Source organism: Tepiditoga spiralis, from assembly GCF_014701195.1.
Lineage (GTDB): Bacteria > Thermotogota > Thermotogae > Petrotogales > Petrotogaceae > Tepiditoga > Tepiditoga spiralis.
In genome coordinates this window covers 798,530-856,200 of the sequence record NZ_AP018712.1, presented here as the reverse complement: position 1 = coordinate 856,200, position 57,671 = coordinate 798,530, and the positions used below count along the sequence as shown (strand labels likewise).

General features: G+C 25.3%; 52 protein-coding genes and 5 tRNA genes (1 of these 57 cut by a window edge). 22 read left to right on the top strand and 35 right to left on the bottom strand.

From position 1 onward, the window contains the following. From IGS63_RS03910 to IGS63_RS03835, 16 genes are all read right to left on the bottom strand, one after another. Positions 1 to 429: the start of a thiamine pyrophosphate-binding protein gene (locus tag IGS63_RS03910; protein WP_190615702.1), read on the bottom strand. The gene continues 1,347 nt to the left of window position 1, outside the view; the window shows 429 of its 1,776 coding nt (coding positions 1–429); its start codon is at positions 427 to 429; its stop codon lies beyond the left edge, outside the window. A gap of 4 nt (positions 430 to 433) precedes the next feature. Beyond that, positions 434 to 1,477, bottom strand: coding sequence for an NAD-dependent epimerase/dehydratase family protein (locus IGS63_RS03905; protein WP_190615701.1), 1,044 nt, complete (start codon positions 1,475 to 1,477; stop codon positions 434 to 436). A 3-nt stretch (positions 1,478 to 1,480) separates the two neighbouring features. Further along, entirely contained in the window at positions 1,481 to 2,611 is a 1,131-nt protein-coding gene (locus IGS63_RS03900; protein WP_190615700.1) for a radical SAM/SPASM domain-containing protein, read from the bottom strand. Positions 2,612 to 2,640: 29 nt separating this feature from the next. Beyond that, positions 2,641 to 3,720 carry a class I SAM-dependent methyltransferase gene (locus tag IGS63_RS03895; protein ID WP_190615699.1) on the bottom strand — a complete coding sequence of 360 codons (1,080 nt, stop codon included), beginning with the start codon at positions 3,718 to 3,720 and terminating at the stop codon, positions 2,641 to 2,643. A 31-nt stretch (positions 3,721 to 3,751) separates the two neighbouring features. Next, positions 3,752 to 5,074: a radical SAM protein gene (locus IGS63_RS03890; protein WP_190615698.1), complete on the bottom strand. Its 1,323-nt coding sequence runs from the start codon at positions 5,072 to 5,074 to the stop codon at positions 3,752 to 3,754. Positions 5,075 to 5,199: 125 nt separating this feature from the next. Next, positions 5,200 to 6,492 (bottom strand): radical SAM protein, encoded by a 1,293-nt coding sequence (locus tag IGS63_RS03885; RefSeq protein WP_190615697.1) that lies wholly within the window; start codon positions 6,490 to 6,492, stop codon positions 5,200 to 5,202. 14 nt (positions 6,493 to 6,506) lie between these two features. Next, the gene (locus tag IGS63_RS03880) at positions 6,507 to 7,670 is read right to left on the bottom strand and encodes an iron-containing alcohol dehydrogenase (protein ID WP_190615696.1); all 1,164 of its coding nucleotides are present in this window, start codon (positions 7,668 to 7,670) and stop codon (positions 6,507 to 6,509) included. Then, positions 7,663 to 8,934: a radical SAM protein gene (locus tag IGS63_RS03875; RefSeq protein WP_190615695.1), complete on the bottom strand. Its 1,272-nt coding sequence runs from the start codon at positions 8,932 to 8,934 to the stop codon at positions 7,663 to 7,665. The genes IGS63_RS03880 and IGS63_RS03875 overlap by 8 nt, the downstream gene beginning before the upstream one ends. Before the next feature lie 4 nt (positions 8,935 to 8,938). Next, positions 8,939 to 10,075, bottom strand: a complete 1,137-nt coding sequence (locus tag IGS63_RS03870; protein ID WP_190615694.1) for an FkbM family methyltransferase — start codon at positions 10,073 to 10,075, stop codon at positions 8,939 to 8,941. Between the two features lie 10 nt (positions 10,076 to 10,085). Then, positions 10,086 to 11,603, bottom strand: a complete 1,518-nt coding sequence (locus tag IGS63_RS03865; protein WP_190615693.1) for an N-acetylneuraminate synthase family protein — start codon at positions 11,601 to 11,603, stop codon at positions 10,086 to 10,088. A gap of 12 nt (positions 11,604 to 11,615) precedes the next feature. After that, on the bottom strand, positions 11,616 to 12,386 hold the full coding sequence (gene rfbF / locus IGS63_RS03860) for a glucose-1-phosphate cytidylyltransferase (RefSeq protein ID WP_190615692.1): 771 nt from the start codon (positions 12,384 to 12,386) through the stop codon (positions 11,616 to 11,618). Beyond that, positions 12,383 to 15,001, bottom strand: coding sequence for a glycosyltransferase (locus IGS63_RS03855; RefSeq protein ID WP_198423080.1), 2,619 nt, complete (start codon positions 14,999 to 15,001; stop codon positions 12,383 to 12,385). Before IGS63_RS03855 ends, rfbF begins: the two co-directional genes overlap by 4 nt. 89 nt (positions 15,002 to 15,090) lie before the next feature. Continuing rightward, the gene (thrC, locus tag IGS63_RS03850; RefSeq protein ID WP_190615690.1) at positions 15,091 to 16,278 is read right to left on the bottom strand and encodes a threonine synthase; all 1,188 of its coding nucleotides are present in this window, start codon (positions 16,276 to 16,278) and stop codon (positions 15,091 to 15,093) included. Further along, positions 16,275 to 18,569 (bottom strand): xanthine dehydrogenase family protein molybdopterin-binding subunit, encoded by a 2,295-nt coding sequence (locus IGS63_RS03845; RefSeq protein WP_190615689.1) that lies wholly within the window; start codon positions 18,567 to 18,569, stop codon positions 16,275 to 16,277. Before IGS63_RS03845 ends, thrC begins: the two co-directional genes overlap by 4 nt. Continuing rightward, complete coding sequence (locus tag IGS63_RS03840) at positions 18,566 to 19,021, bottom strand: (2Fe-2S)-binding protein (RefSeq protein WP_190615688.1); 456 nt, start codon at positions 19,019 to 19,021, stop codon at positions 18,566 to 18,568. Before IGS63_RS03840 ends, IGS63_RS03845 begins: the two co-directional genes overlap by 4 nt. Then, on the bottom strand, positions 19,018 to 19,800 hold the full coding sequence (locus IGS63_RS03835) for an FAD binding domain-containing protein (RefSeq protein WP_190615687.1): 783 nt from the start codon (positions 19,798 to 19,800) through the stop codon (positions 19,018 to 19,020). The genes IGS63_RS03840 and IGS63_RS03835 overlap by 4 nt, the downstream gene beginning before the upstream one ends. Before the next feature lie 200 nt (positions 19,801 to 20,000). Between IGS63_RS03835 and IGS63_RS03830 the strand changes: the two genes are divergently transcribed. Further along, a complete protein-coding gene (locus IGS63_RS03830) occupies positions 20,001 to 21,569 on the top strand; it encodes a bifunctional aspartate carbamoyltransferase catalytic subunit/aspartate carbamoyltransferase regulatory subunit (protein WP_190615686.1) in 1,569 nt (522 codons plus the stop codon). Between the two features lie 35 nt (positions 21,570 to 21,604). Here the strand turns inward: IGS63_RS03830 and IGS63_RS03825 are convergent, their stop codons facing one another. Then, positions 21,605 to 22,534 (bottom strand): Rpn family recombination-promoting nuclease/putative transposase, encoded by a 930-nt coding sequence (locus tag IGS63_RS03825; protein ID WP_190615685.1) that lies wholly within the window; start codon positions 22,532 to 22,534, stop codon positions 21,605 to 21,607. 133 nt (positions 22,535 to 22,667) lie between these two features. Here IGS63_RS03825 and IGS63_RS03820 point away from each other — a divergent pair, with 133 nt between their 5' ends. The 5 genes from IGS63_RS03820 to pepT are packed head-to-tail and all read left to right on the top strand — an operon-like array spanning position 22,668 to position 28,102. Further along, positions 22,668 to 23,819 (top strand): HpcH/HpaI aldolase/citrate lyase family protein, encoded by a 1,152-nt coding sequence (locus tag IGS63_RS03820; RefSeq protein WP_190615684.1) that lies wholly within the window; start codon positions 22,668 to 22,670, stop codon positions 23,817 to 23,819. Next, positions 23,779 to 24,999, top strand: coding sequence for a phosphoribosyltransferase family protein (locus IGS63_RS03815; protein WP_190615683.1), 1,221 nt, complete (start codon positions 23,779 to 23,781; stop codon positions 24,997 to 24,999). Before IGS63_RS03820 ends, IGS63_RS03815 begins: the two co-directional genes overlap by 41 nt. 5 nt (positions 25,000 to 25,004) lie before the next feature. Further along, positions 25,005 to 26,084 carry a cysteine protease StiP domain-containing protein gene (locus tag IGS63_RS03810; RefSeq protein ID WP_190616100.1) on the top strand — a complete coding sequence of 360 codons (1,080 nt, stop codon included), beginning with the start codon at positions 25,005 to 25,007 and terminating at the stop codon, positions 26,082 to 26,084. After that, positions 26,084 to 26,842: an HAD family hydrolase gene (locus tag IGS63_RS03805; RefSeq protein WP_190615682.1), complete on the top strand. Its 759-nt coding sequence runs from the start codon at positions 26,084 to 26,086 to the stop codon at positions 26,840 to 26,842. Before IGS63_RS03810 ends, IGS63_RS03805 begins: the two co-directional genes overlap by 1 nt. A 48-nt stretch (positions 26,843 to 26,890) precedes the next feature. Further along, entirely contained in the window at positions 26,891 to 28,102 is a 1,212-nt protein-coding gene (pepT, locus tag IGS63_RS03800) for a peptidase T (protein WP_190615681.1), read from the top strand. A gap of 18 nt (positions 28,103 to 28,120) precedes the next feature. Here the strand turns inward: pepT and IGS63_RS03795 are convergent, their stop codons facing one another. The 4 genes from IGS63_RS03795 to IGS63_RS03780 are packed head-to-tail and all read right to left on the bottom strand — an operon-like array spanning position 28,121 to position 32,517. Then, positions 28,121 to 29,701, bottom strand: coding sequence for an NAD(P)/FAD-dependent oxidoreductase (locus tag IGS63_RS03795; protein ID WP_190615680.1), 1,581 nt, complete (start codon positions 29,699 to 29,701; stop codon positions 28,121 to 28,123). Next, the gene (locus IGS63_RS03790) at positions 29,685 to 30,899 is read right to left on the bottom strand and encodes a BaiN/RdsA family NAD(P)/FAD-dependent oxidoreductase (protein WP_190615679.1); all 1,215 of its coding nucleotides are present in this window, start codon (positions 30,897 to 30,899) and stop codon (positions 29,685 to 29,687) included. Before IGS63_RS03790 ends, IGS63_RS03795 begins: the two co-directional genes overlap by 17 nt. An 8-nt stretch (positions 30,900 to 30,907) precedes the next feature. Next, positions 30,908 to 31,747 (bottom strand): methyl-accepting chemotaxis protein, encoded by an 840-nt coding sequence (locus tag IGS63_RS03785; protein ID WP_190615678.1) that lies wholly within the window; start codon positions 31,745 to 31,747, stop codon positions 30,908 to 30,910. A gap of 5 nt (positions 31,748 to 31,752) precedes the next feature. Continuing rightward, on the bottom strand, positions 31,753 to 32,517 hold the full coding sequence (locus tag IGS63_RS03780; RefSeq protein ID WP_190615677.1) for an oxygen-binding di-iron domain-containing protein: 765 nt from the start codon (positions 32,515 to 32,517) through the stop codon (positions 31,753 to 31,755). A gap of 54 nt (positions 32,518 to 32,571) precedes the next feature. Between IGS63_RS03780 and IGS63_RS03775 the strand changes: the two genes are divergently transcribed. Further along, positions 32,572 to 32,646: transfer RNA gene (locus IGS63_RS03775), tRNA-Arg, on the top strand. A gap of 55 nt (positions 32,647 to 32,701) precedes the next feature. Here IGS63_RS03775 and IGS63_RS03770 read toward each other — a convergent pair. From IGS63_RS03770 to IGS63_RS03750, 5 genes are all read right to left on the bottom strand, one after another. Further along, positions 32,702 to 32,932, bottom strand: a complete 231-nt coding sequence (locus IGS63_RS03770) for a thioredoxin family protein (protein ID WP_190615676.1) — start codon at positions 32,930 to 32,932, stop codon at positions 32,702 to 32,704. Positions 32,933 to 32,961: 29 nt separating this feature from the next. Then, positions 32,962 to 33,918 (bottom strand): permease, encoded by a 957-nt coding sequence (locus tag IGS63_RS03765; protein ID WP_190615675.1) that lies wholly within the window; start codon positions 33,916 to 33,918, stop codon positions 32,962 to 32,964. A gap of 85 nt (positions 33,919 to 34,003) precedes the next feature. Next, entirely contained in the window at positions 34,004 to 34,276 is a 273-nt protein-coding gene (locus IGS63_RS03760; protein WP_190615674.1) for an ArsR/SmtB family transcription factor, read from the bottom strand. A gap of 167 nt (positions 34,277 to 34,443) precedes the next feature. Further along, positions 34,444 to 36,153, bottom strand: coding sequence for an AAA family ATPase (locus IGS63_RS03755; RefSeq protein WP_190615673.1), 1,710 nt, complete (start codon positions 36,151 to 36,153; stop codon positions 34,444 to 34,446). 34 nt (positions 36,154 to 36,187) lie between these two features. Next, a complete protein-coding gene (locus tag IGS63_RS03750; RefSeq protein WP_190615672.1) occupies positions 36,188 to 37,369 on the bottom strand; it encodes an ArsB/NhaD family transporter in 1,182 nt (393 codons plus the stop codon). Between the two features lie 47 nt (positions 37,370 to 37,416). Here IGS63_RS03750 and IGS63_RS03745 point away from each other — a divergent pair, with 47 nt between their 5' ends. Beyond that, a complete protein-coding gene (locus IGS63_RS03745; protein WP_190615671.1) occupies positions 37,417 to 37,665 on the top strand; it encodes a hypothetical protein in 249 nt (82 codons plus the stop codon). Between the two features lie 34 nt (positions 37,666 to 37,699). Here IGS63_RS03745 and IGS63_RS03740 read toward each other — a convergent pair. The 9 genes from IGS63_RS03740 to IGS63_RS03700 form a co-directional block, all read right to left on the bottom strand. Next, positions 37,700 to 37,776: transfer RNA gene (locus IGS63_RS03740), tRNA-Met, on the bottom strand. Positions 37,777 to 37,781: 5 nt separating this feature from the next. Then, positions 37,782 to 37,858 (bottom strand) — tRNA-Met (locus IGS63_RS03735). 26 nt (positions 37,859 to 37,884) lie between these two features. Beyond that, a tRNA-Leu gene (locus tag IGS63_RS03730) sits at positions 37,885 to 37,973 on the bottom strand. A 67-nt stretch (positions 37,974 to 38,040) separates the two neighbouring features. Continuing rightward, positions 38,041 to 40,467 (bottom strand): efflux RND transporter permease subunit, encoded by a 2,427-nt coding sequence (locus tag IGS63_RS03725; protein WP_190615670.1) that lies wholly within the window; start codon positions 40,465 to 40,467, stop codon positions 38,041 to 38,043. Continuing rightward, positions 40,464 to 40,850, bottom strand: coding sequence for a hypothetical protein (locus IGS63_RS03720; protein WP_190615669.1), 387 nt, complete (start codon positions 40,848 to 40,850; stop codon positions 40,464 to 40,466). The genes IGS63_RS03725 and IGS63_RS03720 overlap by 4 nt, the downstream gene beginning before the upstream one ends. A gap of 1 nt (position 40,851) precedes the next feature. Further along, positions 40,852 to 41,523 carry a hypothetical protein gene (locus IGS63_RS03715; protein ID WP_190615668.1) on the bottom strand — a complete coding sequence of 224 codons (672 nt, stop codon included), beginning with the start codon at positions 41,521 to 41,523 and terminating at the stop codon, positions 40,852 to 40,854. A 14-nt stretch (positions 41,524 to 41,537) separates the two neighbouring features. Next, entirely contained in the window at positions 41,538 to 42,815 is a 1,278-nt protein-coding gene (locus IGS63_RS03710) for a S41 family peptidase (RefSeq protein WP_190615667.1), read from the bottom strand. A gap of 21 nt (positions 42,816 to 42,836) precedes the next feature. Then, a complete protein-coding gene (locus IGS63_RS03705) occupies positions 42,837 to 43,094 on the bottom strand; it encodes a metal-sensitive transcriptional regulator (RefSeq protein ID WP_232521295.1) in 258 nt (85 codons plus the stop codon). A 112-nt stretch (positions 43,095 to 43,206) separates the two neighbouring features. Next, a tRNA-Ala gene (locus tag IGS63_RS03700) sits at positions 43,207 to 43,282 on the bottom strand. A 187-nt stretch (positions 43,283 to 43,469) separates the two neighbouring features. Here IGS63_RS03700 and IGS63_RS03695 point away from each other — a divergent pair. The 14 genes from IGS63_RS03695 (at position 43,470) to cmr6 (ending at position 57,285) form a co-directional block, all read left to right on the top strand. Continuing rightward, positions 43,470 to 43,832 (top strand): hypothetical protein, encoded by a 363-nt coding sequence (locus tag IGS63_RS03695; RefSeq protein ID WP_190615665.1) that lies wholly within the window; start codon positions 43,470 to 43,472, stop codon positions 43,830 to 43,832. A gap of 339 nt (positions 43,833 to 44,171) precedes the next feature. Beyond that, positions 44,172 to 45,968 carry an AAA family ATPase gene (locus IGS63_RS03690; RefSeq protein ID WP_232521292.1) on the top strand — a complete coding sequence of 599 codons (1,797 nt, stop codon included), beginning with the start codon at positions 44,172 to 44,174 and terminating at the stop codon, positions 45,966 to 45,968. 338 nt (positions 45,969 to 46,306) lie between these two features. Further along, complete coding sequence (locus IGS63_RS03685) at positions 46,307 to 46,726, top strand: DUF5780 domain-containing protein (RefSeq protein ID WP_190615664.1); 420 nt, start codon at positions 46,307 to 46,309, stop codon at positions 46,724 to 46,726. Between the two features lie 54 nt (positions 46,727 to 46,780). Then, entirely contained in the window at positions 46,781 to 47,656 is an 876-nt protein-coding gene (locus tag IGS63_RS03680) for a hypothetical protein (protein ID WP_190615663.1), read from the top strand. Between the two features lie 100 nt (positions 47,657 to 47,756). Next, positions 47,757 to 48,731 carry a type I-B CRISPR-associated endonuclease Cas1b gene (gene cas1b, locus IGS63_RS03675; RefSeq protein ID WP_190615662.1) on the top strand — a complete coding sequence of 325 codons (975 nt, stop codon included), beginning with the start codon at positions 47,757 to 47,759 and terminating at the stop codon, positions 48,729 to 48,731. Between the two features lie 4 nt (positions 48,732 to 48,735). Continuing rightward, a complete protein-coding gene (gene cas2, locus IGS63_RS03670; protein ID WP_190615661.1) occupies positions 48,736 to 48,999 on the top strand; it encodes a CRISPR-associated endonuclease Cas2 in 264 nt (87 codons plus the stop codon). 46 nt (positions 49,000 to 49,045) lie between these two features. Further along, positions 49,046 to 49,309: a CRISPR-associated endonuclease Cas2 gene (cas2, locus tag IGS63_RS03665; RefSeq protein ID WP_190615660.1), complete on the top strand. Its 264-nt coding sequence runs from the start codon at positions 49,046 to 49,048 to the stop codon at positions 49,307 to 49,309. 91 nt (positions 49,310 to 49,400) lie between these two features. After that, entirely contained in the window at positions 49,401 to 50,111 is a 711-nt protein-coding gene (gene cas6 / locus IGS63_RS03660; protein WP_232521350.1) for a CRISPR-associated endoribonuclease Cas6, read from the top strand. 20 nt (positions 50,112 to 50,131) lie between these two features. Beyond that, positions 50,132 to 51,469, top strand: a complete 1,338-nt coding sequence (gene cmr1, locus IGS63_RS03655; RefSeq protein ID WP_190615658.1) for a type III-B CRISPR module RAMP protein Cmr1 — start codon at positions 50,132 to 50,134, stop codon at positions 51,467 to 51,469. A gap of 11 nt (positions 51,470 to 51,480) precedes the next feature. Continuing rightward, the gene (cas10, locus tag IGS63_RS03650) at positions 51,481 to 53,937 is read left to right on the top strand and encodes a type III-B CRISPR-associated protein Cas10/Cmr2 (RefSeq protein ID WP_190615657.1); all 2,457 of its coding nucleotides are present in this window, start codon (positions 51,481 to 51,483) and stop codon (positions 53,935 to 53,937) included. After that, the gene (locus IGS63_RS03645) at positions 53,937 to 54,938 is read left to right on the top strand and encodes a type III-B CRISPR module-associated Cmr3 family protein (RefSeq protein ID WP_232521291.1); all 1,002 of its coding nucleotides are present in this window, start codon (positions 53,937 to 53,939) and stop codon (positions 54,936 to 54,938) included. The genes cas10 and IGS63_RS03645 overlap by 1 nt, the downstream gene beginning before the upstream one ends. Before the next feature lie 23 nt (positions 54,939 to 54,961). Further along, a complete protein-coding gene (gene cmr4 / locus IGS63_RS03640) occupies positions 54,962 to 55,810 on the top strand; it encodes a type III-B CRISPR module RAMP protein Cmr4 (protein WP_190615655.1) in 849 nt (282 codons plus the stop codon). A 13-nt stretch (positions 55,811 to 55,823) separates the two neighbouring features. Next, positions 55,824 to 56,270 (top strand): type III-B CRISPR module-associated protein Cmr5, encoded by a 447-nt coding sequence (gene cmr5, locus IGS63_RS03635; protein ID WP_190615654.1) that lies wholly within the window; start codon positions 55,824 to 55,826, stop codon positions 56,268 to 56,270. Between the two features lie 16 nt (positions 56,271 to 56,286). Continuing rightward, positions 56,287 to 57,285, top strand: coding sequence for a type III-B CRISPR module RAMP protein Cmr6 (cmr6, locus tag IGS63_RS03630; RefSeq protein WP_190615653.1), 999 nt, complete (start codon positions 56,287 to 56,289; stop codon positions 57,283 to 57,285). The last annotated feature ends 386 nt before the right edge of the window (positions 57,286 to 57,671 follow it).

The following is a 57,671-nucleotide window of genomic DNA, read 5'->3' as shown; positions in this document are numbered from 1 at the left end:
ACGTATATCTTCTGGATTCATTACAGTAACAGCATATTTTGTAATAGGTTTTACAAGAGAAATAATATCTATTTCCTGAAATCCCTTTTGCCTTACACCAGAATTTCCAATCATATCTGCTCTTTTTACTTGACCTGATATCATCAACATTGGAATGAAATCTACCCATCCTGCTGCTACGCCAGTAATAGAGTTTGTTCCTCCGGGTCCAGTTGTAACTAGTCCAACAGCAATATTATTAGTTGCTTCTGCATAGGATTCAACACTTATAGAAACAGCTTGTTCATTTAGATTTGTTATATATTTTAATTTTTTATTTTTTCCAAGTGAATCCACAAGATGCATACATCCTCCTCCTGGAAACATAAAAACGTGTTTTACTCCAAGATTGGAAATAAGCTTAAAAACATAATCAGATAATTTTATCATTTTATCAACCTCTTTCTTTATAAAATCTTATGGTTTTCATTATTAAGGTATATATGTCTGTATATTCATCTACATTGAGTTCTGATTTTATTTTTTCAACAGAAGGAATATATTTATCTACATTATCATCGATTTTTGACTTTTTAATTATTATATCCACTTTAGGAGATACAGATTTTGAAACAATTTCAGCAATTTCTTTTATTGTATAATCTTTTTCCGATCCAACATTATAAATACGCATATTTTTTGAATTTAATAAAATTTTTAAAAACCATATAATAGCATCTGCAGCATATAAGTAAGATCTTATAGGAGTGCCATCGCCTTTTATAATAATGGATTTATTATTTATAGCATCTCTTATAAAATTTCCTATTGCATAATGAAGATTTAATTGAAGATAAGGTCCAACAAATGCGAAGCCTCTTGCTATAGCAACGTTGAAATTATATTCTTTTGAATATTGTAATGTCAAAAATTCTGCACTTTTTTTACCTATTGATAATGCAGCATTCGGATCATCCAAACATAAATTTCCACAATAATTTTCAGGGATTTTATCATAAAAAATAGGATGAGTTCCATAAACTTTACCGGAACTCATATATAAAAATTTTTTAATTTTTGAGTTTTTAGCGAAATCTAAAATTCTTTTTGTACCATCAGTTATTATATTAAATCGAGATATTTGGCTATCTCCACGAAACCACCCTTCTGCTGATGCGCTGGCACCATGGATAATATAAGAGAATTTTTCTTCAGGAAATTTAAAATCTCTAATATCTCCTTTATAAAAAGTAATAAATTTTTCATCATTTAAATGTGGATATAACTTTTTAAATCGTTCGGGATTTCTAGATAATATACCTATATGTATATTAAGATCTAATTTTTCATTAGCATATAACAATGTTTCAAGAAACCATTTACCAAAAAAACCAGTACCACCTGTGATAAAAATATTTTCATTTTTTAATTTGTATATATCCTTTTCTAATTTTTTTATTATAAAATCAAGATCTTCTGATAAAGGATTTTTATACATGTATTATTTCCTCCACCTTAAATATCCGTTTTTTGTTTTTTCAGCTTTTAATTCCTTTTCATTTTTTATGAAATCATTTTCATCAAACACTTTGAACCATGGTACTGGTAAAGGTTTATTTCCGTAAATTCTTTTTGAATCATATTCTTCAATAAAATGTTTATCTTCTGCAATAAGACATGTATCAACGTATTTACCAAACCATTTTATATTCAATCCTCTTTCTATAATATCTTTTAAAGGTTCTTCGAAAACATTACCTAATGATGCATGTATATATGGACATGGCATTACCTCACCATATTGAGTAACAGAAATCATTCTTTTTACTGCAATACAACCTAGATCCAAACCATATCCTGGAGTTAAATGTGTAAAAACATTATATTTTTTCTCTAAATTTCTTACATATTCCATATCTTCACGTGTAACTAGTACATCATAATTACCTTCCCAATTTCCAACTGGTTTAGCATATGTAATAAACACACCAACGTCTTTTGAATTTAGAAATTTAAGAAAATTTTCAAATTCTTGGGAATGTACTCTTTGCTTTGTAACCACAGTTTGAATAATAATATTTAATCCAGCTTTTTTTGCAGCATCTATAGCTCTTAAAGCCCTTTCATGTGAACCTTGTTTTCTTCTAAATTCATCATGTTCTTTTTCATCAAGACTATCTAAACTTAATTGTATTTTGTCTACACCTATTTCTTTTAAATGAAATGCTTTTTCTTCATCAAAAAACCATCCATTTGTATCAAGAGATATATAAAATTTTTTAGGATCAATAGCTCTAATAACATCATCTAAATCAGAAAAAACAAGAGGTTCTCCACCTGTAATTACAAAATGTGCAAGTCCCATTTCGTCTGCCTGCCTTGATAATTCTTCAACATCTTTTGGGGTGAAACTGCGTGCTTCAGGTTTTCTTAATTGAGAAATACCACAATGAGCACAATTAAAATTACATGCATAATTATATTGAAATTGTATTATTGCTATACTTTCTCCTTTTTTTACTTTTTCTTCAAATTTTAATATTTTTTCATATACATATGGTTTTGTTTCTTTTAAAAGATTTCTCTTCATACTTTCATTTTTCTGAACTTTATAATTGATTTTTTTATCCATATTTACACCTCCGCGTGTATAACAATAAATCAGTTATTTCTTATAATTTTATTTTGCTTTAATATATAATTTTTAATATCCGGGTATTCTTTTTTTAATATTTGAGCAATTTCATCCGAATAACTACCTGCCATAATTAATATCGACTTAACATTATGTTTTCTTAAATATTCAGGTGAAACAATCTTTATATGAGTAGCTGGTGTATACTTATTTTGTTTAAATGATGCAGAATCTATAATAAATTTGCATTTTTTATTTAGATTAGTCATAGCAATAATTGCCAATGCTTGATGTCCTGCACCCCATATTGCAAAATCATTATTTTCTTTTATGAAATCATCAATATTCTTTTTTAAAATAGTTTTAAAATTATCAAAATCCTCTACATTAATTAAATTTCTTTTTCTTACAATAGCAGATAATATATAATCATTCCAAATTTCATTTATTTCAAGTATTTCAAATCCACTTAATTTTAATGTAAGCTCTAATGTGTTTTTTGTAAAATATGAAAGATGATCTATGGTAAATTCAGATAACATTTTTTCTTTTAATATCATATTAAAATTAGGGACTTCTATTATTCCTATTCCATTTTCTGTAAGATTGTTCCATATACCTTTTAAAAAAATAATAGGATTTGGTATGTGTTCAAGATAATTAAAAATAAAAAAAATGTCATAAGGTTTTTTTGGAATTTTATAAATTTCATTTTCTATAAAACCCTTAAAAACTTTTAAATTCTTTTCTTTACATATTTTTATATTTTTTTCTGAAAATTCTATTCCATATATTTCAATATCTAATTCATTTAATATATCTAAATAATCACAATTTCCACAACCAATTTCTATACCTTTTTTTTTGTATAATTTGTATTTTTCAATAAATGTTTTTAATTGATGTAATCTAAATTTTTTCATTTTTGATGAAACTGATGTAGCTCTAATAACTTCTTTATAATATGAAACGGGTTCATTATCAAGTTGAACAAGCCCGCATTTACTACATTGAACTATATTTAAGGTTATTGGTTTGTCCATATTAATAATTTCTTCTGTAGGGAAGAATTGAGATCGTGAAGGCATATTTTCTATTTTAAACAAATTTATAGTTTCATTTCCGCAAATACGACATTTACGCATTATTTTCATCTTTTGAAAGTTTTGTATACGTTTTAATTTTTTTCTCTACAAACTTTGTATAATATAATGGATTAGAATATCTGTGTAAAGCATATTTTTGACATGTTTTACACAACGTATGTTCTTCTCTCAATTTGATAATTTCTTCAAATGAAGTTTCAAGATAATTATCTTCTAATTTTCTGTATATATAATCACAGCATGCCATTACGGAAAGATCCCAATTTATTACTGGAACGATTCTTTTCAAAAGACAATCTTTTTCTTTTTCTCGTTTAGCATCTTCTAACATTTCGTCAAGAGATACAAGCATTAATTCTGCTCCCTTTTTAGCATTTTCAGGTAATTTACCTGTTTCAACATATTCTAATGCATAATCGTGAAAAACTCTTGAAATAGTTAAATTAATTCTAAAACCGAGATTATCACATAATTCTTTTACTTTTATATATTCAGCAATATTTACTTTGTTTACGTGAAAATATACTTCTACTATTGTATTGGTTTTGTATTTTTCTATGTAATCATGCAATTTTAAAAGATTGTTATAAAATACATCCCATTTTCCACCTGTATGAGTTATTTCATAATGTTCAGGTCCATAACCTGATACAGAAACTCTAATTTGTGGAGGTTTAGACTTTATTACTTTCTCAAGATGTTTTTCGTAATTTAAGTTTGTTGAAATTCCACTAGCAATCCCATATTCATTATTAATTTTTATTATTTTACTTAAATCTGGATTTAATAAAGGCTCTCCCCATATATATAAATCAACAAGATATAAAAATGGCATTTCTTTGATTAATTTTTTTATTACTTTTTTATAATTTTCAATGCTCATAAATCCATTTTTTTTAAACCTATTTCTTGAATCACCTCTTGGGCAACTAATACATTTTAAATTACATGCTCCAGAAATTTCTATTACTGGATAATATGGTGTGAATTTTTGAATATTTATAAAATCTTGACCTTTTTTTAAATCATAACTTTCACATATTTTAAACATTTCTTTATTTTTTTTATCAACACTGGCAGTAAGAATATAAGCATTATTCAATAATTTTTTATTTTCTAAAACATCAATTGGATTTAGTATTGGAATATTTTCATAGGTTGTTCCAATAAGTAAAGGAGAACTATCGAGAAAAGCTTTAACATTAAAACCATTTCTTTGTAAAGCTTTTAAAAAGCCTCTTCCTTTTTGTCCAGCTCCCCATATGTATATATCTCTATTCTTAAACATTTCTTTTGCATCTTTAACTGTATATATATGATAATTTACATGAACTTTTGAATGTTGTTTTGACATAATTTTCCTCCATTTTAGTAAGATAAATTTTATAATGAAGACTTTATTTTCATTACTTCAAAAAATTTAAATCCTTATAAATGCTATATACGACATTTATTCATTCTTTTCACTTTTTAAAACTTTTAAATATTTTTTAATTTTTTTTCTACTAATTCTATATAATATAACGGATTAAAATATCTGTGTAAAGAATGTTTTTGACATGTTTTACATAGCGGATGTTCTTCTCTTAATTTAATAATTTCTTCAAATGAAATTTCAAGATAGTTATCCGCCAATTTTCTATATATATAATTACAACACGGCATTACAGAAAGATCCCAATTTATTACTGGAACAATTCTTTTTAAAAGACAATCTTTCTCTTTTTCTCGTTTTGCATCTTCCAACATTTCATCGAGGGACACAAGCATTAATTCTGTACCTTTTTTAGCATTTTCAGGTAATTTACCTGTTTCAACATATTCTAATGCATAATCGTGAAATACCATGGAAATGGTTGAATTAAGTCTAAAATTAAGATTATCACATAATTCTTTTACTTTTATATATTCTCCAATATTTATTTTATTTACGTGAAAATATACTTCTACTATTGTATTGGTTTTATATTTTTCTATATAATCATGCAATTTTAAAAGATTGTTATAAAATACATCCCATTTTCCACCTGTATGAGTTATTTCATAGTGCTCAGGTCCATAACCTGATACAGAAATTCTGATTTGTGGTGGTTTGGCTTTTATTACTTTTTCAAGGTATTTCCCGTAATTTAAATTTGTTGAAATACCACTGGCAATACCATATTCATTGTTAATTTTTATTATTTTATCTAAATCAGAGTGTAATAATGGATCTCCCCATATATATAAATCAACAAGGTATAAAAATGGCATTTCTTTGATTAATTTTTTTATTACTTTTTTATAATTTTCAATGCTCATAAATCCATTTTTTTTAAACCTATTTCTTGAATCACCTCTTGGGCAACTAATACATTTTAAATTACATGCTCCAGAAATTTCTATTACTGGATAATATGGTGTGAATTTTTGAATATTTATAAAATCTTGACCTTTTTTTAAATCATAACTTTCACATATTTTAAACATTTCTTTATTTTTTTTATCAACACTGGCAGTAAGAATATAAGCATTATTCAATAATTTTTTATTTTCTAAAACATCAATTGGATTTAGTATTGGAATATTTTCATAGGTTGTTCCAATAAGTAAAGGAGAACTATCGAGAAAAGCTTTAACATTAAAACCATTTCTTTGTAAAGCTTTTAAAAAGCCTCTTCCTTTTTGTCCAGCTCCCCATATGTATATATCTCTATTCTTAAACATTTCTTTTGCATCTTTAACTGTATATATATGATAATTTACATGAACTTTTGAATGTTGTTTTGACATAATTTTCCTCCATTCTATAAGGCTAATTTATATATATTTATAATATCTTCTTTTGACAATCGTTTTAATCTCCCTATATATTCTTTTTGAGTTGCATTTTCTACAAGTTTATCTATATTATTTTCTGTAATACCAATTTCTTTTAATGTTGTGGGCTGGCCAATTTTTTTATACCATTCTATTAATGTCTCTATACCCAATTTTGCATCAATTGATGGATTTCCTGTGTCTATATTAAATATTTTTAATGCAAATCTATCAAATCTTTCTATATGTTCATTATAATTATATTTTAGCCATGCAGGAAAGATGATAGCTAATCCTTCACCATGAGATACATCAAAAAGTGCAGAGAGAGAATGTTCTAATTCATGGCTTGACCAATCTCCTCCCTTTGTTCCAGTAGAAAGAAGTCCGTTTAATGCTAAAGTAGCACTCCACACAAGATTTGCCCTAGCGTCATAATCTTCGGGATTACCTAACAATATTTCAGTGGTTGTAATTATAGTTCTAATTATACTTTCAGCTAACTGTAACTGTATTTCATTATTTTTTGTTCCATCAAAGTAGAATTCCATTGCATGACTTATTGCATCAACAGCTCCATTTATTGTTTGTTTTTTAGGTAACGAAAATTGTACGGTAGGATCTATAATAGATACCTTAGGGTATAATGCAAGTCCTGAAGTTGTCCATTTTTGATTTGTTTTTTCATTCGTTATCACAGCATTTCCATTCATTTCAGAACCCGTTGCAGAAAGTGTTAGAATTACAAATAATGGTAAAGCTTTTTTAAATCTATTTTTTGTAGCAAAGGCATTCCAAATATAATCATCATAGAAAAATCCACCAGCAATCGCCTTAGCAGAATCAATAACGCTTCCACCACCAATAGCAAGAATTCCATCAACATTGTTTTTCTTTGCAAATTCAATTCCTTCGATTACCTTTGAGAGTCTGGGATTAGGTTTTACTCCAGAAACCTCTATAAACTCTATATTATTTTCTTTTAATGAAATTACTACTTTATCATAAACACCATTTTTCTTTATTGAACCACCACCATAATGAATTAATACCTTTTTTATATTATTTTTCTTTAATTCATCACCTATTTTTTCTATTGTCTCTTTTCCAAATATTATTTTTGTTGGATTTTGAAATATAAAATTATTCATTTTCTAACCTCCCGAGTATTCTTTCTTCTGAATACTTTCTTAGTAAAATATCAATATCTAATCTATGTAGTCCATATTTTTGACACTTTTTACAAATTTGCTGATTATGTCGCAATTTCAATAATTCATCATATGGAATATCAAGGTAATTATTATGTATTTTATTATAATATAAGTGGCATTGTAGCACAGACAAATCCCAGTTTATTATAGGAAATAATCGTTGGCATAAACAGGGCTTCCCTATTTCATTTTTTATAATTGGTATTATTTTTTCAAAATCCCATGCAAGTGAATTCAATACATTTTTTATTTTATAATTTATAATACCATATTTAAGATAATAAAGCAGGTGATTATAGGGATTTAAATATGCCCATGATGGAGATACTTTAAAATTATATTTTTTTAAATATTCTTTAATTTTCTCATAATCATTTCTATTATCCTTGTATAAGTGAAATAGAAATGAAATTTGTGTTTTTGATTTGTATAAACTTATTAAATTATATAAAAAATCAACATTATTCTTAAAAGTATCCCACGAAGCATTATCATAATATTTTGAATAATTTTTATCAAAACCACTAACAGAAATTATAATTTGTGTTGGATTAGATTTAATTAATTTTTCTATGTTTTTAGTTATTTGTAAGTTTGTTTGTATAGAGACTGGAATATATTTTTCTGATAATGTAATGATTTTATCAATTTCTGGGTTTAATAATGGTTCTCCCCATAAAGATAATTGTATATTAAATAAATTTGGTATATCCAACATTAATTTAGACAAAACTTTTCTATAGGTATAAAAATTCATTATACCTTTTTTTAACTTAAGATTTCCTTGAGGACAAAAGTTACAATTTAAATTACAGTCTCCAGATATTTCAATTATAGCTTCGGGTCTTTGTAATTTTATATATGAAATAAAGTCTTCATTTTTATTTAAATTATTATCTATACAAATTTTTTCCATTTCATGTCTGGATTGTGCCGCTGCAAGTATTAAAAATGCTTCATTTTTTTGTGCTTTTATTATTATTTTTTCAGGTGAATATACTTTTGAAGTATCTATATTTGAATTTTCTATATTTTTATTAGAATCGCAAAAACCAAAAATATTTATATTATTTTTATTTAACATGCGTTTTAAAGATCTTCCTAATTGTCCGGTACCCCATATATATATTTCTTTGTTTTTAACTAATTTTTTTAATGATTTAATATTTAATCCCCTGTTTGTTTTTAACGGTTTAAACATAAAATTATTCTCCTTTAACTGCATATAACACAGTTTCACTTATGTATCCAGTATAATTTCTCAAATATAATTGATATTTTCCATATAATGATTTTATAAATAAAGGTATTTCCCACATATGTTCCGGAGTATGATAAACACATATAGATAAATCAGGAATGTTTTCTTTTATTATTTTTTTTGCACCATATAATGCTTCTAATTCAGATCCTTCTATATCCATTTGTATAAGTGTTGGGCTATAATTTAATAAAACATCATCAAGTTTTATAACCTGTATAGCAACATTTCCATTTTTATTTACTCTACTATTTGTATTATTTCCTTCATCAAAGTAAAGTATTTTATTTTCAGAATATACACCACATGGTGAGGTTAATATATATTCTGCTATATTTTCTTTATTATTATTAAGATAATCAATTAATTTTGAATAATTATTTTTGTCGGGTTCAAAGCATACAATTGTTTCCACCTTTCCAATTTTTTGATTTAATTGCTTTATGGTATCACCATTATAGGCACCACAATTTATGAATCTATTATAATTTAGTTTTATATCATAAGGAAAATATTGGTTTTTAATATTGCCATTTGGTATAACTTGAGGTATTTTATATATATGAGTTTTAAGATATTTTATAAATATTTTTTTGCTTAAATCGTCTTTAAAATAATTAAATGTTTTTAATATTTTTTCTTTATTTTCTAAATAAAAATAAAATCCTTTTTTTTCTATTTCTTTATTAGTAAAATGTAAGTGATATTCATAAATATCATTTACAAAAATTATATTATTTAACTTTAAATTTTTTAAAGTATTAACTATTTCTTTATAATATTCTTTTTTACCAATAGTAATGATAATTACATAATTTTCTGGAATATCTATATTTAATTCTTCCGGTTTAATAACAGGAATGTTATTATAAGTTTTCTTTGATGGATTTTTATCTATAATTTTATCTATTTTAATATTTTTATATCTATTTATAACAATTGTAAAAAAAGTTATACATCCACTTCCAAAACCATATAAAACAATTTTTTTATTTTTTATAATTTCATGAATAGAATATTTTTTATTATTTGGAATATATTCTTTTATAAATAATTTTTTCAATTCTTTTTTATAATTCATTAGATCACCTTTAATATGATAATATATCTTCTGTTAAATATATTTTTGTTTTTCTATGCTTGTTACTTTGAACTTTTTCGTCATCATAATAAGAATCGTCTTTATAATGAGTAGTTGAGATTTCTTCAATAACTGCACCTTTTTTGCTATAAAATGAATGTTTTTTATTTCTTTTTACAACGATAACATCACCAGGTTTATAAGTTTTTTCTTTATCATCAATTTTAATTGTGAAATCTCCATATAATACATTGAACGTTTCTTCTTTTTGTTTATGATAATGTGTTGGGTGTTTTTGACCAGGCAATAATATTATTATTTTTTTACAATATTCTCTGTTTATTATTTCGATTATAGTTGCACCATATTCATTAAATTTATCTAATCCATAATGATGTGAAAGTTCACATAAACTATTTTCTGGTATTACAACATTGCTCTTTTTTACAATATCTAATATAGATTTTACATAGTTCTTTATCTCAGGATATAAGTCCTTTATTTCTACGTTATTTTTTTCTATAGGATCATTTTTCTTTATGTTTTCAATTGCAATAAAGTTTTTGTATTTTGACATATCATTTGCTGAATATTGTTGTTCTTGACGCGGGATTGAAAAAAACACATCATTTAAGGTGATATTTTCTCCTTTTTTAATGTCCCTTATTGCATAAATTCCTCTTTTTAAATTATGCAACGATTCAAGTTCTGCTTTTGGGAATTCATATCTTTTCCCTATTATTCCATTCATAATAAATGCATCTTTGGCTGAAAGCAGCCATTTATAAATCTGTTCTGGTTTAGCAGAATACGCATTTAATTTTATATTTTCTGTTTCTACACCAACATGTTTTTCAAATATCCAAGCACCTTTAGCAATAGTCATCTTTATGGCATCAAAATTATTAGGATCTTCATGAGTTGAAAAACCTATTGTTATATCAGAAAATTCTTTCTTTAATAAATCAATTTGGTTTAATTCTAGTTTTTCTTTAGGGGTTGGATATGAAGCAACACAATGCATAATACTTAATTCTTTATTTCTATGTTTAAAAAAGTAAACAACGTTTCTAATATCATTTAATGAGGATCCTGCGGTAGATGCAATTACCGGTTTATCATATTGGGTAATTTTTTCCAATAATGGCCAATCCGTAAATGAAGCGCTGGCTATTTTTATAATATCATAATTATGTGATATAACTCTTTCAACGGATTTTTCATCAAAAGGTGTGCACATGGATATAAATCCATTTTCTTCAACTGTTTTTTTCAATTCAAGGAAATCTTCTTCTGAAAGTCGTGTTTCAGCAAATCTTTTTATATATTTATAAGAAAAATCCTCCTTGTGATCTGGATGGATAAATGTATCCAAATCTCTGTATTGAAATTTAAATGCAAAATTAAAAACATCTTCAAACTCTTTAATTACTTTCTTAATTTTATGAATTATTCTTTTACCATGTTCAACACTACCTTGATGATTATTTGCCATTTCAAAAACAAATAATGGTTTTTCAAAAAGCATATTATAGCCTCCTTACCATATTTTCCATGGAGCTTTTTTTAAATTCCATAAATTTTCCAGTTCATGTTTATCTCTTAATGTATCCATTGGTTTCCAGAAACCATTATGTTGATAAGCCTTTAGATTCTTTTCTCTGGCTAATTTTTCGAGAGGACCATTTTCCCATGCAGTATGTTTATCGTCTATATAATCAATAACTTCTGGTTCAAGAACAAAAAAGCCCGCATTTATCTTTGATTTATCACTTTTGGGTTTTTCTATAAATGAATTTACTACATTATTATTATCTATATCTAAAACACCAAATCTACCTATAGGTTGAGTAACTGTTATTGTAGCTAATCTTCCGTGGCTGCGATGAAATTCTACCAGTTTTTTAATATTTACATCACCAACTCCATCACCATATGTAAGCATGAATGTTTCATTGCCAATATATTTTTTTACTTTTTTAATTCTTCCTCCTGTCATTGTATTAAGTCCTGTGTCTACAAGTGTAACCTTCCAATTTTCAGTATAGGAATTATGTATTTCTATATTTCCAGAAGAAAGATCAATGGTCATGTCACTCATATGTTTATGATAGTTTATAAAATATTCTTTAATTATGTAACCTTTGTAACCAAGACAGATTATAAAATCATTATACCCATAATAAGAATAAATTTTCATAATATGCCATAATATAGGTTTTCTTCCAATTTGAATCATTGGTTTTGGAATTCTTGTGGTTTCTTCTTCCAAACGAGTACCATAACCTCCTGCAAGAATAACTACTTTCATAGCAATTCTCCTTTCAATAAATTTGATTTTTTTAATATATTTTTAAATACCTGTTTTTCATCATAAAAATCGAGATCTTTTATTGTATTTTTTCTTACATCTTTACTAACATTTCTAAGATATCTTTTTGGATTTTCTTTATCAAGTATATTCTTAATAATGTCAAAATATGTATTATACTTATAAAAGTCAAAAGTGGGGTCTTTCAATTTGAAATCTTTTCCTAATATTCCCCTAGGATTTACATATCCTGTATAACCATTTATAAAATTAAACCATAAAGTTGTATCTGCGTGTATTGTTGGAATTCCAAGATATGATGTTTCAATTGCAGAAACTCCTGTATTAATAGCTAAATCATGAATAGAAACAAATCTAAAATCAATTTTTTCCATGGGTATTATTTTTATGAATTTCTCTACTCTATGAAATTTTATTATTTCTCTCATAATATTACTAAACCCACCTTTTCCAACAATATTTACATAAAATTCATATCCGTTATTTATTAATTTAGCCATATCTTCTACAGCATTTAAAAGAAATGATTTTGTATAAACAAGTCTTGGGTAGGTTATAATTCTAATTTTATCGTCAAAATTGTTATTCAAAGAAATATTTTTTAATTTGTTAATACTAAAATAAGGAACACCAACATAATGATAATGACTATCAGGTTTATAATTTTTTATTCCCAATTTTAATTCTAAATATTCTTTTGTTAAAGCATCAATAAATAAAATGTTATTAGTATTTTCTTTATAAAATTTAATATTTTTATTAGGATTACCAATAAAGAAATTTACTATTGTTGTTAAATAATGCTTTATATTTAAATTTAATTTATTCTTTGTTTTTTCAAGCCATAAACTTGTTGTTACAGGATGTCCTATTACGAGTTCAGGTGGGAATATATTTTTAATGTTTTTTAATTCTTTTTCAAAATCCATAATTTTTTCAATGTCTTCTGGATATTCCGAAAGAGGTGTATTTATAATTAATATTTCTCCTTTAAAATTTATATCTTTCATAATATCAAGTGATTTTTTTGAATAATTATTTGAGATAAGTATAATTTTATATCCATATTTCTTTGCTTCTCTCGAAAATGAAGCAATAACTCTTTCTCCACCACCATATTGAAATTTTTCAAATTCATTCATGACATACCATATATATTTTTTTTCTGAAGAATTTGAAAAAGTAAATCTCAATATTTTTTTTTCTTCAAAAGTATAAGTATCTTTTTTTATATCTTTTTCTAATTTTTCAAATGTTTTTTCTATTTGAGATATTTGTTTTTCAAAAGTATAATTATCTTCTATAAATTTTCTATATTGTTCGGAGTTATAATCAGCATTTAAAATTAAATTTAAAAATCCATCAATATCATTGAAAATATTTTCTTCTGGCCATATTTTTCTGCTTTCTTTCCATGCGTGTATAATGGGTTTTAAGCCAATAGCCATTGCTTCACCGACGGTAGAATGAAAAGATTCTTCTATAGAAGTAGATAAAATAAAATCCATATTTTTTAACCATTCTCCAAGATCTTCAATACGAGGAACAAAAGTAATATGTTTTTCTAAACTCATTTCCTTTATCATTGTTTCAATAGCCATTTTATATCGTAAATCTTGAAAATTACCCCGTACATATAGTTTATAACTGTCATCTTTTTTTATTAATTCTTTAAATGCCATTAATAATATTTCAAAACCCTTTCTATAATTAATATTTCCTATTATAACAAGATTTTTTCCTGGTGTTTTTTTGGGGAAATAAGGAAATTTATTTAAATCTATACCGTTTCTTAATATACTAATCTTTTTAGGATTAATAATATTTCCAAATCTTTTAAAAAACAAATCTTTTTTATGCTCTGCAACAAAAAACACATGATCAATAACATCCCATTTAATCTGTTTTGGGATATCAGTGAATACTTCATAACCATGTATTCTACAAATAACTTTTTTATCTTTTAAATCAACATTATTAGTTACAAAATTTGCAACTTCATTTCCCCATTCTAGCCATATAATATCAGATCGTTTTATTTCCTTTTTAATCTCTTCTGGATTATTACTAATTATTAAATTTACATTGTATTCATACGCCATTTCTCGGGCTATTGGTTTTACGAATGTTTCTAAACCTGGTGAACAAAAAAAAGATACTTTTATATTTTTTTTAATTTTTTTTCTTTGTTCTAATAATTTTTTTGCCATTTCATTTTTTTTATTTAATTCATATGCTTTATTATAAAATTTTATTGCAGATGTTTTTGATCTGTTTTTAAATTCAATATCTCCTAAAATATCATATATGGACCAATCTTTTTCTTTTATTCTCATTAAATATTTCCATGCTTCTAATTCTTTTTCTAATGAAATTAATACGTGTGAATAATTATATAATAAATCTGGATTTATTGGATCTATTTTTAATCCTTTTTCAAATTCTTCTTTTGATTTTTCAAATTCATTTAGATAAAAATAAATTAAACCTTTCAAATTATATTTTTCCCATTTATTATTGTTTATTTTTTCTATTTCTAATAAAGCATTATTATATTTTTTGTTTTCTATTAATTTAATAATATCATAGAACAAAAAAATCAACTCCTTAATTTTTTTCTTAATAAATATATAACTTTTATTTATATTATAACATATAAAAATATAAAACATCTTTCGATGTTTTATATTTTTATATCTTCTTTATGTTTATAAACCTTCAAATCAACAAAAGAGTCAACTGCTTTTATATCTTTTAAACCATTTCCAGTAACTACAATACAAACGCTACCATTAAAGAATTTATTTTTATTCAATTTTTTAAATCCAGCATAAGGCACTGCGCCTGCTGGTTCTGAAAAGATACCTGTTTTTACAGCAAGTTCACCAATTGCTTCTATTATTTCACTATCACTAACAGAAATAAATGTTCCCTTTGATTTTTTTACATATTTACAAGCTTTTATGACGTCTCTTGGTTTACCAACAGATATACTATCTGCAATTGTTTTTGCTTCTAAATCATGTGGTTTAAATGGTTCTCCATCTTCAAATGCTTTTTTTATTGATGCAGCATTTTCTGCTTGAACTCCTATTATTTTAGGGATTTTATTTGTTATTCCAGTCATATAAAAATCATAAAAACCTTTATAAAGAGAGCTTATTACTGTTCCATCACCAACACTCACCATAATATATTCAGGAACAATGAAATCGTTTTGAACTATTATTTCCAATGCTCCAGTTTTTTTCCCTTCGAGTAAGTAAGGATTTATTGCTGAGTTTCTACAGTACCATCCTTTTTCATTGCCTATTTCAAGAGAAATATCAAAGGCTTTATCATAGCTTCCATCTATTGCAATAACATTTGCACCATATACAAAGAGTTGAGATATTTTTGCTATTGGTGCCGATGCTGGTAAAAATATATGTGTTTTTAATTTTGTTGGTGCAGAAATGCCTGCAAGAGAGCTTGCAGCATTCCCAGTTGAAGCGCAGTAAATAGTATCATAATTTTTTTCAATTGCTTTTGTTACAGCAATTGCTGATGCTCTATCTTTATATGATCCCGTTGGATTTGAACCATCGTATTTTATTAATAAGTCAACTCCATCAAAGTTTTTAAACTTGTATAAAGGTGTTCCACCAACGTATAAATGAGTTTTATAACTATTTTTTTCAATTGGTAGTATCTTTTCAAACTGCCAAAGTGGTGCATTTTTTTCAAAATCAGACTTTTTGATGTTTATAGAATCATAGTCATAAATAACTTCAAGCGTTCCAAGTCTATTTCCACATTTTGGACACGTGTATTCAACTTCATCTTTTTCAAATGTTTGTCCACAACTGATACACTTTAGTTTATACTTCATTTTTTCATCTCCATAGCTTTAAAGACTTTTTCAGGAGTTATTGGTAAGCTTCTTATTCTTACACCAGTTGCATTAAAGATTGCATTTGCTATTGCTGCTGGAGGTGTATCTATTCCTATTTCTCCAACAGATTTAGCACCATATGGTCCACTTGGTTCATAGCTTTCTGCAAATTCAACAGTTAATTTTTTTACATCGCGTCTATCTGGTATTCTGTAAGTCATTAAGGTATTATTTCTCATTTTTCCATTTGAAAAGTTTATATCTTCATACAATGTCATACCTATTCCTTGTACTAGTGCACCTTCAACTTGAACTTTTGCAAGATTTGGATTTATTGGAGTTCCACAGTCTACAACAGAAACAAAATTTATTACTTCAACCTTTCCAGTTTCAGTGTCGAGTTCTATTTCTACAAAACTTGCCATGTAAGGTGGTGGTGATTTTTTTCCAACATAAGATCCATCAGCAACTAATTGTTTTTGATTCATTGAATAGTATAGTAGTTCTGATAGTTGTTTTAAGGATATTTTATTTTTATTGTCATCTCTTATTATTTCTTCACCATTAAAATGAACTTTATCTGTTCCTAAGTTTTTAGAGCCTTCTTCAAGAATCATTTTTTTCATATTTTCTGCTGCAATTCTAACTGAATTTCCAGATACATAAGTTGTACTCGAGGCGTAAGCTCCTGTATCAAAAGGAGTTAAGTCTGTATCAGATGAATAAGGTATTATTTTATCCGTTGAAACCCCAAGTGTTTCTGCTGCAATTTGTGATAGGATTGTATCGCTTCCGGTTCCAAGATCGGTAGCTCCAACCAATAAATTAAAGGAACCATCATCATTTAGCTTTAAAATTGCAGATCCCATATCTATATCGGCAATTCCAGAGCCTTGCATTGCTATTGCCATTCCAACACTTCTTATTTTGTTTCCATATGCTTTTTTAGGATACTTTTCATTCCATTTGATTAATTCCATTCCTCTTTTTACACAGTAATCTAACTTACAACTTTGTATATTCATTTCAACGCCTTCACGTCCTTCTCCCATTATTTTAAATATTGGAGAGGTTTCACCTTCTTTAATCATGTTTTTTGTTCTTATTTCAACTGGTGATATTTTTAGTTTTTCTGCAAGTTCATCTATTACTGATTCAAGTGCAAAGTTTCCTTGTATTGCACCATAACCTCTGTAAGCTCCTGCTGGAGTTAAGTTTGTATAAACAACATCTCCACCAAATCTCACGGCATTTACTTTATTGTATAGAGGTAATGTTTTTGATCCTGCAACCATAAAGACTGTCAAGGCATGTTCGCCATATGCTCCAGTATTTGATAAAACATCAACATCAATAGCCTTTATGAGTCCATCTTTATCTGCACCGATTTTTATATTGAATTCCATTTCATGTCTTGAATAAGTAGCTTCAAATACTTCTTTTCTTGTATAGATAATTTTTGCAGGTTTTCCCGTTTTTAATGTAACCATTGCAACGTATGGCTCACCATGTATTGCTTGTTTTCCACCAAAACCTCCACCAATTCTTGGTTTTATTACTCTTATTTTGTTTATTGAAAGGTTTAAAACATTTGATAAGATTCTTCTTATATGAAATGGTACTTGTGTTGCAGTTATTACATTTAATCTTCCCATATAGTCTATAAAAGATGTTGCAACCATTGGTTCAAGCATTACGTGTGCTTGTGGTTGAGTGTAGTATTTGCTTTCTACAACTACATCACATTTTTTTAATTCTTCTTCAACATTGCCAACATTCATATTGTATGAAGCAGCAATATTTCTTTCGGGGTTAAATCCTATTTCAAACATTGAATGAGCTTCTTTCTCAAAGTGAATTATTTTTGAATCTTTTGCTTTTTTAAAATCAAGAACAGGTTCAAAGAGTTCATACTCTACCTTTATTTTTTTTAAAGCTTTTTCTGCAACTTCTTCATTTATTGCGGCAACTGCTGCAACTTCATCCCCAACGTATCTAACATATTCATCAAGAACAAATTTATCATAAGGAGATGGTTCTGGATATCCTTGCCCAGCTCTTGTAAATATTTTTTTAGGGAAGTCTTTGTGAGTCAAAATACATTCAACACCTTCTATTGAAAGTGCTTCATCAGTATTTATAGAAATAATTTTTGCAAAAGGATGAGGGCTTCTAAGTATTTTTACAATTAAAGCATCTTGTGGTGCAAGATCGTTAGTATAAGCAGGTTTTCCCATTAATAAACCTACACCATCAACTTTGGGTATGGATTTTTTTACTTCTTTCATTTCTCCACCTCCAAATACTTCATTATTCCTCTATGTTGTGCTTCGTATCCAGAACATCTACAAAGATTTCCTGCAAGATATTCTTTTACACTTTCTGAGTTTATTTCAAGATTTTCATTTTTTAATCCCATTATAGCCATCACAAGTCCAGGTCCACAAAAACCGCATTGATCTCCACCTTCAGCTGTTATGTATTCTGCAATTATTTTAGCTTCTTCACTAACGCCTTCTACGGTTGTAACTTCATGACCATTTGCTTTTATTGCCAGCAAAGAACAAGAGAGTATGGGTTTTCCATCAAGTAAAACGGTGCATACACCACATGTTCCAGTATCACAACCTTTTTTTACACTTTTATAGCCTTCGCGTCTTAAAAGATCTAAAAGAGATATTCCATAATTATCAATATTAAACGTTTTATTTAGGTTATTTATCTTTATATTTATTTTCATAAAATCACTTCCTTTAATCCTCTTTTTACAAGTACCTTACACATTTCTTTTCTATATTCTTTTGTTGCTCTTATGTCAGTATCAAAACTCAATTCATTTGCAACTATTTCACTACATTTTTCAATACTTTTTTCATTTATATTAGAAGAAATAAATTCCATACCATCAATTGCTAATTTTGCAATTCCAGGTCTTGCACCAACAGTTATTTTAAATCCTTTTTCAAATTTAGAAACAGCTACATTTAATATTCCAAAGTCGCTTTTAGAATTTCTTAATGTTTGATAAGAGGTTTTTAAAACATCTTTTTTTATTGATATTTTTTTTAATATATTTCTTTCTCTTTTTTGAGTTAAGAATGTGTCTAAATTTTCTTCTCTATCATAAAGATATACTTTTGTATTTAATGAAAGTAAGACAGTTATTAAATCAGAGAATCCATACTTTGGATATATACTTCCGCCAATAGTAACCATATTTCTAAGTTGAACTCCTCCAACATTTTTTAAAGCAGTTACTATGCTTTTAAAGTTTTCATTTATACATTTACTCATTTCAATCTTTCGAAACGAAGTATAACCTCCTATTTCTATATGGTTTTCTTCATTTTTTATAAAATCAAGCTCTGTATTTGATAAGTCTATTCCCATGTTTATTGTCCGGGGAGATAAACGTAAAAATACTCCACCTCCAATAAGTTCAGAATCCTTTCTCATCATATAAAGATCATGAGCTTCTTTTAATGTTTTTGGTACAACATACTCTTTAATATTTAACAAATCTGATCCCCCCCTCAAGGTTTGAGTTAATACAATAATAACACATTTTCACTTTAATTTAAAATTTTGATATTAAAAAGAAACAAATACTTTAACATAAAATATATGAAAAATTTATAATTACGTAATTTTAAAAAAGATTAAATAGTATATTATATACAAAGAATATTTTTAAAAGAATATTTTTAGGAGGTGTCTATATGAAAAATGATTTCTTGGGTAGATCGCTAGGAGTAATTAATGACTTTTCTGTTGAAGAACAGTTGTTTCTTTATCAGCAGACAAAGAGATTAAAAGAAAAGTGGAGAAACAAAGAAAGTCTCGATGAATTTAGAATTAAAAATAAAGATATTGGTATTTATATTGTTTTTATAGAATCGAGTACAAGAACTAAAGAGTCTTTCATTAATGCTGCAAGATTTCACAGAAACGCAAGAGTTTCTATTTTTGATTCTTCTCATTCTTCTTTCAATAAAAAAGAAAGTTACGCAGACACTTTTAACATGCTTACTGGTTACAGTGACTATTCTATCTTCGTTATTCGTTCAAAACTTGAAGGTACATGTAAATGGTTAGAACAATCCACTTCAGAATTTGCTTTAAGAAATGGTCTTGCTATTCCTTCTTTCATTAATGGTGGCGATGGTAAACACGAACACCCTACTCAAGAAATACTCGATGAATTTAGCTTTTTAGAACAAAAAAAATGGGATACTTCCCATATACACATAGCACTTGTTGGTGATTTGCTTCATGGTAGAACAGTACATTCAAAGGTTAATGGTTTAAAGATATTTAAAGAAGTTACTGTTGATTTAATAGCTCCTAATGAACTTCAAATGCCACATCATTACATTGAAAAAATGAAAATGAATGGATTTAATGTTAGAATTTTTTCTTCTATTGAAGAGTATTTAAAACAAAAAAATATAGCAGATACATGGTATTTTACTCGTCTTCAACTTGAAAGAATGGGAGAAGACATACTTGAAAAAGAACAATTCCTCAGAAAATCAGTTACTTTCCAAAAACAATTCCTTGATTTTTTACCTCAAAATGTTAAATTTTATCATCCTTTGCCAAGGCATAAACTTTATCCTACAATACCTACCTTTTTAGATAAATTGCCCTTAAACGGTTGGGAACAACAAGCAATAAATGGATATTGGACACGAACAACCTTGTTATCCATGATGGGTGGAGTATTAAAAACAGATTTTGATACATCAAAGAAAATACAAGAAAAGAAAGATACTTTTATAGAATCAGCTAAAGTACACAATAACTTTGTTCCAAATAAAAAGAGTGGCATAAAACCTGTTGATAATGGAACTGTTATAGATCATATAGCAAAAGGTAAGAGTAATGAAGAAATATATGAAACTATGGTAAAAATAAGAAAGGTTTTAAAAATATATGATTCAGATAGTGCAGATGGAATATTTGTATCTTCTGATAGAAAAAATAAAGGATATATAAGTTTGCCAAATAAATACTTGACAGAAAAAGAAATTAAAAAATTATCTGCAATTTCTCCAGAGGTAACTGTAAATATAATTAAAAATCAACACGTTGAAGAAAAATATAGAATTCATTTGCCACCAAAGGTTTATGGATTTAGCAAATTAAGATGTAAAAATGAAAATTGTATTTCTCATCCAAACAATGGAGAAGGAATTAAAGGTTCATTTATAAGAAATAAAAATGGAGAGTTAGTTTGTGAATACTGTGAAACACCACATACTTTTGAAGAAATATGGAATGTATAAAACAAACCAAGCTTTGCTTGGTTTGTTTTATGCTTTTATTTATCTAATTTCTTTATTTCTTCTATAGATAAATCAGTAAGTTCAGATATTAATTTTTTATCCAATCCTTTAGTTAACATTTTTTTTGCTGTTTCAATAGATTTTTGTTTTATCCCCTGTTCAATGCCTTGTTCAATGCCTTGTTCAATGCCTTGTTCGATCCCTTGTTCAATGCCTTGTTCGATCCCTTGTTCGATTCCCTTAGATAAACCTTTTTTAAAACCTTTATTTTCAGCTGTTTTTATTGCAGCTTCTTCATCACGAAGCCACTTTAATCTTGCTTCATAGCTTTCTCGTTCTTCATAATTTAATGACATTTCATCCAATAATTCTACAGCTTTTTTTATACTTTCTACTTCTTCTAATTCTTTTGGTAATTTATCTTTTTCATATATATCCGCTTTTTTTAGAAAGTTTACCCATCTATCTAACATGGTACTCATTTTTTCATCATACTTTTCTAGCTCAATAAAATGTATTTCTAAATGATCAATGAATTCTTTTTTGCTTTCCATATTTACTATTTTATATACATTATGGTAATTTTCTTCTTCTAAACATTTAAAGTTTAATATGTTTATACTAATAGTTTTTTTCAAATTATCATAGTTTATTCCTGCAAAAAGTTGTCCTGAATAGACTCTTGACCAGTAATACAGTGCTCTTTTATCATAATATTCTTGATCTATTATCTGCATTTCTACATTGTACCAATGTCCCTTTTGATCTACTGCTTTTATATCTAATATTGAAAGTTTATCATTTTTAAAGTTTTTTTCATTGTATGGATTTTTTATTTCTATGTCTTTTACTTTATCTTCTTCTGATACTATTGAATTTATTAAATCTATTAATAATTGTTTATTTGATTCAGTTCCAAATAACTTTTTGAATGCAAAATCTACTCTTGGGTTTATTCTACACATCTTTATTCACCTCCAATTTTTTTCTATATTGAAATTATAGCATATTAATTATAAAAATCTTTTTTTGTGAATTTTAAGATATAAATGCTATAATTTATATTATCAATAAATTTTAATTTTAAAGAGGTGTGTTTTGAAACATTTTTCGCATTTAACTAATAAAGAGTTGGAAAAAATTTTTTATATAAAACCAAAAGAAATTAATAAGTTTTCAAAAAAAGAAATGCTTGAAAGAGCATTGGGGGCTACACTTTATATTCCTGGTAATAAGAAAAGTATAGCTAATATAATTATGGAAAATAAAATTCCAGGTTTATCTTCAATTGTTTTGTGCCTTGAAGATGCTGTTGGTGAAAATGAAGTAAAGAGTGCAGAAAAAAATTTAATAAAAAATTTAAAAGAATTATCAAATGTAAAAAACGTACCTTTGATGTTTATTAGAGTTAGAAATCCAAAACATTTTCAAGAGTTTGTAGATGAATACTATAATTATTTAGATAATATTATAGGTTTTGTTTTTCCAAAGTTTGATACAACAAACGCAATAGAGTACTTTGAAGTATTAAAAAAGTTGAATGTTAAAAATAACAATAATTTTTATGGAATGCCTATTTTAGAAACAAATAGGGTTTTAAATAAAAGGTTTAGATACAATGAATTTGATGAGCTTTTAAAAATTTTTAAGTCATATAAAGAATACTTATTGAATATAAGAGTTGGAACTACTGACTTAAGTGGACTGTATAGTTTACGAAGAAATCAATACACGACAGTTTATGATATCTCTTTGTTAAGAGATTTTTTTGGGGATGTTATAAATTATTTTAAGGCAGAAAATTTTATAATTTCTGGTGGTGTTTGGGAATACTTTGAAAAGTGTAAAACAAATAGAATTTTAAAACCAGAGTTGAGAGAAAGTCCTTTTATAGAACATTATGGAAGTAAAGGAAAAAGAATTAGAAAAAATATATTGAATGATTATAATGATATTTTAATAAAAGAAGTACTGTTGGATAAAGAAAATGGATTTTTAGGTAAAACAGTTATTTATCCAACTCATGTAATAATTGTTAATTCTATGATGCCTGTAATGTATGAAGAATACATTGATGCACTTGAAATATTAAAAAATGATGGAGAAGGTGTTTTAAAGAGTAACTTTAACAATAAAATGAATGAAATAAAGCCTCATTTTAAATGGGCAGAAGAAATAGTAAAAAAATCAGAGATATATGGGGTGTTTAATGAAGATGAAAACTTCACAAGCTTATTACAAGATAAATGATAATTTAAAAGTAAAGGTAATGGTAAGAGAAAATCCGTTTCAGTTGAATATTAATGATTTATTTGAAATGGCTGCAAGAATAAACAAAAAGAGAGCTTTTTTATTTGTCAGTAAGGTATTAGGAAAACATATACCAGTGTCTCCACAAAAGTCTATACAGTATGGTAAACTTTTGGGTGAGTTGTACTATAAAAATGTATACCCATATTTATCAAAAAAAGAAAAAATATTTCTTCCAAAACATAATATATTTATTGGATTTGCAGAAACTGCAACGGCACTTGGACATTCCGCTTTTAGCATTTTTGAAAATTGTAGTTATATTCATACAACGCGTGAAATAAATTTAAATAAAGAAAAAATATTTGATTTTCAAGAAGAACATTCACATGCAACGAATCATTTTTTATATTCAAATGAAAAACATTTTTTTGATAATGAATATGCAATTGTTTTTATAGATGATGAAATAACAACTGGAAAAACAATTCTTAATTTTATTAAAGAAATAAATAAAAAGTATTCTAGAAAAGAGTATCATGTTTTAACAATATTAGATTGGAGAAATGATGAAAATATAAAAAAATATGAAGAATTTGAAGAAAAATTTAATATAAAAATAAATGTACATTCACTTATAAAGGGAAGCATTGAAGTATTTGGGAAATTTGATGATACTTATACAGAAAAAAGAATAAAAAAAGAGATTAAAGATGTTGAAGTTAATTTTTATGAACTTGATGAAAAGATAGATCATTTAACTGGAAAGTTTGGAACAAATTCTATATTACAAAAAGAATTAGACGATTTAGTTTTAAGAGTAGCAAAGAAAATTGATGATACTTCAAAAAGAAAGTTGGTATTGGGAACCGGTGAATTTATGTATATTCCAATGAAAGTAGCTTGTAATCTTTCTGGAAATGTGAAGTATCATTCAACAACAAGAAGTCCAATAATTCCAATGAATAAAAAAGAGTATGCCATAAAAAATAAATTTTATTTAAAAAATATATATGATGAAAGTATTGATGAATATATCTATAATATTTTAGAAAATGAGTATGATAGTCTTTATATAATGTATGAAAAAAAGGGAAATAATAAACTTTTAAATGAAACAATAAATGAATTAAAAACAACAGGAATAAAAAAAATAAACGTGTGTTTTTTTGAGAGGTGATATAAATAAAATTAATTCAAAGCAGTTATAAATCTGATGATGTTATTTTTTTATTAAAGGATATTTCAGATGAAATGAAAGAGTTACCAACAAAAGAAAGAGAAAGATTAATTCAAAGTGGTAAAAAACATTATTCAGAAATGCTTCCAATAGAGTATGAACCAGGAGAAAGCTATAAAAAATTATTTTTTTCTTCTTTAAAAAAATACAAAGAAAAAATTGCACTATTTACTGGAATTTTATCCGAAAAGATTGTTTCAATAAAAGGTAAAGATATAGTTCTTGTTTCTTTAGCAAGAGCGGGTACTCCAATAGGTATACTTGTAAAAAGGTATATAAAAAATAAATTTAATTTGAGTATACCTCATTATTCTATATCTATAATAAGAGATAGAGGAATAGATGAAGTTGCTTTAAACAAAATAATAAAAGAACATACAAATTCTAAAATAGTTTTTATTGATGGATGGACTGGAAAAGGAACAATAAAAGCAGTATTAAAAAATGCGTGCAATGATTTTAATTTGAAGTATAAAACTGATATAAGTGATGAATTAGCTGTTTTGGCTGATCCATGTGGATGTGCTGAAATGAGCGGAACAAAAGAAGACTTTTTAATTCCAAGTAGTTGCTTAAATTCTGTTGTATCGGGACTTGTAAGTAGAACCGTATTGAATGATTTTATAAAAGAAAATGAATATCATGGAGCTAAATTTTATAAAAATTTAAAAGAATTTGATCTTTCAAACTATTACATTGATGAAATAGAAAAAGAATTTATTAAAGTTTTAAACTTAAAAAAGAATTTATCAAGAGATGAAGTTAATTGGAATGGGAAAAAAGAGGTCGATAGAATAGAAAAAGAGTTTAAGGTTACTAATAGAAACTTTATAAAACCTGGTATAGGAGAAACAACAAGAGTTTTATTAAGGAGAATTCCCGATATAATCCTTGTAAATAATTATAAAGATGAAGATTTAGAACACATATTTATATTGGCTAAGGAAAAAAAAGTAAAGGTAATAGAATATCCTTTAAGAGGATATAAATGTTGTGGAATTATTAAAAAAACAGGTGATGCTTAGTGTTTTTTTCAGATTTAGATAGAACTTTGATATATTCAAATAAGTTTGAAATAAACAATGAAGTTTTAATTGAAGAAAAAAATGGAGAAGCAATTTCTTATATTTCATCAAAAACTCTTTTTTTATTGAAAAAATTGTGCAATAAAAATTTATTTGTTCCAGTTACTACACGAACTCAAGAACAATTTGAAAGAATAAGTTTATTTAAAACAAAGTATGCAATAATTGAAAATGGAGCTAAAATTCTCATAAATGGAAAGATAGATAAAGAATGGGAATCACATATTTTTAATAGTTTTAAAAATCAAAGTACAAAATCAGATATGATTTTTAAAGAGTTTGAAAAATATAAGGGAAATTGGATATTAAAAGAAAAAAATGTAGATGATGAGTTTTATTATTTCATAATTGATGTAAATAACATACCTGAAAATATAAATAATTTTTTTAGGTTTTTAAAAATAAACAATTGGAATTATTCTATTCAAGGAAGAAAGATGTACTTCATACCAAACTTTATTAGTAAAGAAAAAGCAGTTTCTTATGTTGTTAATAAAGAAAGTATAAAAAAGTATTTTGCATCTGGTGATTCTAATTTAGATTTGAATATGGTTTTACAAGCAACATATAATTTAATACCTTTACATGCTGAAATAAATAGAGTAAATGGTTTAAATTTTACTAAAAAAAGTGGAATAAAAGCTTCAGAGGAGATATTAGAAAAATATATAAAGCTTTTTAAAAGTATAATAAATTAAAAAACAGTGTATAATATAGTTAACAAAACGAATAAAAGGAGTGATACTGTGAAAGATGTTGTAGATAGATTTTTAGAATATGTAAAATTTCATACTACTTCAAATGAAAATTCTAATTATTGTCCGTCAACTCAAGGACAAATTGAACTTGCAGAGTACTTAAAAAAAGAACTTGAAACTATGGGATTAGAAGAAATTTCATTAAAAGATGGTTATTTAATGGCTACACTACCTTCAAATATAGAAAAAAAAGTGCCAACTGTTGGATTTATAGCTCATATGGATACATCTCCAGATCTAACAGGTGAAAATGTAAAACCAAAAATTATAGATTATAATGGTGGAACAATAAAATTAAATGAAGAAATTAGTATGTCTCCAGAAGAATTTGAGAGTTTAAATAAATATGTTGGTCAAAAGTTAATAGTTACAGATGGAACTACTCTGCTTGGAGCAGATGATAAAGCTGGTATAGCTGAAATTCTTACTGCAATTGAACAAATAAAAGAAAGTAGAATAAAACATGGAAAAATAAGAATAGGATTTACTCCTGACGAAGAAATAGGAAGAGGTGCAGATAAGTTTGATGTAAATTTATTTGGAGCAGATTTTGCTTATACAATTGATGGTGGTGAACTTGGAGAACTTGAAAGTGAAAACTTCAATGCAGCAACAGCAACCTTTGAAATAAGAGGAAAGAGTATACATCCAGGAACAGCAAAAGATAAGATGATAAATGCTGCTTTAATCGCTGGCGAATTATCAACAATGTTCCCAGAAACGCAAACACCTCAACATACAGAAAAATATGAAGGCTTTTTTCACATAGTACATATTCAAGGTACATGTGATTCTGCAAAAGTTATTATGATAGTAAGAGATCATGATAAGAAATTATTTGAAGATAAAAAAGAGTTATGTAGAAAGAATTCAGAGCTTTTAAACAAGAAGTATGGAAAAGGAACTATAAAATTAATATTAAAAGATTCATATTACAATATGAAAGAAATAATAGAAAAAAAGCCAGAAATAGTTGAATATGCAAAAAAAGCAATGGAAAATGTTGGAGTTACACCGATTATAAAACCAATAAGAGGTGGAACTGATGGTGCAAGATTATCTTTTATGGGTCTTCCTTGTCCAAATATTTTTACAGGTGGGCATAATTATCATGGAAGGTATGAATATATACCAGTAGAATCAATGAAAAAGGCAGTTTCTGTTATTGTAGAACTTTCTAAAATAGTTTCAGAAATATAAAAAATATAGGTAGATTATCTACCTATATTTTTTTATTATATTTTCAGCTATTCTTATACCATCGACTGCAGAAGAGGTTATGCCTCCAGCATAACCAGCACCTTCCCCACATGGATACAAGTTTTTAGTATTTGTACTTTCACAAAATTCATTTCTATCTATGCGTATTGGTGAAGAACTTCTTGTTTCGACTCCCGTTAAAATAGCATTATTATCAGAAAATCCATGGATTTTATTGTTCATAATTAATATACCTTCTTTTAAAGAAGAAGAAACAAAATTAGGTAAACATTTATTTAAATCTTGTAAGGCAACACCAGGTATATAAGATGGTTTTATCTCTCCAAATTTTTTAGTTTTTCTATTATTTAAAAAATCATTAAATAATTGAGATGGAGCTTTATATGAATTAGATAATTTAAAAGCTTCACTTTCCCAATACCTTTGAAATTCAATTCCTGCAAGCGGATGAGAACTTTTAAAGTCTTTAGTTTCTACATTTACTAAAATTGCACTATTTGAATTTTTTAAATTTCTTGCATGTTTGCTCATGCCATTTGTTACTATCATATTTTCTTCTGAGGAAGAAGCAATTACTTGACCACCAGGGCACATACAAAAGGTATAAACTGCTCTATTTGCTTTTGTTCTATATGAAAGTTTATAATCTGCAGCTCCAAGCTTTGGGTGATTAAAAAATTTTCCATATTGACTTTTATCTATCATTTCTCTTAAATGTTCTATTCTAACACCAATTGAAAATGGTTTTTGAGATATTAAAAGATTATTTTCATACAACATTTTAAAGGTATCACGAGCACTATGTCCAATTGCCAACACTATATCATTTGAATAAAGCTTTTCTTTATTATTTATAATAACTCCTTTTGCTTCATTATTTTCTATTATTAGATCAGTTACTTTGTGTTGGAATTTTATAGTTCCACCTAATTTTGTTATTTTTTTTCTAATATTTTTAACAACTACTTCTAATATATCAGTGCCTATATGAGGTTTATTTTTGTATAAAATATCTTTTGGAGCACCACTTTCTACAAACTCTTCTAAAACTTTTTTTATTCTTCCAAATTTGTCTTTTATAAGAGTTGTTAATTTTCCATCTGAAAATGTTCCTGCTCCACCTTCACCAAATTGCACGTTACTTTCTGTATTTAAAATTCCATTATTCCAAAAAAGATTTATATCTTTTTTTCGAGCATCAACACTTTTTCCTCTTTCTAAGATTATAGGATTTAATCCACATTCAGCAAGTATTAATCCAGTAAACAATCCAGCTGGACCACTTCCAATTATTATGGGAGGTAATTTTGGTTTATTTTTTACAGTTGGCATTTCATAATTTTTGTTTGGAGACGTTGTAACTAAAGAGGTTTTTATTTTATTTTCATTTTCAACCTCAAAATCTATTGAATAAATAAAATAAATCATTTCTCTTTTTTTTCTAGCATCAATAGATTGTTTAGCAATTTTTATACTTTTTATAGAACTTTTATTTATATTAATTTTTTCTGCAATGTATCTTTTTATATCTTCATCATTGTGAGTTATTGGTAATTTTACATTATTTATTCTTAGCATATTTTCCTCCTGCACTTTTTCCAGCTATGTATCCACTACTCCATGCCCATTGAAGGTTATATCCTCCGCAATCTCCATAAACATCTAATACTTCACCACAAAAGTATAAATTTTTATTTATTTTTGATTCTAAAGTTTTTGAGTTTATTTCAGAAGTTAATAAACCACCAGCCGTAACTTGAGAGTTTTCAAAATCTTTAGTTCCAACAATATCAAAGGTACTTTCTTTTAATATTTTTGATATTTTTTTTATTTCATCAATAGATACATTAGAGTATTTTTTATCTTTAATATTTGAAAGTTTAAATATTAAATGTATTAATTTTGAATTTAATAAACCAATGAAAGATTCTTTAAATGTTTTATGAGGCATGTTCTTTTTTCGAGATAATAATAAAGAAATTAATTCGTTTAAAGAAAAGTTTGGGAAAAAATCTAATTTTAAAATAGGTTTTTTTAAACTATGAACATATCCAGATAAATTCATAACAGAAATTCCAGATATTCCATAATCAGTAAATAATTGTTCTCCTTTTTCTTTAGCAATTAATTTTTTTTCATCATATAAGGTAACTTCACCACGAACTCTAACGCCTTTAACTTCTTTAAAGTTTCCTTTTAATTTTAATTGAACTATTGCTGGATACATTGGAGAAAAATTATGATTTAATGACTTTATTGTATTAAATAAACTTCCATCAGAACCAAGTTTTGAAGATGATTTTCCGCCAACAGATACTATTAATGAGTTTGCTTTTATTTTAGTATCATTATAATATACTTCATATAAATTATTTTTTTTCTTTATATTGGTAACTTTTGCATTGCAAACAATATTTACATTGTGTTTTTTACACTCATACAAAAGATTATCAACTACAGAAGATGCTTGCAATGAAAAAGGGTATACCCTTCCTTCACTATCTATTTTAGGATATACCCCTATTTGTTTAAAAAATTCAATTGTAGAGTTTACATTAAAATTATTTATTATACTTTCAATAAACTTTTTATCTTTTCCATGATAATTATTTATGTTTGTATTTATGTTTGTGTAATTACACTTTCCATTTCCTGATGCAAGTATTTTTTTTCCCGGTTTATTCATTTTTTCTAAGATAGTTACTTTAGCTCCAAGTTTTGCTGCAGAAATGGCTGCCATTAAACCAGAAGCCCCACCACCAATTACAACTATCATACTTTACCTCACAGTTTAATATTTTTTATAGCACTTTGCATTTTTAAAACAGTATTTAATACAGTAGATATTGAATTTATTGAATTTACAAGTTCATTTATTTCATCTTTAGATATGTTTAAACTTTCTGTGCTGTTGTTTATTACTTCAGTATTATTTTTAAGTCTAGAAACTAATGTGTTTATGAACTCAACATTTTCTTTCATAACTTGCATGGACTCTTTGGAAGATTCAGATAAAACTTTAAACAAATCAAATAAGTGATTCATATTATCTAAAACATTTTTAACATCCTTTGATAGCAATTTAACGCTTTCTCCTATTTTTTTAGAGGATGAATTTGTTTCAAATGATAATTTTTTAACCTCTTCGGCAACAACAGCAAAACCTTTTCCAGCTTCTCCAGCTCTTGCTGCTTCTATTGAAGCATTTATGGAAAGTATATTAGTTTGTTTTGCAATGTTATTTATGTTTTGAGTCATTTCTTGAACATTATTGAATCTTTCAAGTACGTTAGATATATTGTTTATATTTACTTCTATATCTGAATCTATTTTATCAACACTCGTACCAAGACTTTCTATTTTTTCTATTATTTTAGTATTTGTTTCAGCCATTATTTTTGATTTTACTTCACCATTTTCAATAAAACTTTGAAGTTCTTCAGATATTTTAGTGAAATTTTCTATGGATTCAACAGACGTTTTTTCAACGTCATCAGCCTTTACAACTAACCCTCTAAATCTTTCCATTAATACACTATCTAAGTTATCTATAAAAGAAGTTAAAACACTTTCATGGTATGTATTGACAGCTAATTTTTTAATAAGTTCTTTTTGATTTCCCATTTAAATCACATCCCATAAATTTTATCTATTATATCAACACCACATTTTATACCAGAAAGCCAATTTAAAAATTTTTTAACATCATTATCTTTATACAAAGAACCATGTTGAGGAGCAAGAATATTAATATCATATTTATTTAAAAGATCCACATATTTTTTACAAGCTTTATTTGATGTCATATACCTAACATGAAATCCTTCAATATATTTTTTATAAGATTCAAAACTTTCAACAAATATACTTCTTTCACTTGGAGGTACAACACCAACACCAACATCTCCTGAAAAGAAAATCTTTGATATTGGATCATAAATATTAAAGTTTCCTACTGAATGCATAAAATGTGCTGGGACTATTTCTAATTTTAATCCATCTTTAAAAGGAATATTTCCCCCTTTATCACTCAAAGCAATAAATTTTTTTTCATCAAAAACACCAAAATGAGGTAAAAATCTTTCCCAAAGATTTGAAGCATATATTTTTGCGTTAGTTACATTGCTCCAAAGTGCTATACCAGAAGAAACATCAGGATCTTGATGAGAATAAAAAATTCCCGTTATTTTATCGGGATTTATAAACTCGCTTACATTTGCAAGAACCTTAGGAAAAACATGTACTCCACCTGGATCTAATAAAACACCTTCATCTTTATGTAGAATCAAATATTGATTTGTATATATTCCATGTTCATCTCCAGTTTCCATACCGAGCATTATAAATTTATGTTCATCATTTTCAAAAAGAATCTTTGGATCGCTTAAAGACATACTTTCACCTCCATTGACTTTTTGTATCATTTTTGATATAATAACTGCGTTAATGTCCTCATAGTTCAACGGATAGAACGGCGGATTCCTAATCCGCAAATCGAGGTTCGATTCCTCGTGGGGACACCATATATTAAATTATAACACATATTAAAATAAAAAATGCAGTTGACAACTGCATTTTTTATTTTAATAGATCTTTTATTTCATCTTTTTTAGCAACTCTTCCAGCTATTACTACCTTTTCATTAATAACAAGAGCTGGTGTTCTCATTACCCCATAACTCATAATTTCACCATAATCTCTAATATGTTCTACTTCAACACTTTTACCTAATTCTTTTAAAGCTTCAATTGAATTTTTTTCCAATCTATTACAGTTTGGACAACCACTACCTAAAATCTTTATTTTCATACTTGCACCTCCAAATTAATATTTTTTATTTATATTATTACGTTGAACATATAACCAGTTAATATTATAGATATTGAAGTTATTATAAAAAAAGTTGCTATTAACTTTGGTTTTATTACCTTTCTTAAAAGAACACCTTCTGGAAAAGAAAGAGCAGTTGTTGCCATCATGAATGCAAGAGCAGTTCCAATTCCAACACCTTTTCCAATTAAAGCTTCTGCTATAGGGATTGTTCCAAGCGCATTTGAATATAATGGAACTGCAACTATTGTAGATACTATAACTGCAAATGGATTTTTAGGACCTGCAGTTCTTGCTAAAAATTCTGCAGGAGCATATCCATGAATTAAAGCTCCAATTCCAATACCTATTAAAAGGAATATCCAAATTCTTTTAACTATATCGTATACATTTTCCCACGCAAAGCTCAGTCTTTGCTTTTGATTTAATTTTTCAATTTCCGTATTTCCCATTTTTATATTATAAACATACTCTTCTACATGATGCTCCATATTTAATTTTCCTATTATTATTCCTCCAATAACTCCAATAACTACTCCAGATACAACGTATAACAATGCAATTTTCCAACCAAACGATGCAAGTAAAATTGCAAATGCTGCTTCATTTACTATTGGGGAAGTAATTAAAAATGAAAAGGTTACTCCAAGAGGAATTCCAGCTTCTATGAAACCAATAAAAATTGGTACTGAAGAACAAGAACAAAATGGAGTTACAATACCAAGTAATGATGCCATTATATTTCCACTTATACCAGAAAATTTTTCTAATATTTTTTTGGTTTTTTCTGGCGGAAAGTAGGACCTAATATAAGAAATAATAAAAATCATTATAGATAATAAAATTATTATTTTTATACTATCATAAAAGAAAAAATGTACTGAAGATCCAACTCTTGTGTTTACATCTAATTTAAAGAAATTTTTAACTAATAGGGTAATTAATTTATCTAACCACACAAACATAACTTCACCTCATTTTTATAATTTTATAAAATACTAATATTATTATTAAAAAACATTTGAACATAATGTTCAGATGTTTTTTGTTTTATAATTCGTTAGAAATCTTCGTAATTAAGTTAATTACTTCCATTAGTTTTTCGTTAGCTAAAGAATAAATAACTTTATTTCCGTCTTTTGTGTATTTAACAAGATCTGCATCTCTCAATATTTTTAAATGCTGAGATATATTTGATTGAGAAAAATTACTTTTTTCATTCATTTCACAAACACAAGTTGGTTCTTTTTTTAGCATTTCTATAATTTTTAATCTTTCAGAATGAGCAAGAGCTTTTAAAATACGTATTCTTTTATCTTCCATAACTTTTCCACCTCTAAATATTATTAAATTCTAATATACTTTATCATATGTAATGTTTTTTGTCAACATTATTTGATTAATTTTTTTTAACAATTAAGTTTCTAATATTTTTTATAAAGATTTATATAAAAAAGCCCAAAAAACACTTAATTTTTTGGACTTTTAGTTTATTCAATTTCATCAAGATACTTTAACTCTCTGCCAACAAAGACCATCACTACTTTTTTTAATGGTCCATTAAACTCTTTGTTTATGGTTTTTTCATATCTCTTTATTTGATTTACTGCTTCTTTTATCTTTTCTTGATATACTTTTTCTGTATAATCTTTTTTCTTTATGTATTTTAACTCTATTATTGCATTGTATGGTACTTCTTCGTATCTTTTAAACATTGCTAAGTCTATGTATCCTCCTTCTACTGGATACTCACTTTTAACGTATGCCCATGGTGTTAAGATTAAATAACTAAACAGTAGCATCTTTATGTGCTTTTCACTAAAGCTTTGAAAGTCTCTGTCTGATAGTTTTTTTAATACATCTTCTATTTCACTTGCTAACGAGTTTATATTTCCATCTACTAACAACTTTCTTATTGCTATCTTTATCTTTCCTGTATCTATATAGTTTTTTGCTCTTGTTTTTATCATTTCTAAGAAGTATTCTGAGTATATCTTTTTTATTGAATAGTTTGGTATTTTTAAGTTCATTACAAACCCTTTTGATTCTATTGTTAAAAAGCCTAAATAAAAGAGTAAGGTTTTAACATCGTCTATTTCCATCTTTCTTTCAAGGTTAAATGCTCTTGTTAACTCTTCTATTTCTGTTTTGTCTGTCATTAATATTTCATTTAAAAGGTTTCCTATTGCTTCTTTTTCATTGTCTATATTATTTATTCCAACAACTTCACCAAGTTTGAATAAATTTTGAATCTTTTTATAATCACTTGCTATGTTCATATCTATTACATCTTTTGGTTTTCTCTTCTCTCTGTTGTATTCAGAAATAAAGTATAAGACCATATCGCTGTTGTAAACCTTTTCACTTGCACGTTCATTAAACATGTATCCATTGTAGCTAAACTTCATATCTTGTAAAATATAATCATTTATTTGATACTCTTTGAGAATATCTTTGACTTCACTTTCAGTGAATCCCATCATTTCATTTAACTCTAATGTTGTTGACATGTTTTTTGAGATGTTGAATCCACTCGTTAAACTATCTAAGGTTATTGGTGCTACTCCTGTTATGAATAGTCTGTCTATAACAGATCGTGTTCCTTCTTTTATTACTTCATAAAACTTTCTAACAAAACCTGTTTTACTAACAATATTTTTGAATTCATCGAGTTTAAAACTCAAAAGTTCATTTGCAAAGTGATCGTATTCGTCTATTAATAAGTAGATTTTTGTTTTTAAGTTTAATTCTTCATATTTATTTAAAAAATCTCTAAATAATGTAGAAGGTTCATTTATATTTTCAATTAATTTTATATTCAATTTATAATTAGATATAAATTTAGAAATTTTTCTATAAACTTCTGAATTAAAGTCAAATTTCAACTCTTCTTTACTGTCTGTATTCAATCCAGAAAAATTAAACTCTAAAATATGATAACTACTCTTTTTAGGTGTTGGATGTTTTTGAATGTACAAATCTTTAAAGATAGTATCAAACTTATCTGAATATTTAACATCATAGTATTTACTTATAGTATCTAGCCACAAACTCTTACCAAACTTTCTTGGTCTTAAAAATGATATATATTTTTCAGGCATATTTTCTAATACTTCTATATATTTAGTTTTATCTACATAATAATAATTTTCCAATATTAAATCTTCAAAATTTTGAAGTCCATATGGCACTTTTTTCATTTTGATCACCTCAAATTAATTATAGCATATAGTATTAAATAAATTTATTTATAGCAAAAAAAGATAAAAAAGTAATTATATTAAAAATAGTTATGATTAAACCTATTTTAAAAAATTTAAAAGAATTAAATGATTCTTTATTTTTTTGCGCAACTTGAAGTATTATAATATTGCTCGCTGCACCCAATATCAGTAAATTCCCAGCAATTGTACTTCCAGATGCTAAAGCCATTAGCTTTATATGTGATATGCTCAATAATGGAGCAAACAGTGTTACGAGAGGAACATTTGATATAAATTGACTTACAATGATACTTAATAGCATGATTAATGGAATACTAATATTTTTTGATATAAATGTTTGAAAGATACCACTATTTCCAACGCTTTTCATAACAATAAACATTGAAATAAAAAATATTATAGTTTTCCAATCTATTTTTTTTATTAGAAATTTAAAGTTTGAAATTAAAGGAAATGAAGCAATTATAGAAATATATACTAATTTAAAATTAATACCATAAAAAGAAAAAATGATTTTAATAAAAGTAAGTAATAAAATTAAAATGAATGATATTCTTGAATAAAAAAATAATTTATTTTTTTTTATAGGATCACTTATATGTATAATTTTTTTATTCAAATCTTTATGATAAAATATTAATACTATAAAATAAAGAAAAAATAAGTTTATTATAGTTGGAATGAATAAGAATTTTATAAAAGTTATAAAAGGTTTATTTAAATAATGGGCTATTATTAAATTTTGAGGATTTCCAATGGGGCTAAAAACACTTCCTGTTGTTACAGAAAAGGCAAGAGTAAATAATAGTATTTCACTTTTTATATTAAATTTTTTTGATAAGTGTAAAACAAGTGGAGTTCCAATAATTGCAACAGTGTCATTCATCATTATTGCAGACATAAATCCCATTATAAATATTAAATTAAAGACAATAGATTTTGTAGTTTTTGTATGTTTAAAAACTATAAAAGATAAATGTTCAATATATCCACTTTGAATCATTGATTCACCTATTATAAACATAAAAATTAAAAAAATTATAATTTCAAAATTTATTGAAAGTATGGCTTCTTTTAAATTTATTTGTTTTAATACTAATAAAATAATAGAACTAAAGAACATTGATTTCCATAAAGGAATTTTTTTAAAAGATAAAAATATTATAAAAATTATAATTAATAAAGATAGCATAATATCACCTATATTTTTAAAATAAAATATTGTAAGGGAGTGTAAAAATGGAAAATTTTAATACAGACTGTCCAGAATGTATTCAATGTGGTTTTTGTTGTATTCAAAATCCATGTTATTATGGTGAATGGAATGATGATTATAGCTCATGCAATTTTTTAACAGAAAATTATTTATGTTCAAAGTACAATGAAATATATGAAAACGAAAAAAATCAAGAAATAAAAATGTTTGGCTCTGGGTGTTGTTTAAATTTCTTTAATCCAATGAGAATTAGAAAATTGAAGTTAAAATGACAAAAAAGCACATCTTAGATGTGCTTTTTTGTTATGGTAGCGAGGAAGGGATTCGAACCCCCGACTCTGCGGGTATGAACCGCATGCTCTAGCCAACTGAGCTACCTCGCCAGATATGGTAGCGGGGACAGGATTTGAACCTATGACCTTCGGGTTATGAGCCCGACGAGCTGCCTGGCTGCTCCACCCCGCACCGTATATAAGTTGACAAAAAAATAATGGTGCCCGGGGTGGGACTCGAACCCACACGAGTATTCCTACCCAACGGATTTTAAGTCCGTAGCGTCTACCAATTCCGCCACCCGGGCAACCTTATTTTACGTAAATAATTATAACATTAAAAATGGTATCTGTCAATACTTTAATATTACTTATTTATTTGTTTTTTGATAACTTTTTGTTAACGAGCGTTTTATCCAATTTTTTATAGAATTTTTTGATTGTTTTAAACTTAATTGTAGGTATTAGAATTACTGTAAATATCCACGTTAAAAGTATTCCTATAACCATACTTAAACTAAATTGTTTTAATAAATCACCACGAGCAACTTGAAAACTCAAAAAAGATAAAATGGAAGTTGCAAATGATAAAGTGACAGATTTTAAAGTTTGCCAATAATGCTGTTTATCTTCATCAATAGCATGGAATATATGAATAAATCCATCTGCCCCAATTCCAAAAATCAATGGAAATGTTAGCATAGTTATAAATGTCATTCGTATATTAAAAAAATAAACAATACCAAAAGTAGATAGAGCAACAAAGAGTAATCCTACAAATGTTTGGAATGTTTCTACAAAACTTTTTCTTGATATGTAAGTTAAAAATGCTATTAATATAAAAGCAATTATTACAGGAGCTATAAATTTTTCTTTTACTAATTTCATTAATTTATAAATAGTTTTTGTAGTATTTAATACATTGTTTCCATCTTTTCCAAGTTTTTCATAAAAAATTTTTATACCATTATTTTTCCATAAATTAAATGCTGGTTTTATATTTAATAACATATATTTTTTTCCATTATCTTCAATTAAAAAATTTGATTTAAATTGTGATGGAATTATATCAAGTGAATTTAATGAAAATTGATATAAATCTTTTGATTTTGCAGATATTTCAATTAGTTTTAAACTATCAGAATACATATTATATTTTTTTAAAATAGGTACAGCTAATGGATTATTTATCATTTGAGATAAGTCAGTTACACGAGATTTTAGAGTGGAAAAATCACCTATTTGTTTTTCTATTATATCTGATAAACTTTGAGCGTTTTTGATTACACCGCTGGATAAAAGCTTTTGTTCTATTTTATCAACATCATCATCAACAGAAATTTTATATTTTAAATCATCAAATAAATCAACTTTACCCATATGTTTAACTATGTCATTTCCAACTATTACAGATTCTGAATTTTTTGGAATAAGACCAGGTGCCGTGTAGAAAAAGTTTGAAGTGTTATAAAAACCAATTATGACAAAAAAAACAAGAAATGGATAAATTATATATTTTATTTTTTTTGAATGATTTGGAATAAATATACTCAATAATTTAAATACTTTATTTATTTTTTCAATAAAATTATTTATTTTTAATTTATTTTTTATCAAATAAATTACAGAAGGAACAAAAAATAACATTATACAAAAAAATACAATTAATCCAATGCTACTTATAAAAGCCATTTCAGTAAATGCAGGTAACCCCATAATAACTAATGATAAGAATACGGCAACAGTTGTTAAAAGACTAAAAAACAGTGGTAAAAGCGCTGTTTCATAAGTTATTTCAAGAGATTTTTCAAAAGAATTTCCAGACTTAATTTCATTTATTATTCTTGTAACAATATGAATTCCATAGTCAATACCTAATCCTAAAACTACAGCAGCCATAAAATTTGTAATTATATTTAATTCTTTGAACATAATTTGTGTTATACCCATAGTTAATAAAAAAGATATTCCAAGTGAAGCAAAAACAATTAAAGTAACAATTATATCTCCAAATGAAATGAAAAAAAGTATTAAAATAGAAAGTATAGTTATTACAGAAGTAAGTTTAAAATCTTCAGAAACTGATTTGTTTGATTCATATTCTGTAATATAACTTCCAGTTAAACCAGTTTTTATATTAAATTTGCTATTTATTTTTTTTAATATACTTTTTGTTTTAGGCACAATTTTACTTACAAAACTCAAATTTGATGTGGGTGTTGTAAAAGAAACACCCATAAGCATTATTTTTTTATCTGGAGAAATTATGTAGTAAGATTTTAATATGTTTTCAGAATTATTCTTTTTTAAATTATTTTCAAGTTCATAAACATTTCCTATTGCTTTGTCTAAGTATTGCATAGTTTTAAAGTCTAAAGCATTTGAACGAGAGATAGTTTTAGTTATATTGTTCACACTATCGGATATACTTTGAATTAAAGAAGTATTATCTAAGTATAAAAAACCATAAGATAATAAAAAATTTATATCAGTTGTAAATCCTGAAAAAGAAGATATTTTGTTCATTTCATCTGAAAAATATTGAGCGATTTCAAGTGGTTTTATATTATCATTTAAATAAAAGACAGTTACCATTATTTCATTTGTGTCCATGAGTTTTTGTTCCTTATTATATTCTTTTAAAATAGGATGATTTTTAGGAAGCATTCTAAACATATTTGAATCAACGCCTATTTTTGTAGAAAAATAACCTAAAATTGCTGTTAGAACAGCAACAATTAAGATAATTTTTTTTGAATTTTTTAATATAAAATTTGTAAAATTAAAATAAAAATCTTTCAAATTAACCACCAAAAAAGAAAAATATCAAAAAATGTCCCTATTATAAAAGAATAAAAGTTTTTTTCTTTTATATCTATGTAGGTTTTTAAAAGAATATTCCAAAAAAAAGATATAGAATAAAAATTTAAAGCAAAAAGTAATAATGTACTACTTGAAGCAAGATAAGAATAATATGCATATTTTTTAGCAAATAATATACGTAATCCTGAACTTAAAAAACTTAAAGAAAATATTAAAAAAAGTTTTTTTAAATTCATATTAGGAGATATAAGATAAACTCCCATAATGATAAATGGAATTAATATACTTCCTTTTTCAGAGTTTAAAAGTTTTTTAGGAACAAATAGAGAATTATAAAAGTCTACAAGCATATTATTAAACATATTATTCACCTTTAAATCTTATTATTTTTAAGTTCTTTTCTACAGTAATTCCCATCCCCTTTAATGTATCTAATAATGGAGCAACTGCAGGTTTTGAAATTAATTTTTCATCTAAAACAACTCCACCATAATCTTTTAAACCATTTAAAAAATTTTTATTAAAGTCATATGGTTTGTAATCTTCTTCACTAAAAATAAAGTAACGTGTTCTTAAATAATTTAAATCATTATGATTGATTTTAGATAAATCTGATATTAAAATTTTAGGAGTTAATTTTATATAAAAATTTTTTGTTTTTATTTGATAATAAGGTAATTTTAATCCATACAATTCAATATCTTTTTTTTCTTCTTTGTAATTTTTATCTATAGAAATTACAAGACTTTTCAAATCATAATACAGATCCTTAATTAAAGGTTCTATACTGATGATATTTTTATCAAAATTATAATCTATATTTCCAACAAACAAATTATAATCTATAAGTCCATAAAAAAATTCAGACATATTTTTAATAGTTTTAAGTCTGTTTTCATAAGGTTGTATATTTATTTTACCTTCAAATGACAATACAGGTGTTTTTTCAATTTCCATGTATTGAACCTTTGAGTTTGCAAATACTATATATAATGAAGTAGAAAGAACAAGAAGGGTGACAAAAAAAATCATCACCCATCCATATATTCTCAATTTACTTTTTCACCTAATTTTTCTAAAATAACTTCTATTGCTTTATTTAATTGTAAATCATTTTTAAAGTTTAAATAAACTTTATTTGTTGTTTGATTTAAAGCTTCATTTTTTTCTTTTTCTATATCAATAGATGATTTTACTTCTTTAACAGGATTATCTATTTTAATGTTAGGTTCAATTCCTTTTAAGTGAATATCTATTTTATTTGGTGTAAAATAATGACCTATTGGTATCCAAGCTTCACCACCATTTGGAAATGTAAATGGTCTTTGTACAGCTGCTTTACCATAAGTTGTTCCACCAATTATTGTTGCTATTTTATTATCTTTTAAAGCTCCCGTTAAAATTTCAGAAGCTGATGCAGAACCTTTATTTACTAAAACTGTAATAGGTAATCCATTTAAAAAGTCAAAATATTTTCCTGGTATAGGTGTTGTTGTTTCTTCTGAGCCGTCACTATACTTTAAATAAACAATTACATCATTTTTAATGTACATTGAAGCTATATTTATGGCTATGTGTAAAAGTCCTCCAGGATTATTTCTTAAATCTAATATTAATCCATTTATATTTTTAGTTGATAAATCTTTTAGAGCATTATTCATTTCAACATCGCTTTTATCTCCAAAATTTGTTAATCTTATATAACCAATTTTTTCAGAATCTTTTTCAAAGGTTGTATATTTTACGGTCTTTGTTTCTATTAAAGCTCTAACTATTTCAATTTCTTTTGCTTTTTTCCACCCTTCTCTAATAACCTTAATCTTTACAGGAGTTCCAGGCTTACCTCTCATTCTATCTATTGCTTTCATATACCCAGTTTCTGATACAGGAGAACCGTCAACTGATATTATATAATCATTAGCCATTAATCCAGCTTTTTCTGCAGGAGTACCATACATAGGACTAACTATAACAATGGATTTTGTAGGAGAATCATATCTTACTGTAATACCTAATCCACCATATTTACCAGTTTCATCTATATGGTTTTCTGTTGTTTGTCTTGCATCAAAATACCATGCAAAAGGATCACCGATACCATCAACCATACCTTTTAAAAGAGAATCTAAAATTTTTGAATAATCAACATCATCTTTACCATAATAATATTGATTTATATAAGCAAGCATTCTTACAATAGGTTCTCTATATTGATTATAATATATATCTTCTATAGAGCGCTTATCAGAATTACCAAAAACCCAGCTGGTTGCAGCTACGCCAACTATTAAAAAAACAGATATAATTTTTTTAACTTTTCTACTCACAAAAATCATACTCCTTTATAATTATATTTTTTTAAACTTTGAAATCGTTTCAATTAAATCATTTAAAAGATCTTCATTGTGATTTTGTTCGTATTCCATAATGCAACCCTTTGTATACTCTTTCATAGTTAATTCTCCAATTTTTTGAAGAGCTCCACTAACTGCTGAAAGTTGAGTTAATATATCAGAACACGTTCTTTCCTCTTCTATCATCTTTTGAAGACCTCTCACTTGACCTTCAACTCTTCTTAATCTGTTTATAATATCCTTCTTTGACAACTTCAATCACTCCAATACAATTTTTCTAAGTAAATTATACCTTATTAAGCTTAAAATTCAAAGTAAAAAAAGTTGTTAATGATAAAAAAAGAGGGATAAATCCCTCTTTTTTTGGTGGAGTCGATGGGACTCGAACCCACGGCCTCTACCGTGCCACGGTAGCGCTCTCCCAATTGAGCTACGACCCCTTTTATAAGTTAATTATATATCACATCTTTTTTTTTGTCAAGAATTTTATTTTTTATAATAGATAAAACTATTGACAAAATAAAAAATAAATGATATAATGACTATGTTATTATGTCATTGTGCAAAAATAATATATCATGTAACCTAAAAGAAATTTAATTAGTGACTAATTGTAGATGTGTTTTTATGAAAAAAGTAGTATTAATAGTATTATTAAGTATGTTTTCTTTTTCAAATGCAATAAGTTTAGCAAAAAACATGGAAACAAAAATAGGAACTGGATTACCAACATTAGGGTGGGCAACACATAATTCAGAAGGAAATATTATAGGATATTCTGGTTTTAATATATTATTAGGTTATTCTTCGGTAAATTATTTTGATGAATTAAAAATTAATGCATGGAATCCTTATTGGCAATGGGGAACAGTTATGTTATTATTTCCTTATGTAGGAATAGGAACTGAATATGTAGCAGATAATGGTTTTTTCTTTGATATAGGAACTTTTTATTTTGCTCCATACGTAGCTTTGGGTGTAAACTTTTAATAGTATTTAAACAAAATATAGCAGGCAGAAATGCCTGCTTTTTTATTTTTTCTAGTAAAAGTCAAAACCAAAATTATTATGACTAAATTATGTATAGGTATTATGCAAATAAAGATTTTCAAGAAAAATATAGTATTATCCATTACAAAATTTTTGATTAAGTATAATTTTAAAGCTTATTATAAAAGAAATATAATTATGGTTCTTGATTCTTCTTAGATTATTTCTTTCAAAGATTTTAACTATAAAAAAATGCTGAAAACATTATAATTTAAAATTATTAAATTCTTTTTTATTGAAGACTATGATATAATAAAACGAGAAAACGAGGTGATAAAAATGAAAAAAAGACTTCCAATAGGAAGAAGTGATTTTAAATCATTAATAGAAGACAATATGTATTTTGTAGATAAAAGTTTGTTAATCAAAGAAGTTATTGAAAGTGGAGATGTTTTATTAATAACAAGACCAAGAAGGTTTGGTAAAACTCTCAGTCAATCTATGATGAAGTACTTTTTTGATATTACTCAAAACAACGAACACCTCTTTAAAGATTTAAAGATATATAAAGAAAAAAATATAATAGAAAAACATTTAAATAAATATCCAGTTATATACATCACCTTTAAAGATTTAAAGTCTAATAACTTAAAAAAGATGCATGACTTATTAGCCATGGAACTTTCATCTTTATACATTGATCATAAGTATGTTTTAGATGTATTGGATGAAAAGGAAAAATCAGTATATAAATCAATAATTTCAGAAACAGCAGATGATGCAAAGTATGAAAACTCTATAAGAAACTTATCAAAGTATATGGAAAGATACTATGGTAAAAAGGTAATAATATTAATAGATGAATATGATACTCCCATTCAACAAGCTTACTTACATGGTTACTATGATGAAATAATATCTTTAATTGGTAACTTATTTGGCATGGCATTAAAAGACAATGTATATCTTGAAAAAGCAGTTCTTACTGGTATAACAAGAGTATCTAAAGAAAGTATCTTTACTGGTGTGAATAACTTAAAGGTTTCTACTGTATTGAATGAACTATTCAATGATAAGTATGGTTTAACTAAAGAAGAAGTAGAAGAAACATTAAAGTATTATGAACTTGAATATGAAGAAAATGAAGTTATAGATTGGTACAATGGTTATAACTTTGGTGGAGTAGAGATATACAATCCTTTTTCTATAATAAACTTAGTAGACGAAAAAAAGATAAGACCATATTGGATGAATACGAGTGGAAATTACTTAATAAGAAAGTTAATAAAAGAAGGAACTGTTAATATAAAAGATAGTGTAGAAAAATTAATAAATGGAGAAGAAGTAGAGTGCGAAATAATAGAAACAATGGTTTATGGTGATTTAAACTTAAATAGTGAAAGCGCAATTTGGACATTATTTTTATTTAGTGGTTACTTAAAGTGGACGAGTAAAAAAAGAAAAAATAATATAACAATGTATAAAGTAAAGATACCAAATGAAGAAGTAAAAGATTTTTTTGTACAAACAGTTAGAAATATGTTGAGAGAATCAAATATAAGTATTGAAAATATGCTTTTGAATTTAAAAGTAGGAAGAATAAAGACCTTTACAGACCAATTTAAAGATTTAACGATGAATACATTGAGTTACTTTGATGTTAGTGGAAAAGAACCGGAAAGGTTTTATCATGGATTAATACTTGGAATGAGTGTTGGATTAAAAGAAGAGTACATAATAAAGAGTAATAGAGAAACAGGACTTGGAAGAGCTGATGTTATATTAATTCCAAAAGATAAAACAGATAAAGGAATAATAATAGAGTTTAAAAAGTACAATAGAGATGAAGATAAAAGTTTAAAAGACAGTGCACAAAATGGACTAAAACAAATAAATGAAAAGAAGTATGAAGAAGAAATAAAAAGTTATGGAATAAACGATATAATAAAAGTAGCAATATCCTTTGATAAAAAAGAAATTGAAATTGTTAGTAATTTGGATAAAGATGTTGAATTAACAGAGATAGAAAAAATAGCTTTAAATCTTTTAAAAAATGGCGCTGATATTAACTTAGTATCAAAATCAACTGGAATATCATTAGTTACATTAAAAAAAATAAGAAAAAGAAATTTATAATAAATTAAAAAGCATATTTTTTATTTTTGTCTACTAATAATTAGAAAAAATTATTTAGAATTAAAAGATAGAATATATCTAAAAAATAATTAAATGGAAAAGTATATACTAATTAAACATAAATAATAATTATTTAAAAAAAGTGTGTAAGTGTGAAATATTCTCAGAATAAAGAAAAGTTTAAAATGAGAATAAAATAAAAATTTAAGAATGCAAAAGATGATTTCTGTATGAACAGAAGTCATCTTTTTTTATGATTTAATAAACAAAAATACTTAATATTTTTTATTTTGTCGAATAATAATTTGAAACATCAAAAAAATTTAGGAGGTTAAAGTATGAAGAAAGCAGTATTAGTAGTTTTATTATTATCATCTTTTTTATTAGTTAGCTGTACAAAACCTTTGGATAAAACTCTTAGTAATCCATCACCATTAAAAATTATTGGTACAAAGGTATCCAGTGAAACAATATATGGAATTACTCAAAAAAAATTTCAAGTATTTGTAGAAAATATTTCAAGTAAAACAATTATAGCCTATAAAGTTGATATCAAAGGTTATAATTCTTTTGATGAACAAGTAACAATTGATTTTGTAGATACATTAAAAGGCATTGTACAAAATATAAATATTAAACCAAGTGAAACTTATGGATATAAAACTTATTGGTCTAGTGTTTATGCTGGAACAGTTAAATATATTAAAACTGAAATTGTTGAAGTAAAATTTGATGATGGAACTACTTGGATAAAATAATTAAAAATGTCGAATAATAATTTGAAACATCAAAAAAATTTAGGAGGTTAGAGTATGAAGAAAGTAGTATTAATATTATTTTTATTAACAACTTTACTATTTTTTGGTGAAAAAACAACTAATAATTCTACATCAATTAATTATCCTTATTTATTAAAAACTTTTGAAAACAATGATATAAAATTAAAAATATACATTGATAATGTAAAAAATGGAATTTTTAATCAAACTGTTTTACGTTTAAAAATTTTAAATTTAACAAATTCTGTTTTAAAAATAGTATGGGATGAATGTACATTTACTGATAACTATAATAATAACGTTGTATTAATTCATGAAAATCAAAAATATATTAGTTCAGATTTACATCAAATTCCATCTGTAATATTGCCTAATGATACATTTAATGAAATAGCAGTTCCTAAATCTCATATTTATTATTATACAAATCTTTCTACAAATAAATATAATAATTTATTTGGCTTAGGTAGTGGATGGAAGATAAAATCTATAAATAGTAATATAAAAAATAGAAAATTACTTTTTACTTATATGATTAATGATATAAAAAAGAACATTATTATAAAAACAACTATTCCTAATACTTCTGATTATTTAAATTATTCTGATACTAAAATTGAAAAGATTGATATAGCAACTTTGAGTTTTTTTACAAATAAAAAATTAAATAAAGATGGAAAAATTATAGGATACAGTGGATATAATTTAGGCATTGGATATAGTGAAAGAAATTATTTTGAACCTTTAAAATATGATGCTTGGAACTCTTATTGGTATTGGGGTACTTTAGGATTAATAGTTCCTTATGGTGGTGTTGGTATAGAATATATAAATAAAGATAATTCTTTTTCAATTGGATTATTTACTATTTATGTTGTTCCTTGGTTTACAATGGGTTTTTCATTTTAAAATGTAATTTTTGAAGAAATCTTGGTTAACAAGATTTCTTCTTATTTTTAATATTTAAAAATAATTTTATAAAAGAATATATTGTATTAGGAGGTGAAACATGGATAATATTTATATATTTTCAAATGGTGAATTAAAAAGAAAAAATAATACAATAGAATTTATTACAAAAGAACGTAAAAAAATACTACCAATAAACAATATTCAAGATATAAAAGTGTTTTCAAATGTTAAGTTTAATGATAGCTTTTTACACCTTTTATCAAAATATAAAATTGTAATGCATATGTTTTCTTATTATAAAAACTATTTAGGAAGCTATATACCAGATAATCTAAATTATGAAGGGAAAACTTTAATTAATCAAGTTAACAGTTATCAAATATACGAAGAAAGAATAAATTTAGTAAAAATGATTTTATTTGCAGCAATGAATAATATGAGGTCAAATTTTAAGTTGTATAAAATGAAATATGATGAAGAAAAAATTAAAAATATGATTTTAAAATTAAACGAAATAGAATCAGTAGACATATTAATGATAATAGAAGCAGAATTTAGAAGATATTATTATTCATTTTTTGATAAAATAATAAATAATGATAATTTTAAATTTGAAAAAAGACTTAAAAGACCACCAGAAAATGAAATAAATTCTGTTATAAGTTTTGGAAATAGTGTTTTTTATTCAGAATGTGTAAGAACGATAAATAATGTTGGCTTATTTAATTCAATAGGTTATTTACATTCAAATGATAGAAAAAATGCATTAAGCTTAGATATATCAGAAATTTTTAAGCCACTCATTGTTGATAGAATAGTTTTTGATATGTTTAAAGAAAATGAATTTAAAAAATCAGATTTTGAAAATAAAAAACATGGAATCTATTTAAATAAAAGTGGAAAACAAAAATTTATTAAATCATATGATGAAAAATTATCTCAAACAATCTATTTAAAAAACTTAAAAAAATATGTATCATATAAGGAATTAATTGGAATTGATTTATACAGATTAAAAAAATATATTAATAAAAAAAGTACTAACTATATTCCGTATATGGAAGAAGTTTGATAATATGTATGTAATCTTAGTATATGATATAAATGAAAAAAGAGTAGGTAAAGTTTATAAAGTTATAAAACAATATCTTAATTGGATACAAAATTCAGTTTTTGAAGGATCCATTACTGAAAAAAAATTAAATGAATTAAAAGATAGAATAAATTCCATGACAAAAGCAAATGAAGATAGTGTTGTATATATAAAGACTACAAGAAAACAAGATATATTTTATAATGTAATTGGTTTAGAAAAAAATAAATATGAAAAAATTTTGTAGAAGCAGGATAACTCCTGCTTTTATTTTAATTAAAGGAGCGATAAAAATGTATATTGTATTAATGTATGACATAAATACAAAAAGAGTAGGAAAGGTTCATAAAATTATAAAACAATATCTTAATTGGATACAAAATTCAGTTTTTGAAGGGTCTATTACTGAAAAGAAGTTTAATGAATTAAAAAGAAAACTAAAAATTATAATTAAAGAAAATGAAGATAGCATAATATACTTTGAAACTTTAACAAAGAAAAATTTAACCTTTGATATTACTGGTATTGAGAAAAATAAATATGAAAAATTTTTATAATAAAAACAATTATTGATAAATTAAAATTTAAATGATATAATAATAAGTGAGTTATTAAAAAAAATTAATATATCAGGTGATTAAATTGAGAGTGAAAATTAACTTATCAGGTAAAAATATTGTATTACCAATTTCTTATCAGTATTATTTACAAGGATTATTTTATAACTTGGTAACTAAAAAATTTGATTACTTACATGATGAAGGTATAATAGTTGATTCTAAGACTATGAAGCCTTTCTCTTATTCTAAAATATTTTGCAAAAGATATGAAGTTAAAGATAATAGTATTTATTTTGGAGATGAAATATGGATATATTTTTCTTCACCCTTTGAAATTTTATTGGAAGAATTTTTAGAAAAATTAACAGAATTAAACAATATAAGAATAGGAAATAACTTTTTGAACATTAGTAGTATAAGAAGATTAAGATACACTTTTGATAATTATGCACTAGTTAAAACATTATCTCCAATATTAGTATATGAAAAGGTATTAAGAGTAAATGGAGAAAGAAAGTTACTGAGATACAATCCAAAAGATCCAGAGTTTTGTGAAATTATTAAATATAATATGTCTACAAAAGGAAAGGCATTGGGAATTAATACAGAAACCTTTAATATTATTCCACAAAGAATTAACCCAACTAATAAAAGAGTATTAAAATACAAAACAACAACCTTTGAAGCTTGGGAAGGAACATACAAAATATATGGTAATAACGAAGTATTAAAATTAGCTTTTGATTGGGGATTAGGATTAAGAAATTCACAAGGATTTGGAATGATTGAAACAATATAAATTATGGAGGTGTGATTAAATTGAAAAAATTGGATATAGAAATAAAAACTATATCTCCTATGTTTTCTGGAAGAGGGGATAAAAAATTTGCATTAACTCCACAAAGTGTTAGAGGTGTACTTAGATTTTGGTTTAGAGCAATACTACCAAGAGTTGTAAATATTGTAGATAATAATGGAAATTCAAAATTAAAAGGTGAAGAATGTTTTTGGAATTATAAATTATTAAAAGATATAGAAAGTTATATATTTGGATCAACAGAAATAAAATCACCATTTGATGTACTTGTGAAATATGATAAAAAAGATATTTCAGATAAACAAGGAAAGTCTTTAACAAATGATAAATATAATAAATATGCTTTATATGGACAAGAAGATAGATATTATTTAAAAGAAAATTCAAAAATAAATATAAAGTTTATTATTAAAAAAAATATAAGTGGATTAGATAAGCTTTTATTTTATCTATTGAATCTTACCTCTTATTTAGGAGGATTTGGAGCTAAATCAAGAAAAGGATTTGGAAGTTTTGAAATTATAAAATCTAATGAATATAAAATAATTAATACAAAAAGTAACTTAATAAAAAATTTAGAAGAAGTTTTAAAAGAAATAATAGAAAATATGAAAAAAAATTATAATAATGAAAAGTATATCTTTGAAGATAAAACTTTAAAAAAGAATTTTTATGATTTAAACAATATTGATTATGATATACAAAATTTTACATCTAGCCCTACATATCCAACATTACTTTCTAAAAAATATGTAATATTAGAATCAAAAAATAAATTTGATACTTTTCTTGAATTATATGATTATTTATACAAACCAGATCCAAAAACAAGATATTTAAATAAAGATAATTCGTTAAAATTAAATGTAGGAATGTATATAAAATTAAAAAAAGTGCTTAGAGGAAAATATGTTATAAAAGAAGGAAAAATAAAATCAAATGAAAAATTAGATGAAGATTCGTTTAGAAAAGGTATATACTCAATAAAAAATCATGAAAATCAATCTATTCAATTTGTACAATCTTTTTTAGGATTACCTATTAATTATAAAATTGGAGATAGACAATTTAAAGGTATAAATAGTGGAAATTATACTCTATCTAATAGTGAAGGAAGAAAAGCTTCTCAAATGTTTATAAAAATATATAAAGAAAATGGAAAATACAGGTATAGAATTAGCTTAATAAGAAGTAAAATTACAAATAAAAATAGCTTTGTAAATGGGAAAAAAATAGAAGATATTAAATTTAATAAAGGAAAAAATGAATTTAAAGTTAAAGGAAACGAAAATCTAAAAATGGTATTTGATACTTTAAAAAATTTAAAAATAGTAGATTAAGGAGGGAAATAATGGCTATTAAATTTTGGCATAGAAAAATAAATGCTTTATTACACGATCCAGTGGAAAAGGTATATACAATAAAAACTCATGAAGCATTACAAAATAAAAGAATAAGTGAATTAAATATAACTCCAAATAAACCAAAAGCAGATGTAATTGCCAGTTCTATTGAAAGAATACCACTTCCAAATGAACAAACAAATTCAGATAAACAAAGAGTTTATGTTAATAGTAATGAATTTTATATAATTCATCCTTTAACTGGTGAAAAAGTAAGTAAAGACATATTAGATAAACAATTAAATAAAAAAGATATATTATCTCAATCAAATAAATTTTATGAAGATATAAAAAAATATATAGAAAAAGAAAAACTTGATGTTAATGATGTAAAAAGTGCAAAAAAATTATACAATTACATTTGGTGGTATCTACCAAAATCAGTAGAACAATCATATTTATTACCAGCAGACACAAGAGTACCAGATGTATCAATAATAGATCATTTAGATACAACTGCAGCATTTTCAAGTGTAACAACAGAAAATTATTCAATAGTAATGATTTCAATTGGCCCAGTACAAGACTTTATAGCAGCAGGAAGAAAAATATCAGATCTTAGAAATGGAAGTTATTTACTTTCATACTTAACTTATCAAGGAATTAAATATGTTGGACAAAATTATGGATATGATTGTATTATATTTCCTTCAATGAGGGACAATTACTTTGTTGCAAAAGATTTGGGATTTTATACAAAAGAGTTAGAAATAGACCCTGCAGTAGCATCTCTTCCAAATGTATTTTCTTTTATAATTCCAAAAAGTGATGTTGAATTAGTAATAAATAAGATTAAAGAATGGATATTACTTGAAAGAGATAATATTATAAATTTCTTTTTAGAAAAAATTAATAATAATACATTGAATGAATTAAAAAGTAATGTTAGCTTTGAATTAATTACAGAACATGGACTAAGTAAAGAACAAATAACAAAAGAATTTAAAAAGCAAGTAAAACAATTTCCAACTATAGTAGCAACAGTTCAAAATTTAGAAAATTTTAATTCTTTAAATATGCAATATAAAGATTATACAGGAATAGATCTTACTCCTTTAAAAGAAAGCTTTGAAAAATTAGAAAACACATATACTGTTAAAGATTATCAATATTATTCATATAACTCAGAATTATTAGGGATAAAATCAGGAATTAGAAAAACAACAAGAGATTTTATTGGCTATATAGAACAAAATTCAAACCCTGGCGATGAAATATCTGGAAATGAAAAAGCTTTGATAAAAGAAATTACAATATACGATGACGAAGAAAAAACTGAAAATATATCTGCAATTACTTTAATAAAAAGATACTTACCAAATTATCTTGAAAAAGAAACATTGTATGAAGAAGCAAGTAAAAGTTTAAAAAATACTAAAAAAAATACTAAAGATGATATAACAGAAATTTCAAAAGATTATAATGCATCAATATTAATGATGGATGGAGATAAAATGGGAGAATGGATTTCAGGTAAAAAAGCTCCTGTTCTTTATCAACGATTACATAAAAATGCTATAAGTCGTCTTGAAAGAATAGATAAAAAATACTTAGAAAAATTGGAAGAACTTCAATTTATAACACCTTCTTATCAAAGAACAATATCAAGAACATTGAATGAATTTTCAAAATTAGTTCCAAAAATAATAAACAATTATAAAGGAACATTAATATATGCAGGTGGTGATGATGTTCTTGCCATCTTACCTTCTAATAAGTTAGCTCAAGCAGCAAACGATATAAGAAAAGCATATTCTGGTGTAGATAATTTAGAATTAGAAAACTTAAAATTCAATAAAGGATATATGTACAAAGATGGAAAAATGATTTCAAATATGATGGGACATAGAGCAACTATGAGTGCAGGATTATTGACATTTAATCCATCATACAATTTAAAATTAGCATTAAACAAAGCAAGAGAACTTGAAAAAATAGCTAAAAGTAATTATGAAGTTGAAATGGATAAAGATAACAAACAAAAAAAAGTAGACAGAGATTCATTTGCAATATCTTCAATAAGGGGATCTGGAAAAATAAAAATAGCTAAATCAAAATGGGATATTAATATAGTTCCAAAAAAAGACATAATAGAAACTGCTAATAGTCTAATAAGTAAATTAGAAGAAAATAAAAAATCTGAACAAGCATTTATAAGTAAATTAAAATATGAATATGAAAGTTTGTGTTTTTCAAATAATAAAAGAATTTTAAAAGATGAAGAATTTATTAAAAAAGTTGTTCCATTTATAATAAAAGAAAGAATGAATTTAGGAAACTTAATTGAACCAACTAAAAAAATATTAAACTTATGTAAAAATAAAAATTTAGAATTAAAAGATATATTAGATATATTAGAAGAATTAGAATATTCAGCTAAAAAACCAAAAAGAGGTGGTGAATGATGAAAAAAAAATTATTATTAATAAAACCACTTGATTGGGTTGCATTTAGAGCAGCTAAATCGTTTTCAACAAGTGAAGATACACATTTTCCTAATTTAAAAACATTTTTAGGTGCAATATATGGGAATTTATATAACTTTGAAGAAAAATCAGCAAAAGAAATATCAACATTAATGAAAGAAAGAAAATTAGATATAACAGGACCATTTGTATTTAAACAAAATAACGGTGAAACAGAAATATTTTTTAAAAAACCAGCAATATTAAAAAAAGAAAAAGAATCAAATGAAACACATTCAAAAAAAATATATAAAGCATATATAGATGAAAATATAAAATTCAAAATAGGTACAAAAGAATTAAACGGATTAAGATATGAAAAAATGAATAATTTAGATGATTTAAACAAAAACTATATAACCTTAAAAGAATTAGAAGAATTAAAAAAAGGATATGTAAATATAATAGACACAGAAAAAAATACACCATCAAATATACCATATAAAATAGAAAGAAAAATAGGAATAGAAATTGAAAAAGGTAAAAGATACACAAAAAAAGGCGGCCTTTATTCATTAAACTACTTTAGATTTGAAGAAAATTCTGGTTTTTGTTTCTTTGTAGAAAAAGATGAATTAAAATTATTAGAAAAGTATAACACAATAAAATTAGGAACAAAAGGAAAATTAGCAAGACTTGAAATAATAGAAATAGAAACTAATATCTTTGATAAAGTTAATGATGAAGAAAAAATATTATATACATTAACTCCAAGTTTTATTGAAAGTGGAATCTTACCTAAAAATAATGAAAATATAATTGCAATAGCAAATTACAAACCAGAAACAATAGGTTTTTGGAATGGCGTCGAAAATAAACCTGGTGAATTAATGAAAGTAGTACCAGTTGGATCATGTTATTATACAAAAGGTGAAATTAATACATTAACAGACAAATATGATTATTATGGTTTTGGAAAATACATAGAATTAAAAAAATAATAACACGCGAAGGAGGACTATATATGAGTAAAAATGGTAAAATAGGATTTTTATATGCAGTTTCTCAATTACATGCAGGAAAAGGATTTGATTCGGGAGTAGTAGATTTACCAATACAAAGAGAAGTACATACAGACTTCCCTATAATATCTGGAATAAAAGGTGCATTTAGAAATGAATTTGAAGAAGTATTTAAAGGAGATAAAGATATAAAAATCTTTGGAAGTCCAAAAGAAAAAGAAAAAGGAACAGAAGATCAATCAGGAAGCGTATCTTTTTCAGAAGCTAAAATATTTTTATTTCCAGTAAGAAGTATTACAGAAGGATTTGTATGGATTACGTGTCCTATGATATTAAGCAGAGTAAATATACTTTTTAAAATGTTTGGAAACAAAGATTTAGAAACAAAAGTTAGTAATTTATTAAAAACTATAAAATCAGACAAAGAATATTATTCAACAAATAAAACTGAAATAAATTTAGAAGAATATAAAGTAACTCCAGAATATTCAAAAGAATTAGTAGACTTTTTAAATTCAATAAAAAAAATATTACCAGATGAAACATTACAAAATAAATTAAAAGAAAGAGTATTAATAATATCAGATGAAGATTTTAGATTTTTTGTAAAAGGATCTACAGAAATTATGGCAAGAATAAAAATAGATGAAACAGGAACTGTTGATAAAAAAACAGGAGGTCTTTGGTATGAAGAATACTTACCACAAGATACAATAATGTACTTTATAGTAAAAACATTATTAAAAGATCATGGACTTGATATACTAACAAAAGAAACAGATAAACAATTTGTAAATATAGGAGGTAAATCAACTATAGGAAAAGGATTTACTTATATAAAATATTTATAGGAGATGATATTTTATGCTAAAAATAGATAAAAGTGTACAAGAATTGGCAAAAGACTGTATTTTAAATACATTAGAAAACTGTGAAAATTTTGAAAATAAAGATAAATTATTAAAAGCTTATAAATCAACAATAAAAGGTTTGGGTTCTATGATTATTCAAAATGGTTTGTATGGAACAGTTATTTTTTATCGTTCTAAGATGAATCCGAAATCAGAAAAAAAAGACAAAGAAAAAAATAAAAAAGCTGATGAAAAAAAATATATTGAATATATTTTAGATGATTTATGTGCATTTTTTGAAGAATTTTATGATTTTGAAAATATTGAAAAAGATAATTATAATAATTTTTTAGAATTTTTAGAAAAAGGAAATTTAAAAGAATTTCAAGATAGAATATTGAGCTTTGTTGGTTGGTATAGAAGATATGCAGATATATTTATAGAAAAAGATAAAGATTAATAGGAGGTGAAAAAATTTGGAATTTTATAATGATACAATCAAAGACATAAAAAATGCCTCTTTATACTATGATAAACTCTCTTTTAGAATACAAAAAAATTTAAAAAAAGATTTTGAAATAATAAAAGAAGAATTAGGTATAAAAAAGAATTTTGACGAAAAAAAAAGACAAGAAGTTAGCAAAGAAATAGCCGATAAAGTAAATCCAAAACTAAAAGAAATACAAATAACAAAAATTCGTTCAGACGTAGTTAGTAATCAAAAAAATTCAAAGTTACAAATAAAAAAAGAAGAAAGATTTACATTAAATATATTAAAAAGTGTAAACGAATCGAGAATTTTAGATGAAAAAAAATTCAGTAAAATAATATACAAAGAAAATATAAAAGCAATAGAATTTGATGGATTATTTAAAAAATTAAAATCAATAAGAATAAAAATGCTTAGATCATTATTGAATATTCAAAAAAAAGAATCAATCACAATAATAGCAAAAAACACAACACCATTTTTAATAGGAGCAGGAATACCTTCAATGGACGAAATAGGATTTTACTGGAATAGAAATTATGGAATTCCAACAATACCAGGAAGTGCAATAAAAGGTGCATTTAGACATTACTTAGAAACAAAAAATGAATTTGAAGAAAAACAAGAACTAAAAGATTTGATAAAAATTATATTTGGAACTCAAGAAGAAAGTGGAAAGATAGAATTTTTAGAAGCAATCCCATTAAATAATCCGAAAATATTTGAAGAATATCAAACACCACACTTTGGAGAATATTATTCAGGTAAAAAACCTCCAAATGATGTATATAATCCAAATCCATTGTCTTATTTAAGTGTTGGAGAAGATAGTGAGTTTAGATTTGATTTAATAATAAATGGAAAAAAATTTGATGAACAAAAAATAGAAAAAACTAGAGAACTATTTTTAGAATTTTTAGAAATATATGGATTGGGTGCAAAAACATCAAATGGATATGGAAGATTTGAAGAAATAAAAAATTAAATAATTTATTTATATCCTTCCAAAACTTTTGGAAGGATATTTATTATAAAAAGTATGATATAATTGTTATGAATATGTATAAAATATTCAAGGGGTATATACTCATAAAATTACAAATTTATTAAGTAACAAAAAAATAGAATTTTTATTCTATTGTTGATTTTTATATTTTATTATAAATAAATTTTAAAATAAAGATAACTTAAAATCTTAAAACCTGATTTTTACTGTTTTTTTGAATTTTAAATAAGTTCTAAAAAAAGAACAAATTTATGTAAACTTTTTATTTTTCCAAAAACAAATATTACAATTGTAAAAAATATTACATTTTAGTAAAACCATGTAATACCTAAAAACACTGTGTTATAGAAGTAAAAAAAAGCAAA

Bases quoted from the DNA above. Each gene is read 5' to 3' on its own strand.
- cas1b (WP_190615662.1), top strand. From the start codon at position 47,757: ATGGATAATATTTATATATTTTCAAATGGTGAATTAAAAAGAAAAAAT.
- IGS63_RS03785 (WP_190615678.1), bottom strand. From the start codon at position 31,747: ATGGGAAATCAAAAAGAACTTATTAAAAAATTAGCTGTCAATACATAC.
- IGS63_RS03840 (WP_190615688.1), bottom strand. From the start codon at position 19,021: ATGAAAATAAATATAAAGATAAATAACCTAAATAAAACGTTTAATATT.
- IGS63_RS03750 (WP_190615672.1), bottom strand. From the start codon at position 37,369: ATGCTATCTTTATTAATTATAATTTTTATAATATTTTTATCTTTTAAA.
- IGS63_RS03880 (WP_190615696.1), bottom strand. From the start codon at position 7,670: ATGAATAATTTTATATTTCAAAATCCAACAAAAATAATATTTGGAAAA.
- IGS63_RS03760 (WP_190615674.1), bottom strand. From the start codon at position 34,276: ATGGAAGATAAAAGAATACGTATTTTAAAAGCTCTTGCTCATTCTGAA.
- IGS63_RS03685 (WP_190615664.1), top strand. From the start codon at position 46,307: ATGAAGAAAGCAGTATTAGTAGTTTTATTATTATCATCTTTTTTATTA.
- thrC (WP_190615690.1), bottom strand. From the start codon at position 16,278: ATGAAGTATAAACTAAAGTGTATCAGTTGTGGACAAACATTTGAAAAA.
- IGS63_RS03865 (WP_190615693.1), bottom strand. From the start codon at position 11,603: ATGCTTTTTGAAAAACCATTATTTGTTTTTGAAATGGCAAATAATCAT.
- IGS63_RS03905 (WP_190615701.1), bottom strand. From the start codon at position 1,477: ATGTATAAAAATCCTTTATCAGAAGATCTTGATTTTATAATAAAAAAA.
- IGS63_RS03745 (WP_190615671.1), top strand. From the start codon at position 37,417: ATGGAAAATTTTAATACAGACTGTCCAGAATGTATTCAATGTGGTTTT.
- cmr4 (WP_190615655.1), top strand. From the start codon at position 54,962: ATGAGTAAAAATGGTAAAATAGGATTTTTATATGCAGTTTCTCAATTA.
- IGS63_RS03875 (WP_190615695.1), bottom strand. From the start codon at position 8,934: ATGTTTAAACCGTTAAAAACAAACAGGGGATTAAATATTAAATCATTA.
- IGS63_RS03690 (WP_232521292.1), top strand. From the start codon at position 44,172: ATGAAAAAAAGACTTCCAATAGGAAGAAGTGATTTTAAATCATTAATA.
- IGS63_RS03695 (WP_190615665.1), top strand. From the start codon at position 43,470: ATGAAAAAAGTAGTATTAATAGTATTATTAAGTATGTTTTCTTTTTCA.
- cas10 (WP_190615657.1), top strand. From the start codon at position 51,481: ATGGCTATTAAATTTTGGCATAGAAAAATAAATGCTTTATTACACGAT.
- IGS63_RS03755 (WP_190615673.1), bottom strand. From the start codon at position 36,153: ATGAAAAAAGTGCCATATGGACTTCAAAATTTTGAAGATTTAATATTG.
- IGS63_RS03885 (WP_190615697.1), bottom strand. From the start codon at position 6,492: ATGTCAAAACAACATTCAAAAGTTCATGTAAATTATCATATATATACA.
- IGS63_RS03845 (WP_190615689.1), bottom strand. From the start codon at position 18,569: ATGAAAGAAGTAAAAAAATCCATACCCAAAGTTGATGGTGTAGGTTTA.
- IGS63_RS03790 (WP_190615679.1), bottom strand. From the start codon at position 30,899: ATGATAGTTGTAATTGGTGGTGGGGCTTCTGGTTTAATGGCAGCCATT.
- IGS63_RS03765 (WP_190615675.1), bottom strand. From the start codon at position 33,918: ATGTTTGTGTGGTTAGATAAATTAATTACCCTATTAGTTAAAAATTTC.
- cmr5 (WP_190615654.1), top strand. From the start codon at position 55,824: ATGCTAAAAATAGATAAAAGTGTACAAGAATTGGCAAAAGACTGTATT.
- IGS63_RS03900 (WP_190615700.1), bottom strand. From the start codon at position 2,611: ATGGATAAAAAAATCAATTATAAAGTTCAGAAAAATGAAAGTATGAAG.
- IGS63_RS03780 (WP_190615677.1), bottom strand. From the start codon at position 32,517: ATGTCTTTAAGCGATCCAAAGATTCTTTTTGAAAATGATGAACATAAA.
- rfbF (WP_190615692.1), bottom strand. From the start codon at position 12,386: ATGAAAGTAGTTATTCTTGCAGGAGGTTATGGTACTCGTTTGGAAGAA.
- IGS63_RS03795 (WP_190615680.1), bottom strand. From the start codon at position 29,701: ATGCTAAGAATAAATAATGTAAAATTACCAATAACTCACAATGATGAA.
- IGS63_RS03815 (WP_190615683.1), top strand. From the start codon at position 23,779: ATGAAGATGAAAACTTCACAAGCTTATTACAAGATAAATGATAATTTA.
- IGS63_RS03825 (WP_190615685.1), bottom strand. From the start codon at position 22,534: ATGTGTAGAATAAACCCAAGAGTAGATTTTGCATTCAAAAAGTTATTT.
- IGS63_RS03830 (WP_190615686.1), top strand. From the start codon at position 20,001: ATGAAAAATGATTTCTTGGGTAGATCGCTAGGAGTAATTAATGACTTT.
- IGS63_RS03890 (WP_190615698.1), bottom strand. From the start codon at position 5,074: ATGTCAAAACAACATTCAAAAGTTCATGTAAATTATCATATATATACA.
- IGS63_RS03680 (WP_190615663.1), top strand. From the start codon at position 46,781: ATGAAGAAAGTAGTATTAATATTATTTTTATTAACAACTTTACTATTT.
- IGS63_RS03870 (WP_190615694.1), bottom strand. From the start codon at position 10,075: ATGAATTATAAAAAAGAATTGAAAAAATTATTTATAAAAGAATATATT.
- cas2 (WP_190615661.1), top strand. From the start codon at position 48,736: ATGTATGTAATCTTAGTATATGATATAAATGAAAAAAGAGTAGGTAAA.
- IGS63_RS03720 (WP_190615669.1), bottom strand. From the start codon at position 40,850: ATGTTTAATAATATGCTTGTAGACTTTTATAATTCTCTATTTGTTCCT.
- IGS63_RS03770 (WP_190615676.1), bottom strand. From the start codon at position 32,932: ATGAAAATAAAGATTTTAGGTAGTGGTTGTCCAAACTGTAATAGATTG.
- cas2 (WP_190615660.1), top strand. From the start codon at position 49,046: ATGTATATTGTATTAATGTATGACATAAATACAAAAAGAGTAGGAAAG.
- IGS63_RS03645 (WP_232521291.1), top strand. From the start codon at position 53,937: ATGAAAAAAAAATTATTATTAATAAAACCACTTGATTGGGTTGCATTT.